The sequence below is a fragment of the Mycobacterium sp. DHQP2018-32-09 genome (assembly GCF_058148405.1).
In genome coordinates this window covers 1-54,261 of record NZ_JBYVYK010000041.1, presented here as the reverse complement: position 1 = coordinate 54,261, position 54,261 = coordinate 1, and the positions used below count along the sequence as shown (strand labels likewise).

General features: G+C 71.2%; 49 protein-coding genes and 4 tRNA genes. 28 read left to right on the top strand and 25 right to left on the bottom strand.

Annotation, left to right across the window (positions count from 1 at the left end; translation table 11 throughout):
• The 6 genes from AC30CM_RS19490 to AC30CM_RS19465 all read left to right on the top strand — a co-directional run.
• On the top strand, positions 1 to 689 hold a 689-nt coding region (locus AC30CM_RS19490; RefSeq protein ID WP_490118551.1), incomplete at its 5' end, for a hypothetical protein.
• Positions 686 to 1,933 (top strand): 4Fe-4S dicluster domain-containing protein, encoded by a 1,248-nt coding sequence (locus AC30CM_RS19485; RefSeq protein ID WP_490118550.1) that lies wholly within the window; start codon positions 686 to 688, stop codon positions 1,931 to 1,933. The genes AC30CM_RS19490 and AC30CM_RS19485, both read left to right, overlap by 4 nt.
• Complete coding sequence (locus AC30CM_RS19480) at positions 1,926 to 2,780, top strand: FAD/NAD(P)-binding protein (RefSeq protein ID WP_490118549.1); 855 nt, start codon at positions 1,926 to 1,928, stop codon at positions 2,778 to 2,780. Before AC30CM_RS19485 ends, AC30CM_RS19480 begins: the two co-directional genes overlap by 8 nt.
• Position 2,781: 1 nt before the next feature.
• Positions 2,782 to 3,540: an NADH-quinone oxidoreductase subunit B family protein gene (locus AC30CM_RS19475; protein WP_490118548.1), complete on the top strand. Its 759-nt coding sequence runs from the start codon at positions 2,782 to 2,784 to the stop codon at positions 3,538 to 3,540.
• Positions 3,537 to 4,829 (top strand): Ni/Fe hydrogenase subunit alpha, encoded by a 1,293-nt coding sequence (locus tag AC30CM_RS19470; protein ID WP_490118547.1) that lies wholly within the window; start codon positions 3,537 to 3,539, stop codon positions 4,827 to 4,829. Before AC30CM_RS19475 ends, AC30CM_RS19470 begins: the two co-directional genes overlap by 4 nt.
• Positions 4,830 to 4,950: 121 nt before the next feature.
• The gene (locus AC30CM_RS19465; protein WP_490118546.1) at positions 4,951 to 5,832 is read left to right on the top strand and encodes a fructose bisphosphate aldolase; all 882 of its coding nucleotides are present in this window, start codon (positions 4,951 to 4,953) and stop codon (positions 5,830 to 5,832) included.
• 36 nt (positions 5,833 to 5,868) lie between these two features.
• On the opposite strand, the gene AC30CM_RS19460 is transcribed toward AC30CM_RS19465, so the two are convergent.
• From AC30CM_RS19460 to AC30CM_RS19420, 9 genes are all read right to left on the bottom strand, one after another.
• A complete protein-coding gene (locus AC30CM_RS19460; protein ID WP_490118545.1) occupies positions 5,869 to 6,360 on the bottom strand; it encodes a helix-turn-helix domain-containing protein in 492 nt (163 codons plus the stop codon).
• Positions 6,361 to 6,482: 122 nt separating this feature from the next.
• On the bottom strand, positions 6,483 to 7,844 hold the full coding sequence (locus tag AC30CM_RS19455) for a cation:proton antiporter (protein ID WP_490118544.1): 1,362 nt from the start codon (positions 7,842 to 7,844) through the stop codon (positions 6,483 to 6,485).
• A gap of 5 nt (positions 7,845 to 7,849) precedes the next feature.
• The gene (locus tag AC30CM_RS19450; protein WP_490118543.1) at positions 7,850 to 8,701 is read right to left on the bottom strand and encodes an ABC transporter permease; all 852 of its coding nucleotides are present in this window, start codon (positions 8,699 to 8,701) and stop codon (positions 7,850 to 7,852) included.
• Complete coding sequence (locus AC30CM_RS19445; RefSeq protein ID WP_490118554.1) at positions 8,698 to 9,510, bottom strand: ABC transporter ATP-binding protein; 813 nt, start codon at positions 9,508 to 9,510, stop codon at positions 8,698 to 8,700. The genes AC30CM_RS19450 and AC30CM_RS19445 overlap by 4 nt, the downstream gene beginning before the upstream one ends.
• A gap of 38 nt (positions 9,511 to 9,548) precedes the next feature.
• Complete coding sequence (locus tag AC30CM_RS19440; protein ID WP_490118542.1) at positions 9,549 to 15,224, bottom strand: type I polyketide synthase; 5,676 nt, start codon at positions 15,222 to 15,224, stop codon at positions 9,549 to 9,551.
• A 20-nt stretch (positions 15,225 to 15,244) separates the two neighbouring features.
• The gene (locus AC30CM_RS19435) at positions 15,245 to 17,083 is read right to left on the bottom strand and encodes an NAD(P)/FAD-dependent oxidoreductase (protein WP_490118541.1); all 1,839 of its coding nucleotides are present in this window, start codon (positions 17,081 to 17,083) and stop codon (positions 15,245 to 15,247) included.
• Positions 17,084 to 17,251: 168 nt separating this feature from the next.
• On the bottom strand, positions 17,252 to 18,721 hold the full coding sequence (locus tag AC30CM_RS19430) for an APC family permease (protein WP_490118540.1): 1,470 nt from the start codon (positions 18,719 to 18,721) through the stop codon (positions 17,252 to 17,254).
• Positions 18,718 to 20,103, bottom strand: coding sequence for an FAD-binding oxidoreductase (locus AC30CM_RS19425; protein ID WP_490118539.1), 1,386 nt, complete (start codon positions 20,101 to 20,103; stop codon positions 18,718 to 18,720). The genes AC30CM_RS19430 and AC30CM_RS19425 overlap by 4 nt, the downstream gene beginning before the upstream one ends.
• Positions 20,104 to 20,655: 552 nt before the next feature.
• Positions 20,656 to 20,730 (bottom strand) — tRNA-Val (locus AC30CM_RS19420).
• A gap of 289 nt (positions 20,731 to 21,019) precedes the next feature.
• On the opposite strand from AC30CM_RS19420, the gene AC30CM_RS19415 reads away from it, so the two are divergent.
• The 6 genes from AC30CM_RS19415 (at position 21,020) to AC30CM_RS19390 (ending at position 24,085) form a co-directional block, all read left to right on the top strand.
• Positions 21,020 to 21,092, top strand: a tRNA-Gly gene (locus AC30CM_RS19415).
• 27 nt (positions 21,093 to 21,119) lie between these two features.
• A tRNA-Cys gene (locus tag AC30CM_RS19410) sits at positions 21,120 to 21,193 on the top strand.
• A gap of 12 nt (positions 21,194 to 21,205) precedes the next feature.
• Positions 21,206 to 21,280: transfer RNA gene (locus AC30CM_RS19405), tRNA-Val, on the top strand.
• A gap of 137 nt (positions 21,281 to 21,417) precedes the next feature.
• Positions 21,418 to 21,717, top strand: coding sequence for a DUF6317 family protein (locus tag AC30CM_RS19400; protein ID WP_490118538.1), 300 nt, complete (start codon positions 21,418 to 21,420; stop codon positions 21,715 to 21,717).
• Positions 21,718 to 21,745: 28 nt separating this feature from the next.
• Positions 21,746 to 23,548 (top strand): alpha/beta hydrolase, encoded by a 1,803-nt coding sequence (locus AC30CM_RS19395; RefSeq protein WP_490118537.1) that lies wholly within the window; start codon positions 21,746 to 21,748, stop codon positions 23,546 to 23,548.
• 21 nt (positions 23,549 to 23,569) lie between these two features.
• Complete coding sequence (locus AC30CM_RS19390; protein ID WP_490118536.1) at positions 23,570 to 24,085, top strand: hypothetical protein; 516 nt, start codon at positions 23,570 to 23,572, stop codon at positions 24,083 to 24,085.
• A gap of 12 nt (positions 24,086 to 24,097) precedes the next feature.
• On the opposite strand, the gene AC30CM_RS19385 is transcribed toward AC30CM_RS19390, so the two are convergent.
• On the bottom strand, positions 24,098 to 24,322 hold the full coding sequence (locus tag AC30CM_RS19385; protein WP_490118535.1) for a hypothetical protein: 225 nt from the start codon (positions 24,320 to 24,322) through the stop codon (positions 24,098 to 24,100).
• Between the two features lie 361 nt (positions 24,323 to 24,683).
• Here AC30CM_RS19385 and AC30CM_RS19380 point away from each other — a divergent pair, with 361 nt between their 5' ends.
• The 6 genes from AC30CM_RS19380 (at position 24,684) to AC30CM_RS19355 (ending at position 27,334) form a co-directional block, all read left to right on the top strand.
• The gene (locus tag AC30CM_RS19380) at positions 24,684 to 24,908 is read left to right on the top strand and encodes a hypothetical protein (protein ID WP_490118534.1); all 225 of its coding nucleotides are present in this window, start codon (positions 24,684 to 24,686) and stop codon (positions 24,906 to 24,908) included.
• A gap of 73 nt (positions 24,909 to 24,981) precedes the next feature.
• Positions 24,982 to 25,182 (top strand): three-helix bundle dimerization domain-containing protein, encoded by a 201-nt coding sequence (locus AC30CM_RS19375; RefSeq protein ID WP_490118533.1) that lies wholly within the window; start codon positions 24,982 to 24,984, stop codon positions 25,180 to 25,182.
• A 52-nt stretch (positions 25,183 to 25,234) separates the two neighbouring features.
• A complete protein-coding gene (locus tag AC30CM_RS19370; RefSeq protein WP_490118532.1) occupies positions 25,235 to 25,729 on the top strand; it encodes an SRPBCC family protein in 495 nt (164 codons plus the stop codon).
• A gap of 28 nt (positions 25,730 to 25,757) precedes the next feature.
• Positions 25,758 to 26,183 carry a PPOX class F420-dependent oxidoreductase gene (locus AC30CM_RS19365; RefSeq protein ID WP_490118531.1) on the top strand — a complete coding sequence of 142 codons (426 nt, stop codon included), beginning with the start codon at positions 25,758 to 25,760 and terminating at the stop codon, positions 26,181 to 26,183.
• Positions 26,184 to 26,256: 73 nt separating this feature from the next.
• A complete protein-coding gene (locus AC30CM_RS19360) occupies positions 26,257 to 26,796 on the top strand; it encodes a hypothetical protein (protein ID WP_490118530.1) in 540 nt (179 codons plus the stop codon).
• Position 26,797: 1 nt separating this feature from the next.
• Positions 26,798 to 27,334, top strand: coding sequence for a GNAT family N-acetyltransferase (locus AC30CM_RS19355; protein ID WP_490118529.1), 537 nt, complete (start codon positions 26,798 to 26,800; stop codon positions 27,332 to 27,334).
• 1 nt (position 27,335) lies between these two features.
• On the opposite strand, the gene zapE is transcribed toward AC30CM_RS19355, so the two are convergent.
• Positions 27,336 to 28,385: a cell division protein ZapE gene (gene zapE / locus AC30CM_RS19350; protein WP_490118528.1), complete on the bottom strand. Its 1,050-nt coding sequence runs from the start codon at positions 28,383 to 28,385 to the stop codon at positions 27,336 to 27,338.
• Positions 28,386 to 28,418: 33 nt separating this feature from the next.
• Here zapE and AC30CM_RS19345 point away from each other — a divergent pair, with 33 nt between their 5' ends.
• From AC30CM_RS19345 to msrB, 4 genes are all read left to right on the top strand, one after another.
• Positions 28,419 to 29,204 carry a pyrimidine reductase family protein gene (locus AC30CM_RS19345; protein WP_490118527.1) on the top strand — a complete coding sequence of 262 codons (786 nt, stop codon included), beginning with the start codon at positions 28,419 to 28,421 and terminating at the stop codon, positions 29,202 to 29,204.
• Positions 29,205 to 29,278: 74 nt separating this feature from the next.
• A complete protein-coding gene (locus AC30CM_RS19340) occupies positions 29,279 to 30,838 on the top strand; it encodes an alpha/beta fold hydrolase (protein ID WP_490118526.1) in 1,560 nt (519 codons plus the stop codon).
• A gap of 41 nt (positions 30,839 to 30,879) precedes the next feature.
• A complete protein-coding gene (gene aftC, locus AC30CM_RS19335) occupies positions 30,880 to 32,157 on the top strand; it encodes an arabinofuranan 3-O-arabinosyltransferase (RefSeq protein WP_490118553.1) in 1,278 nt (425 codons plus the stop codon).
• Positions 32,154 to 32,588 (top strand): peptide-methionine (R)-S-oxide reductase MsrB, encoded by a 435-nt coding sequence (msrB, locus tag AC30CM_RS19330; protein WP_490118525.1) that lies wholly within the window; start codon positions 32,154 to 32,156, stop codon positions 32,586 to 32,588. Before aftC ends, msrB begins: the two co-directional genes overlap by 4 nt.
• A 33-nt stretch (positions 32,589 to 32,621) precedes the next feature.
• Here the strand turns inward: msrB and hemQ are convergent, their stop codons facing one another.
• From hemQ to hemE, 3 genes are read right to left on the bottom strand one after another with little or no spacing between them, the layout of a single operon-like run.
• Positions 32,622 to 33,314: a hydrogen peroxide-dependent heme synthase gene (hemQ, locus tag AC30CM_RS19325; RefSeq protein ID WP_490118524.1), complete on the bottom strand. Its 693-nt coding sequence runs from the start codon at positions 33,312 to 33,314 to the stop codon at positions 32,622 to 32,624.
• A gap of 4 nt (positions 33,315 to 33,318) precedes the next feature.
• Positions 33,319 to 34,668 (bottom strand): protoporphyrinogen oxidase, encoded by a 1,350-nt coding sequence (locus tag AC30CM_RS19320; RefSeq protein WP_490118523.1) that lies wholly within the window; start codon positions 34,666 to 34,668, stop codon positions 33,319 to 33,321.
• The gene (hemE, locus tag AC30CM_RS19315) at positions 34,665 to 35,726 is read right to left on the bottom strand and encodes a uroporphyrinogen decarboxylase (protein ID WP_490118522.1); all 1,062 of its coding nucleotides are present in this window, start codon (positions 35,724 to 35,726) and stop codon (positions 34,665 to 34,667) included. Before hemE ends, AC30CM_RS19320 begins: the two co-directional genes overlap by 4 nt.
• Before the next feature lie 78 nt (positions 35,727 to 35,804).
• Here hemE and AC30CM_RS19310 point away from each other — a divergent pair, with 78 nt between their 5' ends.
• Both AC30CM_RS19310 and AC30CM_RS19305 read left to right on the top strand, forming a co-directional pair.
• A complete protein-coding gene (locus tag AC30CM_RS19310) occupies positions 35,805 to 36,386 on the top strand; it encodes a DUF3000 domain-containing protein (RefSeq protein WP_490118521.1) in 582 nt (193 codons plus the stop codon).
• Between the two features lies 1 nt (position 36,387).
• A complete protein-coding gene (locus tag AC30CM_RS19305; RefSeq protein ID WP_490118520.1) occupies positions 36,388 to 37,659 on the top strand; it encodes an HRDC domain-containing protein in 1,272 nt (423 codons plus the stop codon).
• A gap of 22 nt (positions 37,660 to 37,681) precedes the next feature.
• Here AC30CM_RS19305 and AC30CM_RS19300 read toward each other — a convergent pair whose 3' ends face one another.
• Both AC30CM_RS19300 and dxs read right to left on the bottom strand, forming a co-directional pair.
• Positions 37,682 to 38,593, bottom strand: a complete 912-nt coding sequence (locus AC30CM_RS19300) for an alpha/beta fold hydrolase (RefSeq protein WP_490118519.1) — start codon at positions 38,591 to 38,593, stop codon at positions 37,682 to 37,684.
• 50 nt (positions 38,594 to 38,643) lie between these two features.
• Complete coding sequence (gene dxs, locus AC30CM_RS19295) at positions 38,644 to 40,557, bottom strand: 1-deoxy-D-xylulose-5-phosphate synthase (protein WP_490118518.1); 1,914 nt, start codon at positions 40,555 to 40,557, stop codon at positions 38,644 to 38,646.
• A 215-nt stretch (positions 40,558 to 40,772) separates the two neighbouring features.
• On the opposite strand from dxs, the gene nhaA reads away from it, so the two are divergent.
• On the top strand, positions 40,773 to 42,095 hold the full coding sequence (gene nhaA, locus AC30CM_RS19290; protein WP_490118517.1) for a Na+/H+ antiporter NhaA: 1,323 nt from the start codon (positions 40,773 to 40,775) through the stop codon (positions 42,093 to 42,095).
• Here the strand turns inward: nhaA and AC30CM_RS19285 are convergent.
• From AC30CM_RS19285 to AC30CM_RS19260, 6 genes are all read right to left on the bottom strand, one after another.
• Positions 42,017 to 43,474 carry a sodium:solute symporter family protein gene (locus tag AC30CM_RS19285; protein ID WP_490118516.1) on the bottom strand — a complete coding sequence of 486 codons (1,458 nt, stop codon included), beginning with the start codon at positions 43,472 to 43,474 and terminating at the stop codon, positions 42,017 to 42,019. The genes nhaA and AC30CM_RS19285 overlap by 79 nt on opposite strands.
• A complete protein-coding gene (locus tag AC30CM_RS19280; RefSeq protein ID WP_490118515.1) occupies positions 43,471 to 43,767 on the bottom strand; it encodes a hypothetical protein in 297 nt (98 codons plus the stop codon). The genes AC30CM_RS19285 and AC30CM_RS19280 overlap by 4 nt, the downstream gene beginning before the upstream one ends.
• Positions 43,764 to 45,185, bottom strand: a complete 1,422-nt coding sequence (locus AC30CM_RS19275) for an amidase (RefSeq protein WP_490118514.1) — start codon at positions 45,183 to 45,185, stop codon at positions 43,764 to 43,766. Before AC30CM_RS19275 ends, AC30CM_RS19280 begins: the two co-directional genes overlap by 4 nt.
• Positions 45,186 to 45,337: 152 nt before the next feature.
• Entirely contained in the window at positions 45,338 to 46,282 is a 945-nt protein-coding gene (locus AC30CM_RS19270) for an Lrp/AsnC family transcriptional regulator (protein WP_490118513.1), read from the bottom strand.
• A 50-nt stretch (positions 46,283 to 46,332) separates the two neighbouring features.
• Positions 46,333 to 47,514: a class I SAM-dependent RNA methyltransferase gene (locus tag AC30CM_RS19265; protein ID WP_490118512.1), complete on the bottom strand. Its 1,182-nt coding sequence runs from the start codon at positions 47,512 to 47,514 to the stop codon at positions 46,333 to 46,335.
• Positions 47,511 to 49,517: an APC family permease gene (locus AC30CM_RS19260; protein ID WP_490118511.1), complete on the bottom strand. Its 2,007-nt coding sequence runs from the start codon at positions 49,515 to 49,517 to the stop codon at positions 47,511 to 47,513. The genes AC30CM_RS19265 and AC30CM_RS19260 overlap by 4 nt, the downstream gene beginning before the upstream one ends.
• Before the next feature lie 100 nt (positions 49,518 to 49,617).
• On the opposite strand from AC30CM_RS19260, the gene AC30CM_RS19255 reads away from it, so the two are divergent.
• A complete protein-coding gene (locus AC30CM_RS19255; protein ID WP_490118510.1) occupies positions 49,618 to 50,295 on the top strand; it encodes a potassium channel family protein in 678 nt (225 codons plus the stop codon).
• Between the two features lie 10 nt (positions 50,296 to 50,305).
• A complete protein-coding gene (locus AC30CM_RS19250; RefSeq protein ID WP_490118509.1) occupies positions 50,306 to 50,965 on the top strand; it encodes a potassium channel family protein in 660 nt (219 codons plus the stop codon).
• 4 nt (positions 50,966 to 50,969) lie between these two features.
• On the opposite strand, the gene AC30CM_RS19245 is transcribed toward AC30CM_RS19250, so the two are convergent.
• From AC30CM_RS19245 to AC30CM_RS19235, 3 genes are all read right to left on the bottom strand, one after another.
• Positions 50,970 to 52,382 carry an MFS transporter gene (locus tag AC30CM_RS19245; RefSeq protein WP_490118508.1) on the bottom strand — a complete coding sequence of 471 codons (1,413 nt, stop codon included), beginning with the start codon at positions 52,380 to 52,382 and terminating at the stop codon, positions 50,970 to 50,972.
• A gap of 31 nt (positions 52,383 to 52,413) precedes the next feature.
• Positions 52,414 to 53,034: a DUF3159 domain-containing protein gene (locus tag AC30CM_RS19240; RefSeq protein ID WP_490118552.1), complete on the bottom strand. Its 621-nt coding sequence runs from the start codon at positions 53,032 to 53,034 to the stop codon at positions 52,414 to 52,416.
• Positions 53,035 to 53,147: 113 nt separating this feature from the next.
• A complete protein-coding gene (locus tag AC30CM_RS19235; RefSeq protein ID WP_490118507.1) occupies positions 53,148 to 53,519 on the bottom strand; it encodes an OB-fold nucleic acid binding domain-containing protein in 372 nt (123 codons plus the stop codon).
• Positions 53,520 to 53,659: 140 nt separating this feature from the next.
• Here AC30CM_RS19235 and AC30CM_RS19230 point away from each other — a divergent pair.
• The coding region (locus tag AC30CM_RS19230; protein ID WP_490118506.1) for an alpha/beta hydrolase at positions 53,660 to 54,261 on the top strand (602 nt) is incomplete at its 3' end.

Here is a 54,261-nt window from a genome sequence, read left to right as displayed (position 1 = left end):
CCCCGCGGTCGCGCGTGCGTGGTCCCGTGCCGGCCGCGGCCCTGGCCGCGGTCGGGATCGAGGTGCTCTTCCGGGCCCACGTGCTGCCGTGGACGTCCCGCTGGGGAGCCACCGACGCCGAAGTGGAGGCGCTACTGCCGGGCGACGAGATGGTGGGGGCCCCGGCGGCGCGCTGCACCCGCGCCGTCACCGTGGACGTGCCCGCCGCCGTGGCGTGGGCGTGGCTGGTGGGGATCGGCGAGGGGCGTACCGGTTTTCCCGCCACGCCGTGGCCGGCCCGAGTGGCCGGGGCAGGGCTCCCGCCACAGTGGCGGCGTCGCGAGGTCGGCGACGTCGTGTGGCTGGCCAGGCGGTGCAGCGCCCGGCTCCGGGTTGCGACCGTACGCCCGGGCTCGCACCTGGTCCTGGTCTCCCCTGCCGACTACGAGGGGTGGGTGGCTGGCCACACCTGTTCGGCTTCTTGGGCATTCGTGCTGCGCCCCGAGGGCGACCGGACCCGGCTCCTGGTGCGCACCAGCGGCGGCTCGGTCGGCCATGCCTGGTTCGACGTCGCGCACTTCCTCGTGGAGCGCCGGATGCTGCGCGCCATCCGCGCCCGCACGGCGACGTGGACCACTCCGGCACACCGGTGCGTGAGGACTTCCGGCCCTGGCCCCTCGGCGGGGTCACGGCCGAGGGTGCTGGGATGAGCGGCAGCAGCACGCCCGTCCCGTCCGCGGTCGTCGTCGACGCTTCGGGGCCGGCCGCGCTCGTCGACGCGTTGCTCCGCCGGGGTCATCGCGTGGTGGGTCCGGTGGTGCGCGACGGGGCCATCGTCCTCGGCGACCTCCGTTCGGCCACCGACCTTCCCGTCGGGTGGGGCGTCGACGTGGCCCCCGGTCACTACCGGTTGCGACGCCGTGCCGACGCGGCCGTCTTCGCGCACTCGGCGGGCCCGCAGTCGTGGAAGCAGTACCTGCACCCACCCCGCCAACGGTTGTGGTCGTCGCGGGACGGCGAGGCCGGCCAGACCGGAGACCCCGAGAACGCCGGAGACGCCGGAGAACCCGATCGCTACGCGTTCTTCGGCGTGCGCGCCTGCGATCTGGCGGCCATCGCGACCCTGGGCCGCGTGCTCGGCGGGGCCGCACGACCCGAACCCGCCTTCGTCACGCGCCGACGGCGGATCTTCGTCGTGGCGGTCGACTGCACCGAACCGGGCGACGTCTGCTTCTGCGCATCCATGGGGACCGGGCCCGGGGTCGGCGGCGACCACCGCTGCAACTGCGACGGCGGCGGCGGGAACTGCAAGGGCGGCGGCGGCCACTGCAACGGCAACGGCGGCGGCGGCGGCGAACACGACTACGACCTCCTCCTGACCGAACTCGTCTCGCCCACCGGGTGCCGTTACGTCGTGCGGGCGGGCAGCGACGAGGGGGCGGACGTCCTCGCCGAACTCGACGGACGACCCGCCACCCGCGAGGACGTCGACGACGCCCGGGCGGCCGTCGCCGACGCCGGTCGGGCGATGGTGACGACCATGCCCGATCTCGACCTCCGCGACCTGCTGGCGGGTGCACGCGAATCACCGCACTGGGACGACGTCGCCGATCGCTGCCTGGCGTGCGGCAACTGCACCATGGTGTGCCCCACCTGTTTCTGCACCGACGTCACCGACGTCACCGACGTCACCGACGACCACGCCGAACGCTGGATGCAGTGGACGTCGTGCTTCGACCTCGACTTCGGTTACGTTCACGGCGGCAGCAGGCGCCGCTCCGGCGCGGCCCGCTACCGCCATTGGATCAGCCACAAACTCGGCACCTGGCACGACCAGTTCGGCTCGTCGGGGTGCGTCGCTTGTGGCCGGTGCATCGCCTGGTGTCCCACCGGCATCGACATCACCCAAGAGATCGCGGCGCTGGCGCGCGCCCAGGACCGCCCGCATGACTGACGGCTGGTTCTCGGCGCGGGCAGGACATCCGATGCGGCCCGCACCCCACCGCGTGGCGGCGAAGGCCCGCGAGACCGACGACACCGTGACCCTGACGCTCACCCCCGTGGAGGATCCGTTGCCGAGGCCGCTGCCCGGGCAGTTCATGATGGTGTACGCGTTCGGCATCGGCGAGATCCCGCTGTCGGTGAGCGGCATCGCGGAACCGCACCGCTTCGACGTCCTGCACACGGTGCGCGCGGTGGGTGGGGTGAGCCGGGCGCTGCACGACGCCGCGCCGGGCGACGTGCTGGGTGTCCGCGGACCCTTCGGCACCCACTGGGATTTGCCGCACACCCGGGGCCGTGACCTGGTGATGGTGGCCGGCGGCGTGGGCCTGGCGCCGTTGCGCGCCCTCGCCGGGTCGGCGCTGTCGCAGTCGGACCGGTTCGGCCGCGTGACCGTGATCGTGGGCGCCCGGACCCGGGCCGACGTCCTGTTCGCCGCCGACCTGATGGCGTGGAGCCGGTGCGACACCGCGACCGTGCACACCACCGTCGACGTCCCACTACCCGGCTGGCTCGGCGAGGTCGGACTGGTGACCGACCCGCTGCGCCGGCTCGTCGTCGAGCCGGACCGCACCGCTGCATTCCTGTGCGGGCCAGAGCCGATGATGCGGGCGTGCGCGGAGATCCTCCTGGACAAGGGTCTGCAGCGCAGCGACATTCAGGTCTCGCTGGAACGCAACATGCAGTGCGGCATCGGCTGGTGCGGGCACTGTCAGCTCGGCCCGTTGCTGTTGTGCCGGGACGGGCCCATCGTCGGGTACGACGTGGCCGACGCCCCGCTGCGCGTCGCGGAGCTCTGACGTGGCCCCGCCGACGCTGGCCGTGTGGAAGTTCGCCTCGTGCGACGGGTGCCAACTCACGTTGCTCGACTGCGAGGACGAACTGCTCGCGCTGGCCGAGCGCGTCCACATCGCGAGTTTCCCCGAAGCCAGCAGCACCATCGTGGGCGGCCCCTACGACGTGTCGCTGGTGGAGGGCTCGATCACGACGAGCGGCGACCTCGACCGCATCCGCGAGATCCGTGCGCAGTCGCGCGTGCTGGTGGCCATCGGCGCCTGCGCCACGTCCGGCGGGATCCAGGCGCTGCGCAACCTGGCCGACGTCGCCGAGTTCGCGGCGACGGTCTATGCGCGGCCCGACTACCTCGACGTGCTCGCGACGTCGACGCCCGCCTCGGCGCACGTCACCGTCGACCACGAACTGCAGGGCTGCCCCATCGACCGCGGCCAGTTGCTGGACACCCTGGCGGCGCTGCTGGTGGGGCGCACCCCGCGACTGCCCGCCAAGACCGTGTGCAGCGACTGCAAGCTGCGCGGTCTCACCTGCGTGACCGTCGCCGCGGGGACGCCGTGCCTCGGCCCGGTCACCCACGCCGGCTGCGGGGCGCTGTGCCCGTCGTTCGACCGGGGCTGCTACGGCTGCTTCGGTCCCACCGCCACCCCCCGCACCGCGGTGCTCATCCCGCTGCTGACGCGCGACGGGATGTCCGACACCGACGTCGAGCGCGTCTTCACGACCTTCAACGCCCCGCGCTTCGCCGACGTCCGGGACGACCCGTGACGACGCGCCGCCGCACCGTCACGGTGGGGGCGCTCACGCGCGTCGAGGGCGAGGTGGCGCTGCACGTCGTGCTGACCGACGGTCACGTGGAATCCGTCGAACTCGACGTCTACGAGCCGCCCCGGTTCTTCGAGGCGCTGCTGCGCGGCCGTGCGTTCACCGAACCGCCCGACATCACCGCGCGCATCTGCGGCATCTGCCCGGTGGCCTACCAGGTCAGTGCGTGCAACGCGATCGAAGCGGCGTGTGGGGTGACGCTGGACGCCGAACTGCTCGCATTGCGTCGCCTGCTGTATTGCGGGGAGTGGATCAACTCCCACGCCCTGCACGTCCACCTGCTCCATCTGCCCGACTTCCTCGGTCATCCCGACGCCATGAGCATGGCCAGGGAGCACCCCGACGTGGTGCAGCGCGGGTTGAACCTCAAGCGTGCCGGCAACCGCGTCGTCGAGGTACTCGGCGGCCGGCCCATACATCCGGTGAACGTCCGCGTCGGCGGCTTCCACAAGACGCCTGCCGCCGACGAGCTGACGGCCACCGCCGAGCTGCTGCGACGCGCTCTCGAGGATGCCGTCGCCACCGTGGAAACCGTTGCGGCCCTGGACTTCCCCGAGGTCGAGACCGACCACGAGTTCCTGGCCCTGAGCACCGCCGAGGAGTATCCGATCGACGACGGCGGCATTGCCCGCAGCATCGGCGCGCCGTTCGCCGTCGCGGACTTCACCGAGCACGTCGTCGAACGCCAGGTGCCGCATTCCACCGCTCTGCACGCGACCCTCGACGGCGGCCGGTATCTCACCGGTCCGCTGGCGCGATACGCGCTGAACTCCGCGAAACTGTCGCCGGTCGCCGCGGCGGCGGCCCGCGCCGCCGGACTCGGACCGGAGTGTCGAAACCCCTTCCGCAGCATCGTGGTACGAGCGGTGGAGACGGTCTACGCGGTCGAGGAAGCGCTGCGCATCATCGAGTCCCACCGGCCGCCGCCCCGGCCGTCGGTCCCGGTGACCCCGCGACCCGGGGTGGGTCACGGCGTCAGTGAGGCGCCGCGCGGCCTGCTGTATCACCGCTACGAGATCGGACCCGACGCGGAGGTGCGCTCGGCCACGATCGTTCCGCCGACCGCGCAGAACCAGGGAGCCATCGAGCACGAACTGCTCCAGGTGATCGAGCGGAACCACACGCTGGACGACGCCGCGCTGGCGACGCTGTGCGAACGCGTCATCCGCAACCACGATCCGTGCATCTCATGCGCCACGCACTTCGTGACCCTGGACGTGCGTCGGCGCTGAGCGGACACCACCTCGGCGCGCGGCCCGGCCACCTCGCCCGGGGGTCGCGTGACGTCCGCCACGGGCGTCGGCCATGATGGTGACGCCCGGTGATCCGACGTCCTGCAGAGGTACCTCAGCGATGAACCCAGAACAGCTCGAGAAGGCACGCACCGGCGAGGGATTCATCGCCGCGCTGGACCAGAGCGGCGGCAGCACGCCAAAGGCATTGGCGCTGTACGGCATACCGCAAGACGCCTACGCCACCGACGCCGAGATGTTCGACCTGGTGCACCAGATGCGCAGCCGCATCATCGCCAACCCGGCGTTCGACGGACGGCGCATCCTGGGCGCGATCCTGTTCGAGCAGACCATGGAGCGCAGCGTCGAGGGCAGGCCCACCGCGGAGTACCTCTGGGACGTCAAGAACGTCGTCCCCTTCCTCAAGATCGACAAGGGGCTCGCCGAGGAACGCGACGGCGCCCAGACCATGAAGCCGATTCCCGACCTGTCGGGCCTGCTGGACCGCGCCGTCGCGCACGGGATCTTCGGCACCAAGGAACGGTCTTTCATCACACTGCCCGGAGCCGGCCTGGACGCGGTGGTGGCCCAGCAGTTCGACGTGGCCCGCCAGGTGGCGGCGAAGGGGCTCGTCCCCATCATCGAGCCGGAGGTCGACATCCACAGCCCGCGCAAGGCGGAGGCCGAGGACCAGCTGGCCGCCGCCCTGCGGGCAGCGCTCGACGACCTCGACGACGAGCAGGTGATGCTCAAGCTCACGCTGCCGGACACCGACGACCTGTACCTCGATCTCACCCAGCATCCGCGCGTGGTCCGCGTGGTCGCGCTGTCCGGCGGATACGACCGGGCGCAGGCGTGCGCGAAGCTGGCTCGCAACCACGGCGTGATCGCGAGCTTCTCCCGCGCGCTCACCGAGGGCCTGTCGGTCGATCAGTCCGACGCCGAGTTCACCGAGGCGCTGGACGCGGCGATCGCGGAGATCGCCGCGGCCTCCGCGACCTGACCGCGACCTGATCTCGGGTGGGTGCAGCGGGCGAACTCAGCGGGCGTCGGCCCCCATGGCCGCGGCGCGCGCGCTCCACGGGATCTCCTTGGCCCCGCGGCGGAACCCTTCGGACGGGTCGGTGTCGAGCAGGATCGCGACGTATTGCGACGTGGCCATGAGTCCCCGCGCGCTCAGCTGGTCGAGCCGCCCGGCCAACGCGTCGATCTCCGCGCGCTCGGTCTCCTCGCGGATCTCGGCGGCCGCCACCACCCGCGTGCCCTTCCCCCGCGAGCCCCGCCAGCGGCTGGGCGACGTCACCGGGCGTCCGCCCTCGCGGACGGTGGCCAGGCTACCGACCTCCCACCCCAGCGCCATCTCGATGCGCGCGCGGGTGGCCTCGCGCGGCCAGCGGATGCCCGCCTCGAGCGCGGCCAAGGTGCGTTCTGCCACGCCGGCGGCCCGGGCGGCCTCGGCGCGGTTGCGCCCGAGTTCTGCCCGTCGGGTCACCACGACCTCCCCCACCTCCGGCAAGCTCACCTCGTGCACGGGTCAAGTGTGCATGACCCGTGCCGGGCTCGCCGCGGAACACGCCTCCGGGTGTCGCCGCTAATTGCCAAGTGTTGCAATAAGGTTCGCCTACCCTGATTGGCAGGCTCGGCCGGGGGCGTTCAGGAGCCGGGGGCCGACGTCGCGTCCGGCCGCTCGCGCAGCGGCTCCTCCCCCGACGGGCCGAACCTCGCGCCCGAGGCGTGCAGTCGGCGTTGGAACAGTCGCTGCAGCGGGGTGGCCACCAACGTGGTGACGATGGTCATCAGCGCCAGGATCGTGTACAGCTTCGCCGAGATCAACCCCGCCTCGAAGCCGACGTTGAGCAGGATCAACTCCATCAGACCGCGCGCGTTCGCCAGCGCGCCCATCGACCCGGCCTCCAGCCAGCTCATCCCCTGCCATCGCGCGGCCAGGCCCACCGCACCGAACTTGGCGGCGAACGACACCAGCAGCACCACGGCGGCCATCGCCAGCGTGGGTCCGTCGAAGATCAGGCTCAGCTGCGTGTTGAGGCCCGAGTAGATGAAGAACGCCGGCAACAGCAGGTACGCCGTCAACGGCTCGAAGCGCTCGCGGATGGCCGCCAGCAGCGGTCCCCTGGGCATGACGATGCCGGCGACGAAGGCGCCGAACACCGAGTAGATGCCGACGAGATCGGTGAACCAGCTCGCGACGAGCAGCACCAGCAGGACGACACCGACGTGGGCGATGGGCAGCCCACCGGTGCGCTCGACGTCGGCGCGCGGCGGCGTCCACGTCTCCAACTTGGCCAGCAGCGGCCGCCCCACGGAGAGCATGAAGGCGAGGTACGCCAGCCCGCCTCCCACCGCCACCACGGCGCCGATCACGCTGCCCTTGGCCGTGGCGACCACGGTCGCCAGCAGCACCCACGAACAGGCGTCGTCGACGGCCGCGCACGACAGCGCCATGGTGCCCAACCGGGTGCCCAGCAGCCCGGAGTCGTAGACGATCCACGCCAGCATGGGGAACGCCGTGATCGCCACGGCGGCGGCCACGAACAGCGCACCCTGCCACGGCGCCACCGCGTCGGTGAAGTACCCGCCCGACCCCACCAGCCACCAGCCGACGGCGCCGCCGAGCACCAGCGGCACCCCGATGCCCGCCACCGACGTCGCACCCGCCTGCCGCCCGTGGTTGCCCAGGATGTCGAGCTGGAACGACGCCCCCACCAGGAACATGTACAACACCAGGCCGAGCTGACCCATGACGTACAGCGCGATCAGGTTCGGATGCGTGATGCTCTCGGCGCCCACCGCCAGCTTCGACGGGAACAGCCACTGCTGGCCGGCGGGCCAGATCCATCCCAGTACCGACGGGCCCAGCAGGAACCCGGCGACCATGATCGCCACCACCTGCACCTGGCCGAGCCGACGGAACAGCGGCCACAGCAGCCGGTAGGTCACCAGGATGACGGCGAGCTGCAGGAAGAAGTGATACGTGACGTTCAGCAGCGAGGGCACGGGCGTCAGTCCCCTTCCGACCATCGAAAGACGCGCAGGCAGGCGATGAGTCCGCCGATGGTCCAGGCCACCAGCACGAGGAACGTGCGCCAGTGCTCCCAGCTGCCCGCGGGCTCGAAGACCACCATCTCCGGCGGCAGCAGTACCGATCGGAAACCCTGCGCCATCCACTTCACCGGGAACACCGAGCCGATGGCCAACATCCACGTCGGCAGCGCCATCAGCGGCACGTAGGTGCCGGAGACGAACTGCAGGCCGACGGCGGGCCCGTTGGTCAGCACGGCCGCCGAGACCGCGTTGCTCGCGAGGTTGCTGACGAAGATGCCCAGCAGCGAGCAGCTCGTGATGCCGAGGACGAAGACCCACGTCAGCGTCCACCAGCCGGCGACGCCGGAGGGCAACCGCAGCCCGAACATGGCGACGCCGACCGCGAGCAGCAGCACGGCCTCGGCGAGGCTGACGACGGCGACCAGGGCGATCTTGCCGACGAAGTACGACGTGGCGGTGGCCGGGGTGCCGCGCAACCGGCGCAGGGCGCCGCTGTCGCGGTCGGCGGCCACGCTGATGCCGAGGTTGATGAACGACGTCGACAGGATGCCGTAGGCCAGCATGCTCGCGGCGATGACCGCGCCGGTGCTGGTGGGGCTGTCCGGAAGTCGTTGCGAGAAGATCGATCCCAGCAGGATGCAGATGATGGCCGGCAGCGTGAAGGTCATGATCAGCTGCTCGGGCCTGCGGTAGAACATCTTCAATTCGGGCACGATGCGCGAGCACCCGATGCGCACCACCGACGGCAGGGCATCCGGTGTGCGCTCGGCGCGGTGCCGCGACCGCACCACGTCGTCGGCGGCGGTCATCGCGCCGCCCCGATGAGTCGCAGGTAGGCGTCCTCGAGCGTCGGCCGCGTCACCGTGAGGTCGGTCATCTCGGCCCCAAGGACCGATCGCCACCGGATCAGCTCGGTCGGGCGGTCGGTCTCCTCGACGTGGACGCGGCCGTCCTCGACCCAGCGCACCGTAGCGACCGAATTCGCCCGGGCGGTCAGCCCGGCCGGGGTGTCGACGGCCACCAGACGCCCCTCGGCGATCACCGCCACCCGGTCGGCCAGCGACGCGGCCTCCTCCAGGTAGTGGGTGGTGAGCACGATGGTGGTGCCATCGCGTGCCAGCAACCGGATGAGATCCCAGAACCGTCGCCGCGCCTCGGGATCGAAGCCCGTCGTGGGTTCGTCCATGAACAGCAGGTCGGGGACGGCGATGATGCCCAGCGCCACGTCGAGGCGGCGGCGCTGACCACCCGAGAGCGTGCGCACCTGCTTGCCCCTGGCCGACCCGAGACCCACCAGGTCCAAGACCTCCGCGGTGCTGCGCGCCCGGCCGTAGCACTTCGCGAACATGTCGATGGTCTCGTCGAGCGTGAGCATGCCGAAGTCGCTGGCCTCCTGCAGCACGATGCCGATGCGGGCGCGCCAGGCGCGGCCGGCCGTGGCGGGGTCCTCGCCGAGCACCGTCACGTCACCGCCGTCGCGCGCGCGGTGGCCTTCGAGGATCTCGATGGTGGTGGTCTTGCCCGCGCCGTTGGGCCCCAGGATGGCGTAGACCTCCCCGCGCTCCACGCGGAGGTCCAGCCCGCGGACGGCCGGACGACCCCGGTAGGACTTCGACATTCCGCGGACGACGATGGCGGGCGAACCGCCCGGGTCGGTCACGGCGTGTCCGCTCCCTCGCCGGGCTGCGGTACCACGGGGTCGCCCGCAGCGGCGTCCCGTTCGAGTTCGGCGAGCAGGGCGCGCAACTCCTCGTCGGACAGGTCGTCGACCAACTGGTCGACGTCGGCCTCGGTGAGGTCGGGCCCGTCCGTCGTCTCGTCGAGGTCACCGCCTGCCGCACCGCCGGGACTCGGCAGGTCGGCGAGCACACGCGCCGCCAACACGTCAACGCTGACGCCGCGGAGGATCTCCAACACGGGCACGTCGACGCCGAACGTCGCGTTGAGCCGCACCCGGAACTCCATGGCCATCATGGAGTCCAGCCCCAGGTCGTCGAGCGTCTCGTGGGACGCGACCTCGGCTGGGGCGCAATCGAATACCGCGGCCACGATCTCGGTGACCAGCGCGGTGACCGCGGTGAGCCGGTCCGTCGCGTCCATACCGGCGAGCGCGTCGAGGACCGACGAACCGGCCTCGTCGGCAGCCGTGGCGTCGCCGGCCTGCAGCTCGGCGAACATCGCAGGCATCCGGTCACCGAGCCCGGCCTGTCTGGCGCGGTTCCAGTCGGCGGTGATCGCGACGACCGCCGCAGGGCGCTGATGGAGCAGCCGGTCGAACACCAGGGTTCCCACCCGCGGCGTGATCAGCTCGATGCCCCGCTGCGCGTACAGCTGTTCCAGCCGAAGGTCTTCCACCATGCCCACCGACCACGGACCCCAGCCGATGGTCAGCGCCGGCAGCCCGCGCGCGCGGCGCCGTTCGGCGAAGGCGTCCAGGTAGGCGTTGGCGGCGGCATAGTTCGACTGTCCCGGTGAGGCGATCACCGAACCGGCCGAGCCGAACATCACGAAGAACTCCAGGGGCTGGCCCTCGAAGACCTCGTCGAGTACCCGGGTGCCCGTGACCTTGGGTGCCAGCACCGTGGTGAAGTCGTCCTCGGTCATGTTGACCAGCAGGCGATCCTGGACGGCACCGGCGGTGTGCACGATGCCGCGGATCGGGCGTCCGCCGGCTGCGGCGTGCCCGTCCAGCCAGCCCCGCACCGCCTCGGCATCGGTGACGTCGACGCTCGCGCTCGTCACCCACGTCCCGCGCGCCTCGATCCGCCGCACGGCCGCGACGGTGGCGAACCACGGGTCGTCCTCGGCGATCTCCGACCATTGGCTGCGGGGCGGGAGTGCGCGGCGACCCCAGAGCACGACGTGCCGCGCGCCCCGTTCGGCGAGATGCGCCGCCATGGTCAGCCCGAGCGCGCCGAGCCCACCGGTGACGACGTAGGCGCCGTCGGCGGTGAGGGTGACGGGCAACGGCTTGGTGAGCCCGGTGCACGCCCGCAACCGCGGGACCAGCGTCGTGACTCCCCGGATGGCGACCTGGTCTTCCCGGCCGCCGCCCAGGACGTGGTCGAGCACCCGTCCCGCCGTCGCCTCGCGACCCGCGGCGTCCCCGGCGGTGTCCCCGGCCCCCAGGTCGACGAGTCCACCCCAGTACTCGGCGAATTCCTGATGCCCCAGCACGCGGCCCATGCCCCACAGCGTCGCCTGCTCGGGCACGCACGCGTCGCCGGGCAGCACCGGCTGCGCGTTGCGGGTGATCACGTGCAGCCGCGGGCTGAGGCCGTCGGCCTCGGCGACGGCGTTGACCAGATGCAGCACGGCGAACACGCCCAGCCGGCCGATCGACTCGACGGTATCGCCGGCATCGACGGCATCGCCGGTGCCGCCGGCCACGTCCAGCGGCCAGCAGTCCACGATGCCGTCGAGCCGTCCCTCCCGCTCCAGGTGGAGCTTGACCAGCTCGCGCAGCTGATCCGGGCGCGCGGGGTCCGTGAGGTACCCGTCGGCGGTCTCGACGAGGCCGTCGACCTGGCGGTGGGCCACCGTGCGGACGCGGTGGCCACGCCGCCGCAGCCCGCCGGCGAGGAGCGCACCGAAGCCGTCGTCGTCGGCGAGCACCAGCCAGCAGCGGGACTCGTCGGCGGCGACCGCCTCGGCGAGATCGTCCGCCGCGTCCGGTGTCTGGACCCACGCGACCTCGTAGAGCCCGCGGTCGAGACGCTCGGTCGACATCGTCGACGACGAGCCCAGCGACTGCACCGTGAAGCCGTCGAACACGGCCAGGGTGTCGCCGTCGGCGTCGACGACCACGATGTCGCTCTCGATCTGCTCGGCGTCGGCCGACACCACCCGCACGTGCGCGGTCATGGCTTGCTGCGGGGCACCGTAGACGGCGCAGTGCCGGATGCGCGTGGGCACGAACGTGCCCGCGGCCGTCGTCTGGCCGTCGAACGTCGTCTGGCCGTCGAACGTGGTGGCGAACAGGGTCTGGAACGCGGCGTCGACGAGCACCGGATGGAAGCCGAAGCTCGCGGCCTCGGCCGCGACCTGCGCCGGGACGCCCAGTTCGGCGCTGGCCCAGGTCTCTCCCGCGCGCACGGCGCGGATGCCCTGGAAGGCCTCCCGGTAGTCGAAGCCGAGGTCACGGGTGCGGGCGTAGAACTGCTCGCCGTCGAGCACCGTGGTGGCGCTCTCGCGCGGCACGTGCCCGGCGGGCCGCGGTGCTCGCGGCGCGACCCGCGCGCTCGCCGTCACCGACCACGCGAAGTCCCCATCGCCGACGGCGGTGAACGCCGAGATCTCGACCATGCCCGTGTCCTGATGCAGCGTGGTGCGGACGAGGGGATCACACGCGTCGTCGAGGATGAGGGCGCGGTGCAACGCCAGATCGTGGACGCTGCAGGAGGTCTCGTAGACCTGCTGCGCCGCGGCCATGGCCATCTCGAGGAACACCGCGCCGGGCACGACGACGCTGCCCTGCACGCGGTGATCGGCGAGGAACCCGATGCTCGCGGTGCCGAACTCGGCCTCCCAGGTGGGATGGGAGGCCTCGATCGGCTGGCCGAGCAGTGGGTGCACCGGCGTGTAGTGCAGGTCCTCGGCCGCCTCCGGCGGCTCGTTCCAGTAGCGCCTGGTCTGCCACGGGTATGACGGCAGCGCCAGCGGCCGGGCGCCGTCACGCGGGGCCAGCACGTCCCAGGCCACGTCGTGCCCGCGGCCGTACAGCTGTCCGACGCAGCCCAGCAGCGTGCGGCCGTCGTCGTCCTGGCGGCGCTGGGTCGCGAACACCGAGAGCTGTTGGGAGCCCGCGATCTCGAGCATGGATGCCGCCAGCACCGGGTGGGGACCCAGCTCCACGAAGTCGGTGTACCCGTCGTCGAGCAGGCGCCGCAGGGCCGGCTCGAACAGCACCGTGGCACGCGTGTTCTGCCACCAGTAGGCGGCCCCGTCCCCGTACTGCGACAGCCGTTCACCGGTGACCGTGGAGTACAGCGGGACGGTCGCCGTGCCCGACGACAACCCGCCGAGCGCCTCGCGCAGATCGCCCCGGATGGCGTCCATGTAGGGCGAGTGGTACGGCACCGAACCCACCAGCAGCCGGGTGAAGATCGCGGCGGCGTCGAGCTGACGGGCGATCTCGGCGATGACCTCGTCGTCGCCGGCCAGGGTCACCGCCGACGGGGAGTTGATGGCGGCCACCGACGCCCTGTCGTGGAACGCCTCGCGGGTGGCGTCGTCGAGCGTGCGCAGCAGTTCGTCGACGGTGCAGCCGACCGCCAGCATGCGGCCCTGCCCGGACGTGCGCTGCTGCAGCCGACTGCGGTGGTGGATGACGTGCACGGCCTGTTCGAACGTCAAGAGGCCGGCGATGTGGTGCGCGGCCACCTCGCCCGCGCTGTGCCCGATCACGGCATCGGGCGTGATGCCGAAGTGCGCGAGTTGCGCGGCCAGGGCCACCTGGATGGCGAAGTTGGCGGGTTGGGCGAACTCGGTCTCGCTCATGCGCGAGTCGTGTTCGTCGCGGCGCAGTTCCTCCAGCAGCGACCACCCGGCCAGCCGGGACAGCTCGCGGTCGGTGCGCTCGATACTCGCCGTGAACACGTCGAAGACGCCGAGCAGCCCGCGGCACATCCGCCACCACTGCGGTCCCATGCCGGTGCAGACGAACACCAGCGGGCGCGCCGCGGTGGACGTGCGGCCGCCGGAGATCTGGCCACCGGAGATCTGGCCACCGGAGATCTGGCCACCGTCGGCCGTCGCGGTGTGGCCGCCCGCGGATGCCAGCGACGCGAACTGCTCGCGTGCGTCCGCGACGTCGTCGGCGAGCAGGGACCGACGGAAGCTCAGGTGCGAGCGACGCTGCCCGAGGGTGTACGCCAGGTCCGCCAGGCCGACGCCGGGGTTCGCCTCGAGGTAGCCGGCGAGGTTGCCCGCCATGGCCACCAGGGCCTCCTCGCTGCGTGCGGAGATGGGCAGCAGGGTCGGCACGGCAGCCGCGGGCGTGGCCACGCCGTCCGTCGGCGTCCGGGGCGGTTCCGCGAGCACCACGTGGGCGTTGGTGCCGCCGAAGCCGAACGAGTTCACGCCCGCCACTCGCCGCGGACCCGCCGGGAACGGCCGACCGGTGCGCGGTACCTCGACGTCGAGGTCGTCGAACGGGATGAGCCTGCTGGGGTTGTCGAAGTTCAGGTTGGCCGGGATGTGACCGTGGCGCAGCACCAGCGCGGTCTTGATGAGCCCGACGACGCCCGCGCCGGCCTCCAGGTGACCGACGTTGGTCTTGACCGACCCCACCACCAGCGGGGCGCCGGCGGGTCGATCGGCGGCCAACGCCGCGGCCAAGGCCCGCATCTCGACCGGATCGCCCACCGGGGTTCCGGTGCCGTGGGCCTCGACGTAGCCCACGTCGTTGGCCTCGACCCCGGCGCGGCGCAGCGCCGTGGTGATCGCGCTGCGCTGTGCGTCCTCGCTGGGCACGGTGATGCCGTTGGTGTGGCCGTCCTGCGTGACGGCCGAGCCCAGGATCTGGGCGTAGATCGGGTCACCGTCGGCCACCGCACGGCGCAGCGGCTTGAGGACCACGACGGCACCGCCCTCACCGCGGGCGTAACCGTCGGCGGAGTCGTCGAAGGCCTTGCACCGGCCGTCGGGGCTGAGGAAGCCGCTCTTGGACTCCGCGATCGCGGTGTTGGGGCCCACGATGACGTTCACGCCACCGGCGATCGCCAGGCTGCAGTCGCCATTCCAGATGCTTTGCGCCGCAAGGTGAACCGCGACCAACGAACTCGAGCACGCCGTGTCGACGGACATGCTGGGCCCGCGGAAGTCGAACGCGAACGAGATCCGGTTCGCCAACATCGTCATCATCATCCCGGTGGCGGAATGAGCCTTGAAGCGAAATCGACTGGTGCGGCCCTGGTTCTGCAGCAGTTGGTAGTCGAGGGTGAAGCCTCCGACGAACACGCCGACGTCGGTGCCTGCCAACGCCTCCGGCGGCAGACCCCCGTCCTCCAGGGCCTCCCACGTGGCCTGCAGCAGCAGCCGCTGCTGCGGGTCGAGCAGGTTCGCCTCGCGCGGCGACACCCCGAAGAACGACGCGTCGAATTGGTCGATCTGGCTCAGGTAGCCACCCCGGCGGGTGACCATCTTGCCGGCCTTCTTCGGGCTCGGATCGAAGAATCGTGCTGCGGTCCACCGACTCTCGGGCACCTCGCGGGTGGCGTCGACACCGTCGCAGAGCAGCTCCCAGAAGTCCGCGGGCGACGCGACGTCACCGGGCAGTCGACATCCGATGCCGACGATGGCAAGGGGTTCGAAGGTGGATTCGGTGGACACGGGTTTCCTCGAGCTGTCGGTCAACGAGCGGCCGCGCGGTCGAAGATCCACTCGGTGCTGAGCGGATTGACGACCTGGTCGTGTCGATGGATGGAACGCAGTTCCCGCAGCAGCGGGTCGGCCTGCCAGCGCTGGACGGCGAGCATCGCGGCGTCGTCGTCGAAGCGCTGCGCGTACGCCTCGACGACGGTCTCCACGACCTGTCCGGCGACGTGCCGCAGCAACCGTGCGTTGTCGACGAACTGCTCGGCGTAGGCGCTCGACGTGCCCATCATCGCCACGTGCAGCGTGTGCATGAAGTTCAGCGGTGCATACAGGTCCACGAAGCGCCCGAGTTCGGCGTCGGCGTGCTGGGCATCCGCTCCGCCGTCGCCGCGTTCGAGGGCGGCCCACTCGCGGAAGAACAGCTGCATCCGGTTGCTCAGCGCGATCATGCCGTCGAGGTGCGGCACGACCGCGGGATCGTCGGCGACGTTGGCGAAACCGTGGTTGGCGTAGAGGTACCCGACGAATCCCCAGTAGAACCCGATGTCCCAGATGACCTTCGCCGACATGACCGTCGGAGAGCCCATCAGCACGTACTGGTCGCGATAGATGTTGAGCCACATGTCGGTCAGCGACCGGAACAGCGAGTCGCTGACCGCGGCCCGCGCCACGACGTCCTCACCGTCGAGGTCACGCGCCACCATGTCGGCGATCAGCCCGTTGCCGATGGCCACCAGGTCCAGGCCCGAGGAGTACAGCGGGTCGAGGAAGACCCCGGCATCGCCGGTGAGACACCACCGTTGCCGACCGTCGTACACCTTGGTCGCGCTGTGACTGTAGTGCTTCATCACGCGGAAGTCCTTGATCAGATGCTCGTCGGCGTCCAGGACGGCGGCGCACTGGGGTTCGTGCTCGCGCAGCCACGCCCGGGCCTTCGCAGCGGTGTTGAAGGTGTCGAACGCGTGGTACCTCGGGTCGGCGACGATGCCGACGCTCGTCGCACCGGAGGCCAGACGGATCAGCCACACCCAGTAGCCCTCGCCCATCAGGTGATTCGTCGAGAACGCGCGGTCACCCTCGACCAGGCGCGCGCGCCACTGCGGGTCGTCGCTCCAACGCCCGACGTCGATCTCGGTGGCGATGCGCAACCAGACGGCGTTGCACTCGTGCCCGTTGGGCCGCTTGAGACCCAGCTCCCGCGGCAGCACGCGGTTGCGTCCCGACGCGTCGACCACCCAGCGCGCCGTCGTCTGCGTCACCCCGTCGTCGCCCTGCACGTGCACCACGTGCGGACCGTCATCGTCGGCGAGGTCGATCGCCGTGACCCGGCCGGTGACCACGTCGACGCCGGCCTGCCGACACCGCTGGTGCAACTCGTTCTCGAGCCTGCCGCGGTCGATCTGGTAGCTGGGCTGCGGTACGAACGTCGAACTGCCGAGTTCCGTGCGCTGGGCGATGTCGGTGTTGCCGTTGTGCGAGAAGAACATTCGCAGACCCATCTTGCGCAGCTGATGGTTCTGCAGATGGTCGCGCAAGCCCAGGCGGTCGCGCAGGTAGTGCGCGGAGATCTCGACGGTGGACTCGCCGACGGTGTGGGTGATCTCGGCGACGGGGTGCGGGTGCGGCTCGATCACCTGGATGCGGGTGGCCGGACGCACATCGCGCAGTTCCAGCGCCAGGGTCAGTGCCGACACGCCTCCACCGACGATGGTCAGGTCGTGGTCGGCCGCCGCGGCCCCGGGCGTTCCGGAGGGCTCGCCCGACGTGTCGCGCTGCGCCCCGTCGGGCGCCTCGGCCAGGCGGCCCTTGATGCGGCGCGCGAGGGCTTCGCGGACCGAAGGGTCCAGTCGTGACAGTTGGGTGCGCGCGTCCATCACGCATCCCTCCCCTCGTCGTAGAAGTGGCGGTGGCGCCTCGAAAGTAACACGCTGTGAGGCGTCTGCCTGCGCAGACGAAGGGTCGGCAGAGGGGGTCCGAAAGAATGACGAATTGCTTACGCTTGAACGGGTTTGCCAGGCTCGGACGGGGGTTTGCCCGGGGCGTCAGGCGGGCTGCACGAACGCGTCGGGATCGCCAGGCTCCTGCTCGAGCACCGCGCGATTGAACTTCCACATGTACAGGTAGTACGCCAACCCGGCCGCCAGCAGTCCGAGGACGATGAGCAGCGAGGCCACCGTGGCACTCGAGACCAGCACCGTGCCCAGGGCCGCGACCACCCACACCAGCGCCGCGATCGCGACCGGCCGGTCGAAGCGGCCGAGGTCGAACCCACTGCTGCGCACCATCGTGCGGCGCACCGCGAGGTACAGCGCGACGGTCATGGCGTAGAGCGCGATGCCGATGATCGTCGACGTGGCGATCAGCTGGATCAACGCCTCCCCCGGCAGCACGATCATCAGGATGATCCCGATGGCCAGTACCAGCAGCGTGGCCGGGATGGGCGTGTGCGTCCGCGGATCGACGCGCTCCATGATGCGAGCCGCTGGGAAGCGGCCGTCGCGGGCCATCGCGTAGATGTAGCGCGACGTCGAGGCGACCGCGACGAGCGCGGCCCCGTAGAAGGCCACCGCGATGACGGCCAGCAACGGCCGCTCCCACGTGGGTCCGAACTGTTCGCGCATCACCTCGGCGACCGGCGACGCACTCGCCGACACCGTGGGCACGTCCTTCACGGCGATGGTCAGCACGATCAGGAACACGAAGCCCAGCCCGGCCGACGCCAACACGGAGCCGATGATGGCCCGCGGCACGGTTCGGGTGGCGTCGGCGGCCTCCTCGGACATGTTCGCCGCGGTCTCGAAGCCGACGAGGGTGTTGAGGCCCATGAGCGTGGCCGCCATCAGCCCGCCCCCGAGGGCGAAGTAGTTGGGGTCGCCTGCGGCGAGGCCGCGCGACACCAGGTTCTGCGGTTGACCGTCGCCGGTGAGCATGATGACCGCGGCGAACGCGATGCCCAGGACGAACAGGATGGCCAACTCGACGGCCACCGACAGCGAGTTGACCCATCCGACGATGCGCGTGGCGGCGATGGCCAGCGCCGCCTGGCTCACCAGCAGTCCCACGGTGATGAGGCGGCCGGTCGTCTCGTCGGGCGCCATGCCGAACAGCGGCATCAGGCACTGGGTCGCCAGCGCGTCGTCGATCGCCACGGGCCCGGTGACCGCACCCAGGAAGGCCATCCAGCCGAAGGCCCAACCCACGCGCGGATTGGCCAATCGCGATGCCCACGAGTAGCTGCCGCCGGACAGCGGGATGCGGGCGGCGAACTGCGCGTACACCAGGGCCACCAGCAGCTGACCCACCCCGATCAGCGGGAACAACCAGATGCCCACGGGCCCAGCACTTCTCAGCATGTCGTCGTAGGTGGCGAAGATGCCCATGACCACCGACATGGACGCGAACGCCACGGCGAACATCTGGAAGCCGTTGAGCGACCGTTGCAGTTCGGGCTCGTAACCGCAGTCGCGGCAGATCTCGTCGGCGGTTTCGTCGCCGGCAGCGGCTCGTGTCATCGGGGTTGCCGACCTTCCCCGAGATCCGCGGCGATGCCCTGCTCGGCGTCGAAGACGCGGTCCGGGTCGTAACCCGCCTTGACGGCGCGCAGCCGCGGGACGCTCGCGCCCCAGTACGCCGTCTCCCAGTCGTCGAGATCGGCGTTGGGGACGTTGACGTAGGCGCCGTCGACGTAGGGCTGCAACGCCTCGGAGACCCGGCGCACCCAGTCCAGGCATGCCGCGGTCTGCTCGGCATCGGCGGGCGGGCCACCGCGCACCCCCCAGCCGGCGCCGGGTTCGGCGTAGAACAGCGCACGGCGGTGGGCGAAGGCCGATCCGCCGGGCGGCTCGCTGGTGGCCACCGCCCCGCCGAAGGCGTTGGTGAAGTAGTTGCACCCCGGTGGGGCGGTCGACAGGAAGTCGACCAGCAGGTCGATGGCCTCGGGTGGGAACGTCGCGGTGACGAACTGCGACGTGAACTTCCAGTTGGCCGGCTCCTCGTCGAGCGGGATCTGGAAGGCGCGAAACGTCTCGGCCCAGCCGGTGTCGGTGACGACGACGGCGGGCCGCCCGATGCCCAGCAGCGACGCGAGCGCCTCGCGCGCCTCGGCTTCCGAGCCGTCGATCATCAGGGCCGACAGCACCACCGCCTCGCCGGTGATCTCGAGCTGGCTGGTGAGCCGCTCGTCGGCACGCGGGGCGTAGCGCTGCCAGATCGCGAACACCGCGGCCAGGTCGGTGAGCCCGGTCCAGGTCGCGACGAGGTGCACCACGCGGGTGAGCGGGCGGATGCGATACGTCAGGGACGTGACGATGCCGAAGGTGCCGTTGCCCGCACCGCGCAGCGCCCAGAGCAGGTCGGGGTGCCGGTGCTCGTCGACCACCAGCACCTCGGCGCCGCCGCCGGCGGGCGCCACCACGATCTCGGCGGCCAGCAGGTGGTCCGACGCCATCCCGAACTGGCGGGTGAGCAAGCCGAAACCGCCGCCGAGCGTGGCGCCGACGAGCCCCACCGAGCCCTCGGTGCCGGTGGGCGCGGCGAATCCGGCCTCCCCCAGCGCCGTCACGGCCTCGAGCTGGTCGAGTCCGGCGCCCACGGTCGCGGTGTGGGCGTCGGCGTCGACCGCCACCGCCTTGAGCCGGCTGACGTCGACGACGATGCCGTCGTCGACGGCGTTCCATCCCTCCAGCGCGTGGCGGCCGCTGCGGGCGCGCAGTGGGACCCCGTGGATGCGCGCCCAGGCGACGGCGTTGACGACGTCTGCGGCGTCCTCCGCGAACACCACCACCGCGGGTCGGCGTGCGTGCAATCCGTTCCACCCGGCGCGGGCCTCGGGGTAGTCGGCGTCGCCCGGGCGCACCACGTGCCCGGTCAGCACGGCCGTGTCGGCCACGGTCATCAGCGAGACTCCATCCGTCGACGCCGTGACACCCCGGGCGCCACGTACGTTGCGGATTCAACATCATCCGACGCGTCGCGGTATCCGGGCCGACTACTGCACTTTCGGGCCGGCCGCGGGCCGGACTACTGAGGCGCGGTCCGATCATGGTCGTTCGACCCGCCGGCGCCGGGGTGGGCGTGGCATGTCATGTCGTGGCAGCCGGACCATTCGTGGCCATGCCCACCCCTTAGCGACAACGAGCGACAACGTCGACGTGGCGCCGCCTGGCGGCCCGGGGCGCAACTGGTTGAGCGACAACAGGTGTCGACTTCTGCGTGAGGGTCGTGAATGGGATGCGAGCGCAGCCCTGGCGCAGAACTCGGCGCACTTCGCGCGACGTCTGCGCCTTGGTCGTCGGCATGCGCCCACCGCGGCCCTGGCGCAGAACTCGGCGCCCATCGCGCGACGTCTGCAAGGGGGTCGTGTCGTGGCGTCTCGGGCAGCCCGGGTGCAGAACTCGACGCATCGCGAGCAGTGGAAGCGAGTGCCAAGGGACTCGCGAAGACGTGGTGGTGGTCCCGGCTGGTTTCGAACCAGCGACCTTCCGCGTGTGAGGCGGACGCTCTCCCACTGAGCTACGGGACCGGGAGATTCCTCCGGCCGTGGCCGGATGGCCGAGGAAGATTAACACGCCGTGCACGCAGACCAAGAATCCGGTGCTCGGCTCGATTCCGGCACCGTCGGGACCCGTCCGCGCCCGGCCACCGGCGCAGCCACGTCGCGGATCGACGGGACGACACCTGGCGTCCACCTCGACGCCGTCCGCGCGTGTCCCGCCGTGCACAAAACACCCCCTGGCTAGCGGATTTGTGCCCCGTCGCTCACGTCGACTAATGTTTCCCACCGCGACGGGCGACGATCTCGCCCGTGGCACGCGGATGTAGCGCAGTTGGTAGCGCATCACCTTGCCAAGGTGAGGGTCGCGGGTTCGAATCCCGTCATCCGCTCGAGGGATGCAGTGGCATCAACCCAGCGGTGGAGTGGCCGAGTGGTGAGGCAACGGCCTGCAAAGCCGTGCACACGGGTTCGATTCCCGTCTCCACCTCCAAGTAGCAACCCGGCGCGATTAGCTCAGCGGGAGAGCGCTTCCCTGACACGGAAGAGGTCACTGGTTCAATCCCAGTATCGCGCACCACGATTCACCGTTTCGATTCCCTGAGGTCATTCTTCGACCAGGACGTGCAGCCCACCGCGATCGAGCGCCCCGGCGGCTTGCGGCATTTCCGAAACTTGCCGCCATCGACCCACCATCACCGGGCTTACGATGGCCGCATGGGAGGACGACTCCAGGTCAACCCCGAGCACCTGCGGTCCGCCGCGACTGCTCAGACCGACGTCGGCAGGTACGTGACCGACATGCAGCCGGGGGCGCCGGTGACCAACGCCGGCGGCGACATGGCCGGCCTGCAGACCGAGGGTGCCTGCCAGTTCGTCGCCGCCGTCTTCGACTCCGCGGCCGGCGTCGTCGGCGCAGAACTCACCGATCACTCCGAGAAACTGACCACCGCGGCCACCCACTACGGCCAGGTGGACGACGACTTCGGCCGCCGACTGCGCGCCTTCGGTCAGTGACCCGGGCCCCGATGATCGGCGCGACGCGATGACCGTGACCATCCCCCAGGTCGAGGCCTCCCGCCCCGAAGGCCTCACCCAATCCGCCGCCGACGTCGCCACCAAGGCCGCCGCCCTCTCCGGCCAGATCGACAAACAGCGCGCCACCCTCGCGGGCCTGCGCTCCGGCTGGACCGGCACCGCCGCCGACGCCGCCATCGCCAAGGCCGAGCCCACCCTGCAGCGCATGCAACGCATCCACGAGGCGCTCACCTGCGCCCAGGCCGCGCTCCAGAGCGGCGGCGCCCAACTGACCCAGACGAAGTCCGAGGTCACCCAATCGGTGGGCCGGCTCACCAGCATGGGCTGGCAGGTGGCCCCAGACGGCACCGTCATGGTGCGCCCCGGCAGCCCCCTCGACCAGTGGGCCCGGCTCAGCCCCTTCAACGCCCTACGCGTGCAACAGCTCGCCGTCGCCAACTCCGTCACGGTCAAGACGCTGCTCGCGCACTTCGACACCGCCGACCGCCAGCTCAGCCAGAACCTCCGCACCGCCGTCAAGGGCCTCGACTTCGCGCCCGCCACCTTCGGAGCCGGCGGGATGCCCGAATCCCCCAAGCCGGACGACGGCTCCCAGATCCCCGTCGGCAAGGACCCCAAGGACGTCAACGCCTGGTGGAAGTCACTGAGCCAGCAGGAACGCGACCGGCTGCTCACGACCTGGCCCGACAAGCTCGGCAACCTCGACGGCATCCCCGTGGCCGACCGCAGCACCGCCAACAAGGCGATCATGCAACAAGACATCGACCGGCTGACAAAGGTCGCCGAGGCCCGCGGCGTCAGCGTCGACGAGGTCAGGGCCCACCCCTACCTCTACGGGGTGACCCCGCAGATGATCACCCGCCACGACAACGCGGTGAAGGTCAAGGAAGGGCTGCAGTCTGCCGGCGACAAGACCGGCGCCCCCACCTTCCTGCAGATCTACCATCCAGAAGACTTCAAGGGCGACGGCCGGGCGGCCATCGCCATCGGCGATCCCGACCACGCCGACAACACCGCCGTCGTGGTCCCCGGCACCGGCAACAGCGTCGGCTCCGGCTGGCTCGGCGCCACCGACGCCACCAACCTCTACACCGAGAGCGCGGCGGCCGACCCCTCCAAGAAGACCGCCGTCGTCGCCTGGATGGGCTACGACGCCCCCGACTCGCTGCTCGACCCCCGCGTGGGCACCACCGGCCTCGCCCAGCAGGGCGGCCAACTGCTCGCCGGAGACGTCAACGCGCTCAACGTGACCCACGAGGGCGGCGACGGTCACATGACCGTGCTCGGGCACTCCTACGGATCGACCACCGTCTCCGACGCCGCCGCGGGCTTCGGCATGAAGACCGACGACGTCGTGCTCGTCGGCTGCCCCGGCACCGACATGGCGCACAGCGCAGAGGACTTCAACCTCAACCCCGGCGGGCACCTCTACGTCGGCGCGGCCTCCACCGACCCCGTGACCCACCTCGGCAGCATCCCGCAGGCCCACATCCCCGGCACCGACATCACCGTCTCGCTCGGCGACGACCCCGCGCGCGAAGGCTACGGTTCCACCCGCTTCAAGGCCGAGGTCCCCGGCCTCACGACGCCCTGGGGCGACCACAGCGAGTACTACACCCGCGGCAACGAGTCCCTGTTCAGCATGTCCGACATCGTCTCCGGGCACGGCGACGCCCTGGAACACGACGGCATGACCGCGCCCCACCGCGGCAGCGGCATCATCGCCGACCTCGGCGACGTCTTCGGCGTGCCCTTCACCGACGACCCCGAACTGCGCCGCCCGGGCACGTCCGGGCACACCCACCAGTAGGACGGACGCGAGAATGCCATCATGACCACGCACACCGCCCGGATCACGGCAGCCGTCGCGCTACTGACGGCACTACTCACGGCATGCGGCGAGGGGAACACGATGAACAGCGACGGCGTCGATCACCCGATCACCCCCGAACAGTCCAAGGCCCAAGTGGTCGACGCCGCCAGGGACGTCGTCGGTACCCTTGGGCTGCAACCCATCCGGCCCGCGTTCTGGCATGCCTCCTGCAACGACCAGGGCGACCCGCCGTTCCGCGGGCAGATGCGGATCGGCTACCCCCAGGCCGCGACCCCCGACGCCTCCGCCGCCGAGATCGCCGACATGGTCGGGCGGTTGCGGAACGACGGTTGGACCACGGCCGACGACTTCCGCACCCACGGCACCGCGCTGCGGAAGAACGGCGTCGTGGCGGTCTTCAGCCCGCAGAACGCCAGCGTGCCCACCCGCAGCCTCGAGTTCTTCGGCGAGTGCGCCGACGTCACCACCACGAAGGACACCGCGGGCACCACGGAGATCGTGGACCTCGCCTGAGAGCGCCGCCGCTCAGGCGGACTGTGCGGGCGCCGCGTGTTCGCGGCCGAACGCATCGAACGCCCACGCGATGTGGTCGGCCGTGGCGTCCGGGTGTTCCTCGGCGATCACCGCCAGCGCCGCCCGCGTCGCCGGCCCCAGACGGCACGACGGAGACGGGATGCGCCCCTGCGCGAGGGCGTCATGAAGGCTCTCGTGGAAGAGAGCGCGTTCGGGATCGGGGGTCGGGGCCTGCACGGTTCGACGTTACGGAGGCGCGGCCCCGGACGCTCGCCGAGCGACCAGAATTAACCCGATCGTCAGCACATCGACACGTCGAGCCGCGTCGCTCGCCCGACCCATCCGTCACGGCCGCCGCCATGATCCCCCAAAGTGGTTGCACGACAGGTCCATCGAGCACCCAACCCCGCAGGCGCACCGCGACCCGTCGGGTTTCCATCAATGTATCACTTTCTGAAAGAGATAACCGTAACTTACACAAGCCGTCAATTTTCCGCCGACGCAAACATCCATCGTCCCTGTTCCATGCACACTAAGACCACTCGCACAGGTTTCGTACCCATGGTATAAAGATTTGCCAGGTGCCGACGGAAGGAGCATGACAGTGGTCTCGGGCAACGGCGTGACGCAGGAGAGCGACGGCCTCGACGAGGCCTGCGCGTGCGGCCACCTGCACCCCGAGCACTCCCTGTCGGGCCCGTGCCACGGCTGCACCTCCTGCGACCAGGGGCAGGGGCAGGACCACCCCTACGTCCGCTGTGAGTGTCCCCAATTCGTCCCCGCCGCAACGCTGCTCGACGATCGGCGTGACGTGGCCGTCTGAGCTGCGACCGTGCGACGAACGTCACGCGGCGCCCGATTGACCGGGCGATGAACGGAGTGCGACGCTCTCCCGCGTGACCGAGCCCAACGAGGACACGTTGATCGCCGACATCGTCGCCAGGCTCAGCGCCACCCACCCCACCATCCCCGCGTCCCACGTCGCCGACGTGGTGCGCACCGCCCACGCCGCCTTCGACGGTCGGCCGCTGCGCGACTTCGTGCCGCTGTTCGTGGAACGGCGCGCCACACGCCAACTGGCCACCGCCGGCACCTGACGCGCCGGGCGAACTCCCGCCGCCCCCGGGCCCCACCTGACACCATCGGGGCATGACCGATCGCATCGAAGTCCAACGTCCGATCGCCGCGCCGGCCGGGCGGGTGTTCGCCGTGCTGTGCGACCCGCAGGGGCACGTCGCCATCGACGCCACCGGGATGCTGCAGGACGCCGACGGCGACCCCGTCACCGCAGCCGGTGACGAGTTCGTGGTGCACATGGACCGCGAGGCGCTGAACGACTTCCCCCTCGGCAGGTACGACGTGACCGTGCGGATCACCGAGTTCGAGCAGGACCGGCTGATCGCCTGGACCATCTTCGGCCAGATCAAGCCGAACATCGGCCACGTCTACGGGTACCGCCTCGAGCCCGACCCCGACGACCCCGACGCCACGCTGGTGACCTCGTTCTACGACTGGAGCGGCATCGACCAGCACTGGCGTGACGCCGGCATCTTCCCCGTCATCTCCGAGACCGCGCTGCGCGGCACCCTCGGCATCCTGGATCGCACGACGCGCCGCGGCTACCCGCGGGGCGCGCAGGAATAGACCCGCACCCGAACGGCTTGCACGACTCGTGAACCTGCCAGACTCCGTCCGCGACCTCATCGGCGACGGCGCCGACGCCACCCTCGTCACCCTCAACCCCGACGGCAGCCCCCAGATCTCGGTGGTCTGGGTGGCCGTGCGCCCCGGACCCGACGGCGACGACGAGATCGTCAGCGCGCACCTCACCGAGTACCGCAAGACGCGCAACGTGCGCCGCGACCCCCGCGTGGCGCTGACCATCCTCGCCGCCGAGAAGCCAGGCGCCCAACGCGAATACGTGTCCCTGCAGGGCACCGCGCGCATCGTCGACGGCGGCGCGCCCGAACTGCTCACCGAACTGGCCGAGGCCATGCTCGGCTCCAGTGAGCACTTCCCGCCACCCAACTCCCCCGCCGGACTGCTGACCCGCATCACCGTCGACAAGATCGGCGGTCACGGCCCCTGGGCGTCCTGACCGTCGAACCCGTCGTCGCCGCCATCCCGGTGTGTCAAGATGCCAGGGGCGAACGACGGGAGCGGTGGGGCGGATGAGCAGTGGAATCGGCAAGAGCTGGATCGCCCTCGTGGCGACCGTGCTGGGCGTCCTCGGGGTCGTGACGGCCCCACCCGCCGCGGCCGACCTCAACCCCATCGGCAACCTGGGCGACACGCTGCGGGTCGAGTTCAAGGGCATCGTCGCCGACGTCACCGTGCACGACGTGCTGCCCACCGCGCCCCCGCCCGGCTACGTGCCCACCGGCTCCCCACGTTGGCGCGACCAAGGCGGCCCCTGGCGCGCCGCGGTCACGGTGCACACCATCTCCGCGCCCAACCCGTACGTGCAGTCCATCGCCTACGCCTTCAACGGCGTCACCCCCTACGGCGACGCCTACGCGCCCAAGAACACCGACGCCCCCGACGCACTGCAGTACTCCCTGCGCAACGCGCCTCCCGGCTCCACCGTCGACGGGGCCGTCTACTGGCAGGTGTACCGCGACCTCGTCACCAACGTCGTGCTGACCAACCCCCAGACCGGGGAACACCTGGCGCAGTGGAACATCTGGCAACCCGGCACGCCGCTGCCCTGACGTGACCATCGCCGTCTCCCGCGCCACCGCGGCCGACACCGCCGAACTCGCCGACGTCGCCGCCCGCACGTTCCCGCTGGCCTGCCCACCGACCAGCGCCGCCGCCGACATCGCGGACTTCGTCGCCACCCACCTGTCGCAGGCCCGCTTCGCCGAGTACGTCGCCGACCCGGACCGCACCGTGCTCGTCGGCCGCGTCGACGCCGCGATCGTGGGCTACGTGATGCTCGTCGGCGCCAGCCTCGACACCGCCGACGACGACGTCCGCCAGGCCGTCACCACCCGGCCCGCCACGGAACTGTCGAAGTGCTACGTGCTGCCCCAGGCACACGGCACCGGGGCCGCCGCCGCCCTCGTCACCGCCGCCCTCGAGGCCGCCGCCGCCCGGGGCGCCGCCGCGGTATGGCTGGGCGTCAACCAGGACAACGCCCGGGCGCAACGCTTCTACGGCAAGCACGGCTTCGCCGTCGCCGGCACCAAGACCTTCCCCCTCGGCGGAGCCGTGGAGAACGACTACGTCATGGTGTGCCCGCTGTAGCTCAACCGCGCTCGGCGGACAACGCCAGCAACCGCGACGTCGCACGCAGGTACTTCTTGCGGAACCCGCCCGCCAGCATCTCCTCGGAGAAGATCGTGTCCAGCTTGGCGCCCGAGGCCACCACGGGGATGCCCGCGTCGTACAGCCGGTCGGTCAGCGCCACCAACCGCAACGCCACGCTCTGATCGTCGATGGGGTGCACGCCCGTCACGAACACCTCCGTCACGCCCTCGATCAACGCCAGGTAGCGCGACGGGTGCATGGTCGCCAGGTGCGCGCACAGCCCGTCGAAGTCGTCGAGCGTCGCCCCCGCCACCCCCGCGGCGCGCGCCCGCACGTCGTCGTCCGTCGGCGGCTCCGGGGCAGGCGGCAGATCGCGGTGCCGGTAATCGGGCCCCTCGATGCGGACCGTCGTGAACATCTGCGCCAACGTGTTGATCTCCCGCAGGAAGTCCTGCGCGGCGAAGCGGCCCTCCCCCAACTGCTCGGGCAACGTGTTCGACGTCGCCGCCACCGACACGCCGCGCGCCACCAACGCCGACAGCAGCCGCGAGATCAACGTCGTGTTCCCGGGGTCGTCCAGCTCGAACTCGTCGATGCACACCACCACGTAGCCGGCCAGCAGCTCGATGCACTCCTGGAAGCCGAACACCCCTGCCAATTGCGTCAATTCACCGAACGTCGCGAACGCCGTCGGCCCGGCGTCGGCCGCGGACAACTGGTAGTACGTCGACGCCAACAGGTGGGTCTTGCCGACGCCGAACCCACCGTCGAGATACACCCCCACCCCCGACAGCACCTCGCGCTTGCCGAACAACTTCTTCTTGCCCGCCCGACGAGCCAGCGCCTGCTCACAGAACTCGCGGCACGACCGCACCGCCGCCGCCTGCGACGGCTCGCCCGGATCCGGGCGGTAGGTGTCGAACGACACGTCGGCGAACGTCGGCGGCGGCACCAGACCAGCGATCAGGCGTTCCGGAGTGACACTCGGATGCCGATCCGCCAGCCGCGCGGTGGTCGCCGATGGATCCGTTGCAGAAGCCCCGTGCATGCAGGCACCCTATCGACGTGTTGCAATGATCCGGTGTCCGAGGCCGACGGAGCCACAGAGCTCACCGAACTGCACGCCGCTGGCGACTCGTTCGACACCGACGACGACGCCCGCCTCGACGCCTACTACGCCTACCCCGACCAGCTACGACGCTGCTACGTCCGGGCCAACATGCTGTCCAGCCTCGACGGCGGCGCCACCGACGACGGCACCTCCGGCGGGCTCGCCGGACCCGGCGACCGCTCGCTGTTCCACCGGATGCGCGCCGAAGCCGACGTCATCCTCGTCGGCGCCGCCACCGTGCGCATCGAGAACTACTCCGGCGCGCAGATGGCCGCCGCCGTGCGCCGGGAACGCCAGGGCCGCGGCCAGGCCGAGGTGCCGCCCATCGCCGTGGTCACCCATCACGCCGACCTCGACCACGACGCCCCGCTGTTCACCCGCTCCGAGGTGCCGCCGCTGATCATGACGTGCCGCGAGGCCGTCGACGACGCCGCACGCCGCCTGGGCGCCGGCGCCGAGGTCATCGACGCGTCGGGCACTCACGGCGACCGCGTCGACCTGGCCCGCGTGCTCGAGATCCTCGACGGCCGCGGCCTGCGCCGCGTGCTGACCGAGGGCGGCCCGTCCCTGCTGAGCCACCTCATCGAACTCGACCTGCTCGACGAGCTGTGCGTCACCATCGCCCCGATCCTGGTCGGCGGCAACGCCCGCCGCATCGTCACCGGATCCGGCGAAGCGCACACCCGCATGCGTCGCAGTCACCTGCTCACCGACGCCGAGGGCTACCTCTACACCCGCTACGTCAAGGTGTCCTGACGCAGCGGCGTCGGGGCATTCCGGCGCCGGAGCGTCGCGTCGAACCCGCCGGCGCGATCGCTACTGTGGTGACCATGCGTCGCCGTCGGCATCCCCTGCAGGCCCTGTGCCTGGCCACCGTGGCATCGGTCGCGCTGGCCGGCTGCGCACCCATCCTGGCCGCCAACCCGCGCTACGCCACCGACTCCGGCGCCCACCCGCAGGGCGCGCCGCAGACCACCGAGGCACCGCAGGGACCGCCGCCGCTGGAAGCCCCCAAGAACGACCTGTCCTGGCAGGACTGCACCAGCTCGGTGTTCCGCGACGCCGCCGTGCCCGCGCCCCCCGGCGTGAAACTGGACTGCGCCAGCTACGACGCCGACCTGGACTCCATCAGCGGCGCCTCCGGCTCCCTGAGCATCGGCGTCGTGCGCGCCACCGCCGTCGGCACCCCGTCCGACGCCGCACCCCTGGTGATGACCACCGGCAGCGACCTGCCGTCGTCGCTGCAGCTGCCGATGTGGCTCGCGCGCAACGGAACCGACGTGCTGCGCACCAACCCCATCGTCGCCGTCGACCGCAGGGGCATGGGGATGTCCGGCGCGCTGGACTGCCGCGACCTGTTCGACCGGCAGGAGATGCTCGACCAGGCGCAGTTCGAATCCGGCGACGACCCCGTCGCCAATCTCGGCGCCATCGTGCAGACCGCCACCACCAGCTGCACCGACGCCATCGCCCCCGGCGACTCCGCCTACGACAACGCCCACGCCGCCGAGGACATCGAACGCCTCCGCAGCACCTGGGACGTCCCCACACTGGCGCTGATGGGCATCGGCAACGGCGCCCAGGTGGCCCTGGCCTACGCGTCGTCACACCCCAACAAGGTGTCGCGACTCATCCTCGACTCGCCGCTGCCGCTGGCCATCGGCGCCGAGGCCGCCGCCGAACAACACGTCAAGGGGCAGCAGGCCGCCCTCGACGCGTTCGCCGCCCAGTGCACCGCCACCGGCTGCGCGCTGGGACCCGACCCCAAGGGCGCCGTCGACGCCCTGCTGGCCGCCGCCAGGGACGGCCGCGGACCCGCGGGCGCCTCGGCCGCCGCGCTCACCGACGCCATCACCACCGCCCTGGCCTTCGACCTCAACGGCTCCCGCAACACCCTGGCCGACGCCCTGGCGGGCGCACGCGGCGGCGACACCGCAGCGCTGACCGCGCTGCTCGGCCAGGCCGAGAGCCTGCGCACCACCGACGGCCAGTTCGTGAACTCCTGCAGCGACGCGCTGCACCGGCCCACCCCAGACCGGGTGCGCGAACTCGTGGTCGGCTGGGGTCGGCTGTACCAGCAGTTCGGCCGCGTCGGTGCACTGAACCTCGTCGACTGCCTCAACTGGCCCAGCGGCAACCCCCCCGACGAACCCAAGAACCTCACGACACCCGTGCTGCTGCTCGGCGTGCAGAACGACCCCATCGTCGGCAACGAGGGCGTCGCGGCCGTCGCCGCCTCGGTGATCAACGCAGGCGCCACCAACCGCCGGGTGATCTGGCAGGGCATCGGCCACGGCGCGGCCGTCAACTCGCCGTGCGCGCTGGCACCGGCCCTGGCCTACCTGCAGTCCGGTCAGCTGCCCAGCACCGACACGTACTGCCCCGCCTAGGCAAACCCAAGATCGCGTCGTTGTAGGGTGCCCAGGTGTCGTTGGCTGACCTGACCCTGCGTGCCTTCCGGCCCCGCACGGCCGCACCGAGCGCGGCCGTCGTCCTGCGCTCGGCACTGTGGCCCATCGCGATCATGTCGGTGATCCACCGCAGCTACGTCCTGGCCACCAACGGCTACATCACCGACGACTTCGGCCCCGTCTACCGCGCCGTCGTGAACTTCAAGCTCGGCCTGGACATCTACAACGAGCACTTCGACTACGTCGACCCGCACTACCTCTACCCGCCCGGCGGCACCCTGCTCATGGCCCCCTTCGGGTACCTGCCCGTCGACGCCTCCCGCTACTGGTTCATCTTCTTCAACTCCGTCGCGATCCTGCTGGCCGGATACTTCCTGCTGCGACTGTTCGACTTCGGGCTGAAATCCGTCGCCGCACCCGCCCTGCTGCTCGCGATGTTCTGCACCGAGACCGTCACCAACACCCTGGTGTTCACGAACGTCAACGGCTGCATCCTGCTGCTGGAGGTGCTGTTCTTCCGTTGGCTGCTCAGCGCCCACCAGACCGGCAACAAGACCCACGAATGGCTGGCGGGCGTGGCCATAGGCCTCACCCTGGTGGTCAAACCCCTGCTGGCACCGCTGCTGCTGATCCCGCTGCTCAACCGGCAGTGGCGCGCGCTGGCCATGGCGTTCCTGGTGCCGCTGGTGTTCAACGCCGCCGCCTGGCCCCTGGTCAGCGACCCCATGAACTTCGTCACCCGCACCGCGCCCTACATCCTGTCCACCCGCGACTACTTCAACAGCTCGATCCTGGGCAACGGCGTGTACTACGGCCTGCCGTCAGGGCTCATCCTTGGCCTGCGCATCGCGATGCTGCTGGTGACGGCGGTGAGCCTGTGGCTGCTGTACCGCTACTACCGCGAGCGCGACCCGCGCTTCTGGATGCTCACCTCGTCAGGCGTGCTGCTCATCGGATCGTGGCTGGTGCTGTCGCTGGGCCAGGGCTACTACTCCATGATGCTGTTCCCGTTCCTCATGACCGTGGTGCTGGTGAACTCGACCATCCGCTCCTGGCCGGCGTGGCTGGCGGTGTACGGCTTCCTCACCATGGACCGCTGGCTGCTCGGCCACTGGCCCACCACCGGCCGCTTCCTGGAATACATGAAGATCACCTACGGGTGGTCGCTGATGCTCGTCGTCGTGTTCTGCGTGCTGCTGTTCCGCTACCTCGACGCCAAGGCCGACGGCCGCCTCGACCACGGCATCGATCCGCCGTGGATGACGGACGAGGCGGCCCGCGCTAGCGTGAAGGCATGACCGGCCCCACCGACACCACGGGAAACGCACCGAAGATCCAGCTCACCGACGACGAGTGGCGCCGCAGGCTCACCCCCGCCGAGTTCGCCGTGCTGCGGGAAGCCGGCACCGAACGGCCCTTCGTCGGTGAGTACACCGACACCACCACCGAGGGCGTCTACCAATGCCGCGCGTGCGGCGCCGAACTGTTCCGCAGCACCGAGAAGTTCGAATCCCACTGCGGCTGGCCGTCGTTCTTCGACCCCGCCGACTCCGACGCCGTGATCCTGCGGTCCGACGACTCGCTGGGCATGCATCGCGTCGAGGTGCTCTGCGCCACGTGCCACAGCCACCTCGGCCACGTCTTCGAAGGCGAGGGCTACCCCACGCCCACCGACCAGCGCTACTGCATCAACTCGATCTCGCTGCGGCTGGTGCCCGCCGGCTCCTGAGCCAGGTGGACTGACGGCTAGGTGTACTGACGGCTAGGGCAGGCGCGCGACCAGGTCCTCGACGGCCACCCTCGGCCCCGTGAAGAACGGCGTCTCCTCACGCACGTGCCGGCGCGCGTCGGTGTAGCGCAGCTTCCACATCAGCTCGACGATGCGGGCCAGATCCGGGCCCTCGAACGCCAGGATCCACTCGTAGTCGCCGAGCGCGAACGCCGGCACCGTGTTGGCCCGCACGTCGGGGTACTCCCGGCCCGCCATGCCGTGCTCCACCAGCATCTTGCGCCGCTCGTCCTCGGGCAGCAGATACCAGTCCAGCGACCGCACGAACGGGTACACGCAGACGTAGTCGCCCGGCGCCTCCCCCGCCACGAACGCCGGCACGTGGCTCTTGTTGAACTCGGCGGGACGGTGCAGCGCCACCACGCTCCACACCGGCTCGCTGGCCCGGCCCAGCGCGGTCCTGCGGAACGCCGTGTAGGTGGCCTGCAACGCCTCGATGCGTTCGGCGTGCGTCCAGATCATGAAGTCCGCGTCGGCCCGGAAACCCGCCACGTCGTACAGCCCGCGGACCACGACGCCACCGTCCTCCTGCTGCTTGAGGAACGTCGCCGCCTCGTCGACGATCTCCGACCGCTCCTCGCCGAGCGCCTCGGGCTGCACGGCGAACACCGAGATCATCATGTAGCGGGTCATCGAGTTCAGGGCGTCGTAGTCGAGCTTGGCCATGAGCTCATTGTGCTCCCTGCGTCACCGCCCGTGCCGCACTGGTGCCCGACGCCACACACGCGGGCACCCCGATGCCGTCGAGGAAGCCACCCGCCACCGCCAGCCCCCGCGGCAACCCCGCCCGCAACTGCGCCACCAGCGCGCCGTGCCCCGGGCCGTACTGCGGCATGGCGTCGATCCACCGCACGACGCGACAGTCGACCGGATCGGTGCGCACCCCGAACAGGTCCGCCACGTCGTCTGCCGCCCAGGCCAACAACTCGTCGTCGCCGGTGTTGCGGGCCAACCCGTCGCCGAACCGGCCGTACGACAGCCGCAGCAACTCGACGTTGCCGCGGCGACCCCACTTGCGCGACGTCAACGTCACCGCCTTGGTGTGCAGCCGCTCACCGCTGGCCACCAGCACGCCGGACTGCTCCGGCAGCGGCGTCCCGCCGGGCAGCGCCAACACCACCAGCGCCGCCGAGGCCACCGGGATCCGCGCGGCCGCCGCGGCCGTGCCCGGCGCCACCTCGGCCACCAGGCGGGCCAACCGCGGCGCCGGCACCGCCGCCACCACGGCGTCGGCGTGCCAGCGCGCCCCGTCGTCGTCGAGCAGACTCCAGCCCCGGCCGTCGGCGTCGAGACGCCGCACGCCCACGTGCGCCCACCGGAACCCCGCCCGGCGCACCAGTTCGTCGACCAGCACCCGATAGCCACCGTCGACCGCGCCGAACGGCGAACCCCCCGACGGCGGCGGCAGCACCGCCCGCACCGCCTCGGTGAGGCTGCGCGCACCGCCGTCGAGCGCGGCCGCCAACGGCGGCACCGCCGACCGCAGCCCGATCGTCGCCGCCGATCCCGCGTACACCCCGGCCAGCAGCGGCTCCATGGACCGCGTGACGACCTGCGCGCCGAACCGGTCGGCCACCACGTCACCGACCGCCGGGTCCGCGCCCGGCCGCCACGCGAACGGGCGCCGCGGCTCGGAGTCGATCCACGCCACCGTCGCGTCGTCGACCAGACCCGCCACGGCCTGCGCCTGCCCGGGAATGCCCTGCACGGTGCCCGCAGGCAGCGGGTGCAGCCGATCCCCCGCGAAGATCAGTGGCCGCGCACCGGTGGTGCCCACCTGCCGCGACGCCAACCCCAGCTCCGCGAGCAACTCGGGAACCTCGCGCCTGCGGGCGATGAACGCCTCGGCGCCGACGTCGACGTACTGGCCGCCGACCTGCTCGGTGCGCAGGACGCCGCCGAGCCGATCCGCCGGGTCGAACAGCGTGATCGACGCATCCGGACCCGCCGCCATGCGGATCCGGTAGGCCGCCACCAAACCCGAGATGCCGCCGCCGACAACGCAATACGAGCGACTCACAACGAGTGCACCAGACCTACCGCCTCGGTGACGATCCCCGGATCGGTGGCGGGCAGCACGCCGTGCCCGAGGTTGAACACGTGCCCGGTGGCGCCGGCCGCGAGCGCCCGCCGGCCGTCGTCGACCACGTCGCGCACGGCGCGCTCCACGGCGGGCCACCCCGCCAGCAGCACCACCGGGTCGAGGTTGCCCTGCAGCGCCTTGCCCGGCCCGACCCGCGTGGCCGCGTCGGCCAACGTCGTCCGCCAGTCCACGCCCACCACCGTCGCACCGGCCTCGCCCATGGCCCCGAGCAGCTCCGCGGTCCCCACCCCGAAGTGCGTCATGGGCACCTGCGAGTTGCGCGGAGCCCCGGCGAGCGTCGCGAACACCCGGCTGCTGTGCGGCAGCACGAACTCGCGGTAGGCCGCCAACGACAGCGTGCCCGCCCACGAGTCGAACAACTGGATGGCGTCGACGCCGGCGTCCAGTTGCGCCTGCAGGAACGCGATGGTGACGTCGGTCAGCGCGGCCATCAGCGCGTGCCACGTGCCGGGCTCGCCCAGCATCATGGCCTTGGTGCGCTCGTGGTTGCGGCTCGGGCCGCCCTCCACCAGATACGAGGCCAGCGTGAACGGCGCACCGGCAAAACCGATCAGCGCCACGTCCCCCAGCGCCGCGGTCAACATCCGGATCGCGTCGGACACCGGGGCCACCGCCTCGACGTCGAGCGGCCGCATCCCCGCGACGTCGGCCTCGGTGCGGATGGGATGCGCGATCACCGGGCCCACGTCGGGCACGATGTCGAGGTCGATGCCCGCCGCGCGCAGCGGGACCACGATGTCGGAGAACAGGATTGCCGCGTCGACGCCGTGCCTGCGCACCGGCTGCAGCGTGATCTCGGTGATCAGCTCGGCGTCGAAGCACGCCTGCATCATGGTGTTCTTGGCCCGCAGCGCGCGGTACTCGGGCAGCGACCGACCCGCCTGCCGCATGAACCACACCGGCACGCGGCTGGGACGATCACCGCGGGCGGCGGCAAGATAGGGCGAGTCGACCAGGTCACGACGGGTATTCATCGGTCACCATGCTGCCATGTCGCGACACTACGGCGCGCCTGCGCCGTCACCAGCGGCCATCGGCTAGCGTCAAACGCCGTGACCTCCGCCGAACCGGCAGAATTCCGCGAAGCCGTCGCGGCAATGAGCGCTGCCGTCGTGCGACCGGAGATCGAGCTGGGCCCCATCCGGCCGCCGCAGCGTCTGGCGCCCTACAGCTACGCCCTGGGCGCCGAGGTGCGCCATCCCGAGACCGTGGTGGTGCCCGAACGCTCCGACGGCGACGCGTTCGGCCGGCTGATCCTGCTGCACGACCCCGAGGGCGCCGAGGCCTGGGACGGCACCATGCGACTGGTGGCCTACATCCAGGCCGACCTGGACTCCTCGGAGGCCGTCGACCCGCTGCTGCCCGAGGTGGCGTGGAGCTGGCTGGCCGACGCGCTGGGCGCCCACCCCGACGCCGTGACCGCGCTCGGCGGCACGGTGACCGCCACGACGTCGGTCCGCTACGGCGACATCTCGGGTCCGCCGCGGGCGCACCAACTCGAACTCCGCGCGTCGTGGACCGCGACCGACCTGGAGCTGGGACCACACGTGCAAGCGTTCTGCGAGGTGCTCGAGCACGCCGCAGGCCTACCTCCCGCGGGTGTCGTCGACCTGAACTCGCGCACCCGCGCCTGACATGACGGACGCACCCCCACCGGACGACGCGAACGCGCCCGACGAGCCCGAGGCCACCCCACTGCTGGCGCCCGCCGACGGCGTACCGCCCGTGGCGAGCTACCCCAGCGACATCGCCACCGCCGCCGAGTTGCTGGCCTCCGGCACCGGGGCGTTCGCCATCGACGCCGAACGGGCGTCGGGTTTCCGCTACTCCAACCGCGCGTACCTGGTGCAGATCCGCAGGGCCGGCGCGGGCACGGTGCTCATCGACCCCGTCAACCACGGCGGCGATGCGCTGACCGTGATGGCGCCCGTCGCCGCCGTGCTCGCCACCGACGAGTGGGTGCTGCACGCCGCCGACCAAGACCTGCCGTGCCTGGCCGAACTCGGCATGACGCCACCCCGGCTCTACGACACCGAATTGGGCGGCCGGCTCGCCGGATTCGAGCGGGTCAACCTGGCCGCGATGGTGCGGCGGCTGCTCGGCCTGCAGCTGATGAAGGGCCACGGCGCCGCCGACTGGTCGAAGCGCCCGCTGCCCGCGGACTGGCTCAACTACGCCGCGCTGGACGTCGAGGTGCTCCTCGAACTACGCGACGCGGTGGCCGCCGTCCTCGACGAGCAAGGCAAGACCGATTGGGCGGCACAGGAATTCGAGCACCTGCGCACCCAGACTCCGGCACCCACCCGGCGCGACCGCTGGCGCCGCACCTCGGGCATCCACAAGGTGCGCAACCCGCGCGCACTGGCCGCCGTGCGCGAGCTGTGGTCGACGCGCGACGCCATCGCCCAGCGCCGCGACATCGCCCCCGGCCGGATCCTGCCCGACTCCGCGATCGTCAACGCCGCCACCGAGGACCCCGACACCGTCGACAAGCTCACCGCCCTGCCGATCTTCGGCGGCAGCAAGCAGCGGCGCAGCGCTCAGGTCTGGCTCGACGCCCTCACCCGCGCCCGCGCCGCGCGCGAACTGCCCACGTCGTCGGAACCCCAGACCGGTCCGCCGCCCGCAGCCCGCTGGGCGCGCCGCAACCCCGAGGCCGCCGAACGCCTCGAGCGGGCCCGCGGCGGTCTGACCGCGCTGTCCGAACGGGTGTCGGTGCCTGCGGAGAACCTGCTCACCCCCGACACCGTGCGCCGACTGTGCTGGGATTGGCAGGCGCCCGCCGACGGCGACGTGCGGGGCGCGGTCGAGACGTTCCTCACCGAGGCCGGAGCCCGGCCATGGCAGCGCGAGCTGACGGTGCCGGTACTCACCGAGGCGCTCACCCCGCCGCAGGAAGGGCCCTGACCCCGCTGCGCAGGAACGGTGGTCAGCCCAGCACGCGGTCGACGTGGGCCACGAAGTGTTCGAGCACCGCGTCGGGAGCCTCGAGCTGCGGCCAGTGGCCGATGTCGTCGGCCAGCATCACCACGTCGGCGTCCGGGATCAGCTCGGCGTAGCGGCGCGCCATGTGCGCACCGGAGTTCGGATCGGCGGGCCCGTCGATCAGACGCATCGGCACCCCGGTGGTGCGCATGGCGCGCACCCAGCGGTTGCGATGCTGCTGGCGGTCGGCCAGGAAGCGCCCCACCAGGTGCAGCACCCGCTTGCCGTCGTGGAACTCCAGGATCTGGTGGAACTGCTCCAACGCGTGCCTGGTGGGCTTGGTCCGCGGCCCGAACATCTCGTTGATCGTCGGTTCGAGCAGGCGGCGCGACAGCGCCGACCCCTGCAGCGGTCTCATGACGTCGCCGAGCGGCGTGCCCGACATCAGCTTCTGCATGACGCGCGGGGTGTACGCCTCGCAGAACAGGCCGCCGTTGAGCCACGTCACCGATTCGAAGCGCACCGGGCCGTACGACCAGTCCCCGAACTCGTGGCGCGCCAACAACTCCTGGCCCACCGAGTCACCGAGGTCGTGGGCCAGGACGTGACACGACGTGACGCCGAGGTGCGCCAGCAGCGCCTCGTGCGCGTCGGCGTGATCGCCCACCGAGTACCGGTAGTGCGCCGGTTTGGCCGAGAACCCGAGCCCCAACAGATCCGGCGCGATCAGGGTGAACCGCTCCCGCAGCGTCGGCCACAGTCGCACCCAGTCGAACGAGTTGAACGGGTAACCGTGGATGAGCAGCAGCGTCGGCCCCTGCCCCAGCGGCACCCCGTCGACACGGTAGAACACGTCGAAGCCCAGGTAGTCGAAGGTCTGCCCGGCGGCCTTCCAGCACTCGAGTTCGGCGTCCATCTGCGCAGCCTAGCCCGGCGCGACGCCGGTCCGGCTCGGATGCACCGCCGTCAGTCGACGCTGCCGCTGACCCGCGGATCGGCCGCCGAGCTGGCCAGTGCGGCAACCCAGCCGGTGATCTGGCGGGCGACGTGCTGGTCGGTCAACCCGGCCGCGGTGAGCACCTCGCCTCGCGAGGCGTGGTCGAAGAACTCCTGCGGCACGCCCACGTCGCGGCACGGCACGTCGACCTCGGCGCGCCGCAGCGCCGCCGACACCGCCGACCCCACGCCGCCGTGAGTGCCGTTGTCCTCCAACGTCACCACCAGCTTGTGCGTCGTCGCCAACTGGACCACCACGTCGGACACCGGCAGCACCCAGCGCGGATCGACCACCGTGACACCGATCCCCTGCTTGCACAGCCGCTCGGCCACCGACAGCCCCATCGACGCGAACGCGCCGACCGCCACCAGCAGCACGTCCGTCCCCAGCCCCTCGGCGGGCGCGGCCAATACGTCGACGCCGGAGCGACGTTCCACGGCCGGGATGTCCTCGCCGACGGCGCCCTTCGGGAAGCGCAGCGCGGTGGGGCCGTCCTTGACCTCCAGCGCCTCGCCGAGTTCCTCGCGCAGCCGCGCCGCGTCGCGGGGTGCGGCCACCCGCATGCCCGGTACGACGCCCAGGATGGACATGTCCCAAATGCCGTTGTGGCTGGCGCCGTCGGGGCCCGTGACGCCGGCGCGGTCGAGCACCAGCGTCACCGGAAGACGGTGCAGCGCAACGTCCATCATCACCTGGTCGAACGCCCGGTTGAGGAACGTCGAGTAGATGGCCACCACGGGATGCATGCCCCCCATGGCCAGGCCGGCCGCCGACGTCACCGCATGCTGCTCGGCGATGCCGACGTCGAAGAACCGGTCGGGGAAGCGCTCGCGGAACGCACTCAATCCCGTGGGCCCCGGCATCGCCGCGGTGATCGCGACGACGTCGCGACGCTTGGCCGCGCGCCGGATCAACTCGTCGGAGAACACCGACGTCCACCCCGGCGCCGCCACCGACGTCGCCAACCCCGTCGTGGGATCGATGATTCCGGTGGAGTGCATCTGGTCTTCCTCGTCGTCCTCCGCGGGCGCGTACCCCATGCCCTTGCGGGTGACGACGTGCACGATCACCGGCGCGTTGAAGCCCCGTGCGTGCCGCAGTGCCGCCTCCACGGCATGCTCGTCGTGCCCGTCGATGGGACCGACGTACTTGAGACCCAGATCGGTGAACATCACCTGCGGCGACAGCGCGTCCTTGATGCCTGCCTTCACGCTGTGCATGCACTGATAGCAGATCTCGCCGATCAGCGGCACCCGCCGCACGGTGTCGCGGCCCTTCTCCAGCAGCTGCTCGTAGCCCGGCTGCAGGCGCAGGCCCGCCAGGTGGTCGGCGAACCCGCCGATCGTCGGCGCGTAGCTGCGGCCGTTGTCGTTGACGACGATGACCACGGGCCGCTTGGAGCCCGCGATGTTGTTGAGCGCCTCCCAACACATTCCGCCGGTGAGCGCGCCGTCACCGACGACGGCCACGACGTGCCGGTTGCGGTGGCCGCTGAGTTCGAACGCCTTGGCCAACCCGTCCGCGTACGACAGGGCGGCGCTGGCGTGGCTGGACTCCACCCAGTCGTGCTCGCTCTCGGCGCGTGACGGATAACCCGACAGTCCGTCCTTCATGCGGAGGTTGTCGAAGTCCGCGCAGCGACCGGTGAGCATCTTGTGCACGTAGGACTGATGCCCCGTGTCGAAGATGATCGGATCGTGCGGCGAGTCGAAGACGCGGTGCAGCGCGAGCGTCAACTCGACCACACCGAGGTTCGGGCCGAGATGGCCGCCCGTGGCAGCCACCTTGTGGACCAGGAAGTCCCGAATCTCGCCCGCCAGTTCCAGCAACTGCGCTTGCGAGAGGTGCTGCAGATCGGCAGGGCCGCGGACCTGTTCAAGCATCCCCGTAGTTTACGCACCGCATCTGGCGGGAGCCCGGCCGAGACGACCCGCCCGCGCCGTGTCGACGCCCGACCGGCGACATCGATGCACGTCAAACCACCCCCGAGGGCGGCGTCGGAGACGGTGTGACATTAGGCTTACCCCTGGGTGTGCCGGGAAGTCTGGTCGGCGTTGCTGCAACCGTGGGCAAATGCGTTCGATGAGAAGGGGACCCCGTGCCATCCAAACGACCTCGTGACGTGCGCCGCGCGCTGTTCAGCCGCGGGTCCTGGCCCGAGACCTCACGGGTGTCCGACATCCTGCGCAAGGAGACCGTCGGCGGGGCCCTGCTGCTGGGCGCCGCGGTGTGCGCGCTGGTGTGGGCCAACTCGCCGTGGGCCCACGCCTACGACGCCCTGCGCGACACGAAGGTCGGCACCGACGTCCTCGGGCTGCACCTGAGCCTCTCGCTGGGGACGTGGGCCGCCGACGGGCTGCTGGCCATCTTCTTCTTCGTCGTGGGGCTGGAACTCAAACGCGAGTTCGTCGCCGGCGACCTGCGCGACCCGAGCCGAGCCGCGCTGCCGATCGCGGCGGCCGTCGGCGGCATGATCGTGCCCGCGGCGATCTTCGTCGCGTTCACGGTCGGCGCCGACGACGACGCGCTGACGGGCTGGGCCATCCCCACCGCCACCGACATCGCGTTCGCGGTGGCCGTGCTCGCCGTCATCTCGACGCACCTACCCGCCGCGCTGCGCACGTTCCTGCTCACGCTCGCCGTCGTCGACGACCTGCTGGCGATCACCGTGATCGCGGTGTTCTACACCACCGAGATCCACGCGGGCGCGCTGGCCGCCGCACTGGTGCCGCTGGCGCTGTTCGCCATCTGCGTGCAACGCCGCATCCGGACGCCGCTGCTCCTGCTGCCGCTCGCCGTCGCCACCTGGGTGCTGGTGCACGAATCCGGCATCCACGCCACCGTGGCGGGCGTGCTGCTGGGCTTCACCGTGCCCGTCGTGCGCAGCGCCGCCGCCGGCGGCCCCGACGCCGGGCCCGGCCTCGCCGAACACTTCGAACACCGCATCCGCCCCATCTCGGCGGGCATCGCCGTGCCGGTGTTCGCGTTCTTCGCCGCCGGGGTCACCGTCGGCGGCGTCAGCGGCCTGGCGACGGCGCTCGCCGATCCGGTGGCGCTGGGCATCGTGTGCGGCCTCGTCGTCGGCAAGGCCGTCGGCATCTTCGGCACCACCCGCATCCTCGCCGGGGTGACGCGGGCCACCCTGGACGAATCCGTGCGCTGGGTCGACGTGCTCGGCATCTCCATGCTCGCGGGCATCGGGTTCACCGTCTCGCTTCTGATCGGGGAACTGGCCTACGGCGAGGGCTCCGCGCACGGCGAGCACGTCAAGGTCGGCGTGCTGGCGGGCTCGCTGCTGGCGGCCACGCTGGCCGCCGTCGTGCTGCGCGCCCGCAACCGGCACTACCGCCGGATCGTGGAGGCCGAGGAGCGCGACGACGACTTCGACGGCATCCCGGACGTGTTCCAGCCCGACCGCTGACCACCGCGGCCCCGCACCACCAGCTCGACGACGGCCAGCACGAGCAGGTTGGGCCCCAGCGCGATGAGCCCGGAATCCCAACTGCCGATGGGGATCTCGCCGAACGTGATCACGACGACGATCAGCGTGCCCACCACGGTGCCGCTCATCGCGGCCGCCGCGCTGATGGGCACGTGCCGGAACAGTGCCGCCGCGATGACCGGCGCCAGCTGGGTCAGCCCGCCGTAGGTCAGCAGCAGTAGCGCGCCGATGTCGGCGCCGGCGAGGCTGAAGCAGAGCGCCGCCGCCAAGGCGAGCACGACGAACACCCGGTTGAGCCGAAAGCGCGTGCGCTCGGACGCCCCGTGGCAGACGTTGTTGGCCAGCAGCGTCGAGATGCCCATCGCGATGGCCGCCGCGGGCACCATGGCAGCAGCGGCGCCGCACACCGCGATCAGTGCCACCAACCACTCGGGCATCGCGACCCGGCTGACGGTGAACAGCACCTCGTTGTTGGGGGTGTCGGCGGGGATGAGCAGCACCGCCGCCAGCCCGACGGTGATGGGCAGGAACAGCAGCAGTTGGTACACCCCGAGCCACTTGTAGTTGCTCCGCAGCGTCGCGCCGCTCTCGGCCGCCAAGACCGGCGGCCACAGGTGCGGGAACACGTTGAAACTCGAGCCGATGGTGGTGACGAGCACGGCGGTGACGAAGAACGTGGCGTCATACCCGGGGGCCCGCGTGGTCAACAGCACGTCGCTGGCCGAGGCCACCTTGGCGAACACCTCCGGGAAGCCGCCCGCGGCCAGCACCACCGCGCCCGCCACGATGGCCAGCGCCGCGAGCATGCCGACGTCCTTGAACACGGCCACCCGCGCGATGCCGTGGATGCCCGCCCAGCCCACGAACACCACCACCAGCGCACTCGCGAGCACCATGGACAGCCCGCGGGCCTCCGACGACCCGGTGGCCAGCTCGACGATGAGGCCCAGACCGGTGATCTGCAGCGCGAGGTACGGCACCAGGAACAGCGCACCGACCACCGCGACGACGACGCTCAGCGCGCGCGAACCGTACCGGTCGCGGAAGAAGTCCGACATCGTCAGGTAGCCGTGGGCCGCACCGAGATCGCGGATGCGGGGCCCCACGAAGTAGAGCCCGATGACGCTGGCGGTGAGGTAGCAGACGGCGAACGACGCGCTCACGCCGCCGGCGAACGCGATGCCCGCCAGACCCAGGAAGCTGAACGTCGTCAACGATTCCCCCGCCTGCAGGAACCACGACGTCCACCGCGGGAAGTTGCGTTCGGACACCGTCCAGCCGGCGAGGTCGCGCCGCCGCCGCCCGGTGAACCCGATGACGCCGATCGCCACGATGCCGGCCACGATGATGGCGGTCACCGGCCCGCTCCGTCCGCCGCCGCGCTCTGACGCGCGATGCCACGGTCGATCACCTGCAGGACCGCGACGGACAGCACCACGGTGCCGGCCACCCAGACCAGCACCGCGGGCAGCCCGAACCACAGCGTCGGCGTCGTCGCGAAGGGCAGCAGCGGGGTGAGGACCATCAGCAGGATCGGCACGCACGCGGCGGCCACTCGGGCCGGGGTCGCGATGCGGCCGATGCGGTCGGCCTCGGGGACGAAGGCGTCCCCGGAGCCTGGTGCGCCGGACGACGTGTCGGGAGAACTCATGCCGCGGATCCCTTCCGTTGATTGGCCGAATGGGCAAGCGCCCCTTCGCACGACGCCGCGATCTCCAGGAGCGCGACGTCGCGCCCCGGGCCCGCCAGCAGTTGCACGCCGACGGGCAGACCGGACGCGGTGCGCCCACCCGGCAGCGACAGCCCGGGGATGCCGAGCGGGGTGAACAGCCACGCCGCCCGCATCCACTCCAGGTAGTCACCCATCGCCACGCCGTCGACCGTGCGGGGCCAATCCCACTCGACGGGGAACGGGGGGATCTGGGTCGCGGGCGCGACGATCAAGTCGTAGTCGCCGAAGAACCGGCGGGCGCCCTGGGTCAGCCGCGTCAGCTCCGCGTAGGCCCGCATCACGTCGTCGGCCGAGAGGCTCTCCCCCGCAGCGATGTTGGCGGCAAGGAAGTCGACGAAGGCGTCGGGATGCCGGTGCAGCAACGCACCCCACGAGGCGTGGAAGTCCGCCGCCCGCAGCGTGCGGAACGCCTCGTCGGCACCGTCGAGGTCCGGGCAGGCCGGTTCGACGTACGCACCCGCCCGCTCGAGAGTGGCGGCGGCCGCCTCGACGACGTCGCGGACCTCGGCGTCCACCGGCACGCGCCCGCCGAGGTCGGGGGCGAAAGCCACGCGCAGCCCGCGCAATTCGCGCGGTCGCAGCGCGCGCAGCCTGCCGGCGTCGACGCCCCCGGCGAACGCGTCGTGGGCCGGTGGGGCGGCCATCACCGACAGCAGCAACGCGACGTCGCCCACCGTACGACCCAGCGGGCCGTTGGTGGCCAGTGGGTTGACGGCGTCACGCTCGTCGGTGTTGGGGACCAGTCCTGGCGTGGGCCGCAGACCCACCACCCCGCAGAACGCCGCCGGGTTGCGCAGCGATCCGCCCATGTCGCTGCCGTCGGCGATGGGGATCATGTGACTGGCCAGCGCCGCGGCGGCCCCGCCGCTGGAGCCGCCCACCGACCGACCGGGGTCGAACGGGTTGCGGGTGGCGCCGAACACCCGGTTGACGGTGTGCGACCCGGCCGCGAACTCGGGGACGTTGGTCTTGCCGACGAGGACCGCGCCCGCCGCCAGGATGCGCGCGACGTGCGCGTCGTCGCGCTCGGGCACGTTGTCGGCGAACATCGGATGGCCGAACGTGGTCCGCATGCCCGCGGTCTGCGCGGTGTCCTTGACGGCGATCGGCAGCCCGTGCAGCGGACCCCTGCGGTCCGCGGGTACCGCGTCGGCTGCCGCCGCACGCCGTCTGGCCCCCTCGGCGTCGAGCGTCACGACGGCGTTCAGCGTTTCGTTGCGCTCAGCGATCACCGCGAGGTGCGCCTCGAGCAGCTCGAGGCACGACGCCGTCCCCGCTGCCACCAGCGCTGCCTGCCGGGCCGCCGGGAGTGCCGCCAGGTCCGTCGAGCCATCCACCGTGCGCCGCTCCTCGCCGTCACGTCACGGTGCCCAGTGCACGTGACTCAGGCCATACTAGAGCCGAGATGAGTCATTGTGAACACTTTGGAGGAGATTTCAGTTCATTGTGTGGCCACTTACGCGCTAGATGAACCATTGACGCAGACGCGCTAGCGCTCGGCAGTGACCACCCCGCTGCGCTTGTAGGCCGCCAACACCGGCGACGTGCGGATCGACTCCACCGCGCTCGCCCACGGCTGCTGGGTGAGGAACGACCGCAGGTCCTGCAGCGTGGGCACCGCGACGTCGACGATCAACTGGTGATCGCCCATGGTCATCGCCGCATACCGCACCAGCGGCGACTCCAGCACCTGCTCGGCGACGGCGTCGACGGCGTTCGGAGCCACGCGGATCCAGCAGATCGCCGCGACGTTCAGACCCAAGGTGCGCGGGGCGACCAGCGCCCGCACGTCGACCTTGCTGCCCACCATGGCCGCGACCCGACGACGCACCGCCGCCTCGGACTGCCCGACGCGCGCCGCGATGTCGGCGATGCCTGCCCGGCCATCGCCGGCGAGCACCTCGTAGACGTCGCGATCGGCCTCGGAGGTGATGGGCGTCCCCGTCGCCGCGACGGTGCCGAAGCCCGGCTTCAGGGCGGCCACCTCCGCCGGCGTGATGAGCCCCGGCATCCACGTGGTGAGCGTGCGGTAGTAGGCCAGGATCGGCGCCGCCGTGACGCCGGTGACGCCGTCGATGGCGGGCAACTCGTCGAGCACCGTCCTGGCCAGGGCGTCGTCGTCGACGTGCTGCTCCTCGATGATGATGCGCGCCGGCGCGCTCAGCGCGAACACGAACACGGTGTCCGCGCGCTGGGCCAGCGCGCGGGCCACGTCCTCGAAACGCTGTGGCACCGTGCTCACTTCGATGATCGCGGTCTGCATCTGCCCGGGCAGCGCGATCACGCGCACCGCGCCCGAGGCGAGCAGCGCCGAGCCGCGCCTGATGACGGTGGAGAACGGCACGTCGAGCACCTCGGCGATGCGCCGCCACGACGCCCGCCCGTCCACCTGCAACGCGCCGATGATCCTGCGGTCCAGTTCGTCCACGCTCACGCCATGCAGTATGCCCACCGGCGGCGCGTCCCGGGACGAACATCGACGGGCTAGGCGCGCTGCAGCACCGCCACGCACTCCACGTGGTGGGTCAGGGGGAACGAGTCGAACACCCGCACCGTCTCCACCCGGTAGCCGTGCCCCAGATAGAGCCCCACGTCGCGCGCGAATGACGCCGCCTCACAACCGATGTGGACGATCCTGGGTACTCCCGCCGCGGCCAGCAGGTCGACGACGTCGCGACCCGCCCCCGTGCGCGGCGGATCGAGCACCGCGACGTCGGCGGGATCGCGGCGCGCGGACAGCGCCCGGCGCACCGAGTCGGTCTGCACGCGCACCCACGGGAGGTCCGCCAACGTGGCCCGGGCGGCACGCGCCGCCGCCCTGGACGTGTCGACGCTCACCACCTGCCCGGTCTCGCCGACCGCCTCGGCCAGCACCGCCGCGAAAACCCCTGCGCCACCGTACAAGTCCCACGCGGTCATCCCCGGCTCGGCCGCCGCGTACTGCCCGACCAGCGCGCTGTACGCCACCGCCGCTCGCCGATGCGCCTGCCAGAAGGCGGTGACCGGCACGTGCCACGCCCGCTCCCCCACACGCTGGGTGGCCTCGTACTGCCCCTCGACCACCTCCGTGGCGTGCGGCCCCTTCTCCGGGCCCGTGCGCACGACGTGCCGGGCGCCGTCGTCGTCGACGGCCACGTGCACCTGGGCCCCAGCCTGCCACCGGACGTCGTCGAGACCGTCGAGCATGCCCGCGGGCAGCTGGGCACACCGCAGGTCGGTGACCAACTCCGCGCTGTGATAGCGGTGGAATCCCGCCCTCCCGTCGGACCCGGTGTCCAGGCGCACCCGGGTGCGCCACCCCAGCACGTCCTCGTCGAGCGCCTCGGCGGCCCCGGACCAGGCGAAACCGCCGAGCCGGCCCAGTTGGTTGGCCACCACCTCGCCCTTGAGACGGCGCGCCGCCTCCGGCGCGACGAAGGCCAGGTCGCAACACCCCGAATGGTGTTCTGCCGCAATCGGACACAGCGAATCGATGCGATCCGGTGACGCGTCGAGCACCTCGACGGCGGTGGCATGCCAGTGCTTGGCCCGTTCGTCGGTGACCGCGGCGCGTACCCGCTCACCCGGCAGCGCCCCGCGCACGAACACCACTCGGCCGTCGTGGCGTGCGACGCAGCTGCCGCCGTTGGCGGGTGGGCCGACCGTCAGCTCGAGGAGCCCGCTCAATCGAGGAACCCCCGCCGCGCGTCGCCGGGCGCTGACTTCGGCGCCAGGTCCTTCAGCCGCTCCGACGAATTCAGCTGATACGGCACCGACGTCACCATGACCTGCGGTTCGAACAGCAGCCTGCCCTTGAGCCGCAGCGCGCTCTGGTTGTGCAGCACCTGCTCCCACCAGTGCCCCACGACGTACTCGGGGATGAAGATCGTCACCACGGTGCGCGGCGCGTCCCTGGTGATGCGCTTGACGTAGTCCAGCACCGGACGGGTGATGTCGCGGTACGGCGAGGCGATCACCTTGAGCGGCAACGGAAAGTCCGATTCCTCCCACCGCGTCTTGAGTTCGCGCGCCTCGGCGTCGTCGATGCTGACGTGGATGGCCTCCAGCTGATCCGGCCGCGTCGCGCGGGCGTACGCCAGCGCCCGCTTGGTGGGCAGCGCGACACTCGACACCAGCACGATGGCGTGGTTGCGGCTGGGCAGCACCACGTCGTCGCCCAGATCCGCGTCGGCCTTGGCCAGTTCGCGGCGCACGCTCGCGTAGTGCCGGTGAATCATCTTCATGATCACGAACAGCGCGCCCATCGCCAGGATCGCGATCCAGGCGCCGGCCAGGAACTTGGTCACGATGACCACCAGCAGCACCGACGCCGTGCACACGCAGCCGATGGTGTTGATCACCCGCGAACGATGCATCCGGGCCCGCTCACCGGCATCGGTCTCCACCCGCAGCAGGCGCGTCCAGTGCCGCACCATGCCGATCTGGCTGAGCGTGAACGACACGAACACGCCCACGATGTAGAGCTGGATGAGCGCGGTGACCTCGGCCTGGAACGCGACGATGAAGGCGATGGCCGCCGCCGCCAAGAACAGGATGCCGTTGGAGAACGCCAACCGGTCGCCACGCGTGCGCAGCTGATGAGGCAGGAAGCTGTCCTGCGCCAGGATCGACCCCAGTACCGGGAAGCCGTTGAACGCGGTGTTGGCGGCCAGCACCAGGATCAGCGCCGTGACGCCGGCGATGAGGAACAGGCCCAGGGGGAAGTCGTGGAACACCGCGTCGGCCAGCTGCGCGATCAGCGTCTTCTGGTGGTAGTTCGCGGGTGCCCCGATGAGCTGCTCGCCGGGGTGCTCGGCGATCTTCACGCCGGTTTCCTTGGCCAGCAGGATGATGCCCATGAACAACGTGATCGCGATGCCGCCCAGCAACAGCAGCGTCGTCGCCGCGTTGCGCGACTTCGGCTTGCGGAACGCCGGCACGCCGTTGCTGATGGCCTCGACGCCGGTGAGCGCCGCACACCCCGACGAGAAGGCCCTGGCCACCAGGAACACCATGGCGAACGCCATCAGATCGCTGTTCTCGGCCCGCAGCTCGAATCCGGCCGACTCGGCCCGCAGCGGGTGCCCCAGCACGAAGATCTGGAACAACCCCCAGAACAGCATGATGAACATGCCGACCATGAACGCGTAGGTGGGTACGGCGAACGCCGTCCCGGACTCCCGGATGCCGCGCAGGTTCAGCGCCGCCAGGATCACGATCGCCGCCACCGCGAACAGCACCTTGTGCTGGGCGATGAACGGCACCGCCGACCCGATGTTCGACATCGCCGACGCCATCGACACCGCGACGGTCAGCACGTAGTCCACCATCAGCGCACTGGCCACCGTCAGGCCCGCGGTCGGGCCCAAGTTGGTGGTGACCACCTCGTAGTCGCCACCGCCGGAGGGGTAGGCGTGCACGTTCTGCCGATAACTGGCGATCACGACGAGCATCACGGCCGCCACGGCCAGGCCGATCCACGGCGTCAGCGAATACGCCGTCAGGCCCGCCACCGACAGCACGAGGAAGATCTCCTCGGGCGCGTAGGCCACCGACGACAGCGCATCGGAGGCGAACACCGGCAACGCGATGCGCTTGGGCAGCAGCGTGTGTGCGAGCTTGTCACTGCGGAACGGCGTACCGAGCACCAGTCGGCGAGTGACGGTCGCGAGCTTGGACACGAGTGCCAAGGGTATGCCCAACCCTCGCGCGCGTCCGCATGGCTGTACCGTTCGTCGTGCGCAGGGTGGATCGAGCCATCTGTTTCGACTCCGCAGGAAGGACCCGCACGTGCGTGTTGTGGTGATGGGATGCGGCCGCGTGGGCGCGTCGCTGGCCGACGGACTGGCGCGCATCGGCCACGAGGTCGCCGTCATCGACCGAGATGGCACCGCCTTCCACCGGCTCTCGCCCGAGTTCCCGGGCGAACGCGTGCTGGGCATGGGGTTCGATCGGGACGTGCTGATCCGCGCCGGCATCGAGGAGGCAGGCGCCTTCGCCGCCGTCTCCTCCGGCGACAACTCCAACATCATCTCCGCGCGTGTCGCCCGCGAGACGTTCGGCGTGGAGCGCGTCGTCGCCCGCATCTACGACGCCAAGCGCGCCGCCGTGTACGAGCGCCTCGGCATCCCCACCGTGGCCACCGTGCCCTGGACCACCGACCGACTGCTCAACGTGCTCACCCGCGAGACCGAGACCACCAAGTGGCGGGACCCGTCCGGCAACGTCGGCGTCGCCGAACTGCCGCTGCACGAGGAGTGGGCGGGTCACCGCGTGACCGCGCTGGAGACCGCGACCGGCGGGCGCGTCGCGTTCCTCATCCGGTTCGGCAGCGGGCTGCTGCCCGACAAGAAGACCGTGATCCAGGCCGGCGACCAGGTGTACCTGGCAGCCGTCAGCGGCCACGTCGCCGAGGCCATGGCGATCTCGGCCCTGCCGCCCGCCGAAGACGTCGACGACGACCAGTGAGGAGGGTCCCGTGAAGGTCGCCATCGCCGGAGCCGGCGCCGTGGGCCGGTCCATCGCACGCGAACTCGTCGACTCGCACGACGTCACGCTGCTCGAACGCAACCCCGAACACGTCGACGTCGACGCCATCCCCGCCGCCCGCTGGCGCCTCGGCGACGCCTGCGAACTGAGCCTGCTCGAGGCGGTCAAGCTCCAGGAATTCGACGTCGTGATCGCCGCCACCGGCGACGACAAGGCGAACGTCGTGCTGAGCCTGCTGGCCAAGACCGAGTTCGCCGTCCCGCGCGTCGTGGCCCGCGTCAACGACCCGCGCAACGAGTGGCTGTTCGACGAGAACTGGGGCATCGACGTCGCCGTGTCCACGCCCCGCATGCTCGCCTCCCTCGTCGAGGAGGCCGTCTCGGTCGGCGACCTGGTGCGGTTGATGAGCTTCCGCAAGGGCCAGGCCAACCTCGTCGAGATCACCCTGCCCGACGACACCCCGTGGGGCGGCAAGGCCGTCAAGCGGCTCGAACTGCCGCGCGACGCGTCGCTGGTGACCATCCTGCGCGGCTCCCGCGTCATCGTGCCCGAGGACGACGAACCGCTCGAAGGCGGCGACGAGCTGCTGTTCGTCGCGGTGGCCGAGGTCGAGGAGCAGCTGCGCAGCCTCGTGCTGCGCACCGAGTGAGCCGCTAACGCGACCCGCGGCGCTTCGAGACCGACACCGGCGCCGGGGGCGGGGACGCCCGATCGTGGCAGCGGGCCGTCGCGTCGGAGGCCACGGACGGAATGCCGGTGTTGCGGATCCCCACCGCCGACACCAGCCCGGCGAGCGCGAACAGCACGGCCACCACGGTCGCGACGCGCCGGAAGCCGTCGACGTCGACCGCCCCGCCCACCAGCATCCCCATGAACGCGATCGCGATCAGCCCGGCAACCCGCGACGTCGCGTTGTTGACCGCCGACCCGATGCCGCTCTGACGTTCGTCGACGGCCGACAGCACCGCCGCCGTCAGCGGCGAGACCGTGATCGTGAGCCCCAGACCGAACACCACCAGACCGGGCAGCACCCGGGTCCAGAAGTCGACCGGCTCGGCGACCGTACGCAGCAGCAGGAACCCGATCGCGGCGACCAGCGGACCCACCGCCATGAACCACCGCGGACCGTAGGTGCCCGCGAGCGTGCCGAACCGCCGCGCCAGCAGGAACGACAGCACCGGCAGCGGCAGCGTGGCCAGCCCGGCCTGCGCCGCCGACATCCCGGCCACCTCCTGCAAGAACAGGGCGACGACCAGGGTGCCCAACGACACCGCGGCGTACAGGAACACCGTCGCGAGATTGCCGACCGCGAAGTTGCGCACCGCGAACAATGCGGGCGGCATCATCGGATGGGTCACCCGGGTCTCCCACCACGGGAACGCCACCAGGCACACCACCCCCACCAGCGCCGTCACCCACACCACCGGGTGCGTCGGCCCCAGCCGCTGCTGCTCGATGAGCGCGAACACCGTGCCCGCCAGCCCGACCGCCCCCAGCGCGGCGCCGACGACGTCGATGCGCCGGTGCTCGCCGGGGCGACCTGCCTCGGCGGGCAACCGCGCGATCAGCACCAGCGTGGCCGCCAGCGGCACCACGTTGATGCCGAACACCCAGCGCCAATCGAGCACGTCGACCAGCACGCCGCCCAGCGGCGGGCCGACCACGAACGCGGTACCCGTCCACGCGGTCCACGTTCCGATGGCGCCGGCCCGCGCCGCACCGGAGAACCGGGCGTTGAGCAACGCCAACGAACTCGGTACAAGGAACGCCGCACCGATGCCCTGCAGGCAGCGCGCCGCCACCAGCAGCCAACCGGTCGGCGCCACCGCGCACAGCACCGACGCCAGCGCGAAGAGCAGCACCCCGAATCGCAGCACCCGCAACCTGCCGTACTCGTCGGAGATGGCACCCGCGACCAGGATGAGCGCCCCCAGCGTCAGCAGGTAGCCGTCGACGACCCACTGCTGCAGCGTGACGCCGCCGCCCAGGTCGACGGCCATCGCGGGCAACGCCAGGTTGACCACCGAACCGTCGAGGAAGGCCACGAACGACGCCAGGATCGCCACGGCGATCACCGTGCGGTCGACGGCGGGCCCGTCAGTCGGTGGTCGCCGTGGCGGTCGCGTGGCCATCACCGGAGTCGGGGTCGCGGTCCCGCAGCGCCTGCTGCGCCTTGCGGATGGCGAGATAGGTGACCAGCGCGGCCACCGCGGTCAGCGGCCACCCCATCGCGATGCGGGCGACGCCGAGCAGACCGGTCTGGTCCTCGTCGTACAACCGGTTCTGCACCACGAAGCGCGCGGCGAACACCGCGGCCCAGACCAGCGTGGCGACGTCGAACGCGAGCACGGCCGAGCGCACGTCGCGCCACCCACGGTTCTTCTCGTTGACCCACCCCCAGGCATAGCCCACCAGCGGCCGCCGCACGACGACCGACAGCGTGAACACGCCCGCATAGACCAGCGACGACCAGATGCCGAGCAGGAAGTAGCCCTTGGACTCACCGACCACGTAGGCGATCAGCGCGCTGACGCCCACGGCGAAGAACCCCGAGATGGCCGGTTGCACCGAATCGCGGCGGAACAGCCGCCACAGCAGGATCGCCGTGGCGACCCCCAGGGCCGAGTAGATCGCAGCGACCAGGCCGAAGAACGAGGACACCGGCACGAACACCAGCACCGGGAGCGAGGAGTAGATCAGCCCGCTGATGCCGCCCATCTGGGCCAGCACGGCCTGCGGGTCGAGCTTGCTCGCGGGGGTTGCTGCGTCGGCACCGCCCGCTGCCTCGGTGCCGGCGCCGTCGGATTGCTGGGTCCCGTCGTCGGGACGGGTCACTTCTGGATCTCGTAGTGCGGGTTGTAGATCGCCTTGTCACCGTTCTCGAGGGTGCCGAGCCTGCCGTGCACCCGCAGCGTGCGACCCGATTCGATGCCGGGAATGCGTCGTTGCCCCAACCACACCAGCATGACCGAGTCGGTGCCGTCGAACAGTTCCGCGCGGACACCGCCCGCGCAGCCCTTCGCGGCCGTCTCCACGCACCGCAGCGTGCCCACCATCGTCACTTCTTGACCGCGATGACAGTCGATCGCGCGCTGCGCGCCGGTCTGGGCCGCCTCGTCGCTCAGTTCCTCGACGTCGAGTTGCTCTGGGTCCTCCGTCAACCGACGGGTGAGACGACGCAGATAACCTTCGGCCGTAGCCATGGTCTCTCCTGACCGCTTCGGCGGATCCACCGTGGACCCGCCCCAACCCACGCCACGGTAGACCTCTTCGTTGCGAGATGCCACGACGCCCATGGGGTGTTGCCGACGCATGGCGCCACCAAACGCGGCACGATCGTCGGATGCCACTGAATCTGCGTGGAACCACGGCGGTTCTCCTGCCGGGCACCGGATCCGACGACGATTACGTCGCCCGTGTGTTCTCCCCCACACTGCACGCCCTGGGCGCCTCCGTGGTGACACCGGTACCGGAACCCGGCCGGTTGATCCAGGGCTACCGGGAGGCACTCGACGTCGCCGCGCGGGCGGGCACCATCGTCGTCGGCGGCATCTCGATCGGCGCCGCGGTGGCCGCCGAGTGGGCGCTGCGACACCCCGGGAGCGCCCTCGGCGTGCTCGCCGCCCTGCCGGCGTGGTCCGGGCCGCCCGCGGGGGCGCCCGCGGCTCACGCCGCCACTCACACCGCCGGGGTGCTGCGCACCGACGGGTTGGCGGCGACCATCGCGAGCATGCGGGCGTCGAGCCCCCGGTGGCTGGCCGACGAGCTCACGCGATCGTGGACCGGGCTGGGCCCAGGACTGGCCGACGCGATGGCGCAGGCCGCCGCCTACACCGCGCCGACGACCGACGAACTCGCGGGGCTCGCGGTGCCGCTGGGGCTGGCGGCCGCCACCGACGACGCCGTGCATCCGCTGGCGGTCGCCCGCGCGTGGGCGGCCGCGGC

Excerpts from the sequence above, each read along its gene's own strand:
- AC30CM_RS19465 (WP_490118546.1), top strand. The coding sequence starts at position 4,951 with ATGAACCCAGAACAGCTCGAGAAGGCACGCACCGGCGAGGGATTCATC.
- AC30CM_RS19360 (WP_490118530.1), top strand. The coding sequence starts at position 26,257 with ATGAGCAGTGGAATCGGCAAGAGCTGGATCGCCCTCGTGGCGACCGTG.
- msrB (WP_490118525.1), top strand. The coding sequence starts at position 32,154 with ATGACCGGCCCCACCGACACCACGGGAAACGCACCGAAGATCCAGCTC.
- AC30CM_RS19485 (WP_490118550.1), top strand. The coding sequence starts at position 686 with ATGAGCGGCAGCAGCACGCCCGTCCCGTCCGCGGTCGTCGTCGACGCT.
- AC30CM_RS19305 (WP_490118520.1), top strand. The coding sequence starts at position 36,388 with ATGACGGACGCACCCCCACCGGACGACGCGAACGCGCCCGACGAGCCC.
- hemQ (WP_490118524.1), bottom strand. The coding sequence starts at position 33,314 with ATGGCCAAGCTCGACTACGACGCCCTGAACTCGATGACCCGCTACATG.
- AC30CM_RS19240 (WP_490118552.1), bottom strand. The coding sequence starts at position 53,034 with ATGGGCGGCATCAGCGGGCTGATCTACTCCTCGCTCCCGGTGCTGGTG.
- AC30CM_RS19430 (WP_490118540.1), bottom strand. The coding sequence starts at position 18,721 with ATGACACGAGCCGCTGCCGGCGACGAAACCGCCGACGAGATCTGCCGC.
- AC30CM_RS19480 (WP_490118549.1), top strand. The coding sequence starts at position 1,926 with ATGACTGACGGCTGGTTCTCGGCGCGGGCAGGACATCCGATGCGGCCC.
- AC30CM_RS19370 (WP_490118532.1), top strand. The coding sequence starts at position 25,235 with ATGACCGATCGCATCGAAGTCCAACGTCCGATCGCCGCGCCGGCCGGG.
- AC30CM_RS19235 (WP_490118507.1), bottom strand. The coding sequence starts at position 53,519 with ATGGCTACGGCCGAAGGTTATCTGCGTCGTCTCACCCGTCGGTTGACG.
- AC30CM_RS19300 (WP_490118519.1), bottom strand. The coding sequence starts at position 38,593 with ATGGACGCCGAACTCGAGTGCTGGAAGGCCGCCGGGCAGACCTTCGAC.
- AC30CM_RS19280 (WP_490118515.1), bottom strand. The coding sequence starts at position 43,767 with ATGAGTTCTCCCGACACGTCGTCCGGCGCACCAGGCTCCGGGGACGCC.
- AC30CM_RS19425 (WP_490118539.1), bottom strand. The coding sequence starts at position 20,103 with ATGACCGTGGCCGACACGGCCGTGCTGACCGGGCACGTGGTGCGCCCG.
- zapE (WP_490118528.1), bottom strand. The coding sequence starts at position 28,385 with ATGCACGGGGCTTCTGCAACGGATCCATCGGCGACCACCGCGCGGCTG.
- AC30CM_RS19445 (WP_490118554.1), bottom strand. The coding sequence starts at position 9,510 with ATGTCGAAGTCCTACCGGGGTCGTCCGGCCGTCCGCGGGCTGGACCTC.
- AC30CM_RS19435 (WP_490118541.1), bottom strand. The coding sequence starts at position 17,083 with ATGGACGCGCGCACCCAACTGTCACGACTGGACCCTTCGGTCCGCGAA.
- AC30CM_RS19340 (WP_490118526.1), top strand. The coding sequence starts at position 29,279 with ATGCGTCGCCGTCGGCATCCCCTGCAGGCCCTGTGCCTGGCCACCGTG.
- AC30CM_RS19380 (WP_490118534.1), top strand. The coding sequence starts at position 24,684 with ATGACAGTGGTCTCGGGCAACGGCGTGACGCAGGAGAGCGACGGCCTC.
- AC30CM_RS19390 (WP_490118536.1), top strand. The coding sequence starts at position 23,570 with ATGACCACGCACACCGCCCGGATCACGGCAGCCGTCGCGCTACTGACG.
- AC30CM_RS19400 (WP_490118538.1), top strand. The coding sequence starts at position 21,418 with ATGGGAGGACGACTCCAGGTCAACCCCGAGCACCTGCGGTCCGCCGCG.
- AC30CM_RS19395 (WP_490118537.1), top strand. The coding sequence starts at position 21,746 with ATGACCGTGACCATCCCCCAGGTCGAGGCCTCCCGCCCCGAAGGCCTC.
- dxs (WP_490118518.1), bottom strand. The coding sequence starts at position 40,557 with ATGCTTGAACAGGTCCGCGGCCCTGCCGATCTGCAGCACCTCTCGCAA.
- hemE (WP_490118522.1), bottom strand. The coding sequence starts at position 35,726 with ATGAATACCCGTCGTGACCTGGTCGACTCGCCCTATCTTGCCGCCGCC.
- AC30CM_RS19450 (WP_490118543.1), bottom strand. The coding sequence starts at position 8,701 with ATGACCGCCGCCGACGACGTGGTGCGGTCGCGGCACCGCGCCGAGCGC.